A 55,135-nucleotide genomic window follows, 5' to 3' on the forward strand; every position below is an offset into this window, starting at 1 on the left:
GGCCCGCGTCGGCCTCGCGCTGTGCGACGAGCACTTCACCGGCGAACTCCGGCGCGCCGGCCTGCCGGGGCTGCGCATCGTCGCCTACGGCGCTGCCGGCTGCGAGCTGAACCGGCGGGCGGCGCACGGGGCCGCCGGGTTCACCGCGGTGGACACGGCCGCGGACGACGTGGCCCTGATCGCCTTCACCTCGGGCACCAGCGGGCAGCCCAAGGCGACGATGCACTTCCACCGCGATGTGCTCGCCATCGCCGACACCTTCTCGGCCCACGTCCTGCGGCCCCGGCCCGACGACCTCTTCGCCGGCAGCCCGCCGCTCGCCTTCACCTTCGGCCTCGGCGGCCTGCTGGTCTTCCCGCTGCGGGCCGGCGCGTCGGCGCTGCTGCTGCCGGCGGCCTCCCCCGGGGAGCTGTTCGGCGCGGTGGGCCGACACGGGGTGACCGTGCTGCTCACCGCGCCCACCGCCTACCGCACGGCGCTGCGGCGGATCGAGACCTACGATCTGCGGTCGCTGCGGCGGTGCGTGTCGGCCGGGGAGGCGCTGCCCGCGGACACCTGGCACGCCTTCGAGCGGGCCACCGGCCAACGGATCATCGAGGGCATCGGCTCCACGGAGATGCTGCACGTCTTCATCTCGGCCGCCGACGACGACATCCGGCCCGGCGCGACCGGCAGACCGGTGCCCGGGTTCCGCGCCCGGGTGGTCGACGAGGAGGGCGCCCCGCTCCCGGACGGCGTGCCGGGGCGGCTCGCCGTCCAGGGGCCGACCGGGTGCCGCTACCTCAGCGACGAGCGGCAGCGGGCGCAGGTGCAGAACGGCTGGAACATCACCGGCGACATCTACGTCCGCGACGCCGACGGCTACTTCCACTACCAGGCCCGCGCCGACGACATGATCGTCACCGCCGGCTACAACGTCGCCGCCCCCGAGGTGGAGCAGGCGATGATCCGCCACCCGGCCGTCCTGGACTGCGGGGTGGTCGGCGTGCCCGACCCGGAGCGCGGCCAGGTCGTCAAGGGCTTCGTCGTCCTCGCGCCCGGCTTCGAGGCGGGCCAGGAACTCGCCCGGGACATCAAGGATTTCGTCAAGTCCGAGATCGCGCCGTACAAGTACCCGCGGCTCGTGGAGTTCGTCGCCGCGCTCCCGTTCGGCGACACCGGAAAGCTGCAGCGCCATGTGCTGCGGGCCGCTCTCGCGGCGGACCGCGCATGACCGGTGGGCGGCGCCCCCGTCTCGTCCGGGCCCCTGGCCGACCGGCCGTCCTCTTCTTCCAGTTCTTCCAGGCAGGTGAGTTCCCATGTCGCTGACGCAGGCCGTCGGCGCCCCTTCGACCGCTCGGCGGGTGGCGGAGTGGACCACACCCGGCGGGGTGACCGTGCACCGCTCGGTCACCCCGGCCGGCAGCGCCCGGCTCCTGCGGGCCGGGCTGGAGAGCGCGCTCGACCGTCGGCGCGGCATGCTGCGGTTCCGCGGCGACGACCTCGTCGTCGGCTACGCCGATCCCCCGGTCGAGGTGAGCGCGCGCGGCGACCGGGTCACCGTCCGCGCGCTCAACTCCCGTGGCCGGGTGCTGCTCCCCGCGCTACGCGGGGCGCTGGCGGCGGTCCTGACGGAACAGCAGGCCGGGCCGGACGAGGTGTCGGGGCGGGTCCCCGGGCGCACCGGGATCTTCGCGGAGGAGGACCGCACCTCGCACGCCGGCGTCTTCGAGGCGGTACGTGCGCTGCTGCGGGCCATGGCCGCGTCCGAGGACCGGCTGCTGGGGCTGTACGGCGCCTTCGGCTACGACCTGCTGTTCCAGGTGGACCCCGTCGAGCTGCGCCAGCGGCGCGATCGGAACGACCGCGACCTGGTGCTGCACCTGCCGGACGAGATCTACGAGCTCGACCTGCGCCGCGACGAGGCGGTCCGGCACGCCTACGAGTTCACCGTCGGCCGGGAGCGCACCGAAGGGCTGCCGCGCGCCACCGGCGCCGCGGAGTTCACCCCCGGCGCCCCCGGCCGGCTGCGCGACCACGCGCCCGGCGAGTACGCCGGGGTGGTCTCCCGGGCCAGGGAGCTGTTCCGCTCGGGCGACCTGTTCGAGGTGGTCCCCAGCCAGGTCTTCCGCCGCCCCTGCGCACAGCCGCCCTCCGTGCTCTTCCGGCGGCTGCGGGAGAGCAACCCGGCTCCGCACAGCCTGCTGGCCCACCTCGGGGAGCGGGAGTATCTGGTCGGTGCCTCGCCCGAGATGTTCGTACGCGTCCGGCACGAGGCCGGCGCGGCCGGCTCCGGCGACCACCTGGTGGTGGAGTCCTCGCCGATCAGCGGGACCATCCGGCGGGGCCGCGACGCGATGGAGGACGCCGAGCACATCCGCCGGCTGCTCAACTCCGCCAAGGAGGAGTCCGAGCTCACCATGTGCACGGACGTGGACCGCAACGACAAGGCCCGCGTCTGCGTGCCCGGTTCCGTGCAGGTCACCGCCCGGCGCCGGATCGAGAAGTACGCGACGCTCATCCACACGGTGGACCGGGTGCGCGGTGTGCTGGCGCCGGGGCGCGACGCCCTCGACGGCTTCCTCGCCCATCTGTGGGCGGTGACCGTCACCGGGGCGCCCAAGTTGGCGGCGGTGGAGTTCATCGAGCGCGAGGAGCGCTCACCGCGCCGCTGGTACGCGGGGGCGGTGGGGTGCCTCGCCTTCGACGGCAGCCTGGACACGGTGCTGACCCTGCGCACCATCCAGGTGCGCGACGGCGTGGCGACGGTACGGGCCGGGGCGACGCTGCTGTACGACTCCTCGCCGGCGGCGGAGGAGGCCGAGACCGAGCTCAAGGCCAAGGCGCTGCTCCAGGTGCTCGACGGACCGGTGCCGGCCGTCGGCCCGCCGGCCGCGGGCCGGGACCGGCCGGGCGAGGGCCTGCGGATCCTGATGGTCGACCACCGCGACTCGTTCGCCCACTGCCTCGCCGACTACCTGCGCCAGACCGGTGCGAGCGTGACGACCTACCGGGCCCCCGGCCATCTGCCGATGCTGGCGCGGGAGCGGCCCGACCTCCTGGTGCTCTCGCCGGGGCCGGGCCGCCCCGCGGACTTCGGGCTGGGCGCGACGCTCACCGAGGCCGAGCGGCTGGGCCTGCCGGTCTTCGGGGTGTGCCTGGGTCTGCAGGGGCTCGTCGAGCACTTCGGCGGCACGCTGGGCGTGCTGGACCGGCCGGTGCACGGCAAGCCGTCCCGGGTCAGGGTGACCGCCGGGGACAGCCGCCTGCTGGCCGGCCTGCCCCGGGAGTTCGAGGTGGGGCGCTACCACTCGCTGAACGCCACCGCGGCGCGGCTGCCCGCCGAGCTGCGGGTGACCGCCGAGACCGCGGACGGCGTGGTCATGGCCGTCGAGCACCGTGAACGGCCGCTGGCCGCCGTCCAGTTCCACCCCGAGTCGATCCTGACCGCCGGAGAGCGGATCGGTCACCTGGTGGTCGAGGGCGCCGTGGCCTCCCTGGCCCGCCGCCGGTCGGGCGCCGGGGCGAACGGACGGCGGCCGTGAGCCGGCGGCACGGGCCGGCCCACCCCACATCCACGAAGAGGAGAACCCGTATGGTCGGTCGGCCGCTTCGGATCGGCATCGTCGGTGCCGGGCCACGAGGGCTGTCGGTGCTGGAGCGGCTGTGCGCCAACGAGCGCGCGGCGCCCGCACACCCCGCCGTCGTCGTCCACCTCGTCGATCCCTACCGGCCCGGCGCGGGTCAGGTCTGGCGCACCTCGCAGTCCCGGCATCTGCTGATGAACACCGTCGCCTCGCAGATCACCGTGTACACCGACGCCGGCGTGAGCATGGCGGGCCCGGTCGAACCCGGTCCCGGCCTGTACGACTGGGCCCGTTCGCTGTCCCTGAGGGGGCCGCTGGAGGAGCCGTTGGGCACGTACGACGACGAGACCCTCGCCGAGGCCCGGGACCTGGGGCCGGACGCCTACCCCACCCGCGCCTTCTACGGCCGCTACCTGGAAGACGCCTACCACCGGATCGTGGCCGGGGCACCGGACCATGTCACCGTGTGCGTCCACCGGACCCGGGCGGTCGCGCTCGACGACGAGGGCGGCACGCGGGCCGGTGCACAGCTGCTGACGCTGGCGGACGGCACCCGGCTGACCGGGCTCGACGCCGTCGTGCTCGCGCAGGGGCACCTCCCCGCCCGGGCCACCCGCGAGGAGGAGCAGTTCACCGCCTCGGCCCGGGAGTCGGGGCTGCGCCACATACCGCCGGCCAATCCCGCCGATGTGGACGTCACGCAGATCCGGCCCGGTGAGTCGGTGCTGCTGCGCGGCCTGGGACTCACCTTCTTCGACTACCTGGCGCTGTTCACCGTCGGCCGCGGGGGCTCCTTCGAGCCGGCCGGCCGCGGGCTGGTCTACCACCCCTCGGGGCACGAGCCGCGACTGTACGCCGGCTCGCGGCGCGGCGTCCCGTACCACGCACGCGGCGAGAACGAGAAGGGAGCGCACGGCAGGCACCGTCCGCTGCTGCTGACCCCGGACGTGATCGACGGGCTGCGCCGGCGCGCGGAGCGGGGTGAGCGGGTGCGGTTCCGCACCGATCTGTGGCCGCTGATCGCCACGGAGGTCGAGTGCGTCTACTACGGCACCTGGCTGACCGCGCACGGCCGCGACGCGGAGCGGGAGCGCTTCACCGAGCAGTACCCGGCCGCCGCCGACGCCGCGTCCCGGCGGCGCCTGCTGGACGCCTACGCCGTCCCCGGCGCCGAGCGGTGGGACTGGGAGCGGATCGCCGCGCCCCACGGCGGACGGTCGTTCGCCGGCCGGGAGGAGTTCCGCGGCTGGCTGCTGGCGCATCTGCGGCGCGATGCGCGCGAGGCCCGGGACGGCAACGTCGGCGGACCGCTCAAGGCCGCCCTGGACGTGCTGCGCGACCTGCGCAACGAGATCCGGCTCGTGGTCGACCACGGCGGCCTGGACGGCGCCTCCTACCGGGACGAGCTGCAGGGCTGGTACACCCCGCTCAACGCGTTCTTGTCCATCGGCCCGCCCGCCTCCCGCATCGAGGAGATGACCGCGCTGATGGAGGCGGGGGTGCTCGACGTCCTGGGGCCGGCGATACAGGTGCGGCACCACGCCGAACGGAGGGCGTTTCGCGCCCGCTCCTCGGTGCCCGGGCCCGAGATCGAGGTGCGGGTGCTGATCGAGGCGCGGCTGCCGGACCCGGACCTACGTCGCACCGCCGACCCCCTGCTGCGCCACCTGCTGGGGACCGGCCAGTGCGCCCCCTACCGCATCGCCGCCGACGACGGCACGGACTACGAGACCGGTGGCCTCGCGGTCACGGCCCGCCCCTACCGCCTGGTCGACGCCCGTGGACGGGCGCACCCACGGCGGCTGGCCTACGGGGTCCCCACCGAAGCCGTGCACTGGGTCACCGCCGCCGGGATACGCCCCGGCGTGGACTCGGTGACCCTCGGCGACTCCGACGCCATGGCCCGCGCCGTCCTCGCCCTGCCCCCGGCCGCCGCGCCCGCCCCGGACGTCGCACACCAGGCGTCATGACCGCCGCCGATCCCGGCGCCGCGTCGGCGCTGCGCCAGGCCGTCGCGGAGCTTGAGAGCCGTCCGCCGCTGGTGTTGCCCGACGAGTGCGACCGGCTCCGTGCACGCCTCGCGGCGGTCGCCCGCGGCGAGGCGTTCGCGCTGCTGGGCGGCGGCCGTGCGCCGGGCGACGGGGTGCTGACGGCTCTGCTGCGGATGGCCGTCGTGCTGTCCTACGCGGGCTCGGTCCCGGTGGTGAAGGTGGTCGGGACGTCCGGGGGCGACGGGCCGGACGGCACGCCGGGCCCGCCCACCCCGGACGCGGAGCGGCTGCGGCGGACGTACCACGCCTCGGCGGCGGCCCTGAACCTGCTGCGCGGCCGCACCGCCGGCCACCACGCCGATCTGCGACGCACGCACCGCGCCATCGAGGACTTCGTGGCGCGCTCCCCCGCGCGGGCCCGCCATGGCCGTCTGACCCGGGACATCGGCGCGGCGATCGGCTTCATGGAGGCCGCCGGAGCCACCGGGGACGCGCCGCGCGCCGCGGAGTTCTTCGCCGGCCACGCGGCGCACCCGCTGGAGTACGAGTCCGCGCTGACCCGGGTCGACGCGCGCAGCGGGCTGGCGTACGGCCTGTCGGGCCACCTGGTGTGGATCGGCGAGGGCGCGCGGCGGCTCGACGGCGCGCAGGTGGAGTTCGCCGCGGGCATCCGTAATCCGCTCGGGGTCGTGCTCGGTCCCGCCGCGACGGCCGACGAGGTGCTCGCGCTGATCGACCGGCTCGACCCCGAACGCGCTCCGGGACGGCTGACGTTCCTCGTCCGCATGGGCGCGGCGGCGGTGCGGGGCCGGCTGCCCGAGCTGGTGGCGAAGGTCGGCGCGAGCGGCGCCCAGGTGGGCTGGGTGTGCGACCCGACGCACGACGGCGGCGCGGGCGTCCCTGACGGACCCGGTACGCGCCGCGTCGCCGACGTCCTGGACGAGGTCGGCGCCTTCTTCGAGGTGCACCGGGCACTGGGCACCCATCCGGGCGGCGTCCGGCTGGAGTTGACCGGAGACCGGGAGTCGACCGCGGACGGTCCACTTCTGAGCCCGGACCAGGCGCTCGACGTCGCCTTCGCGATCGCCGGGCGGTACCCGAGCCGGTGACCTGCGGGAGCGTCGGCCGGGGTGCGGCAAAGTGCGCCGGAGGCCGAACGCCGGGTGCGGGCGGCGCAGTTGCGCACCGCAGTTGCTTCATCACCTCAATGGTTAAACTCAAGTAATGAACTTACCGGCTTCCCCGCTGTCCCTGGAGGTCATCGACCTCATCGGCACGATGGTGTCCCGCTTCTACGACGAATACGAAGCGGCCGCGGCCGAACACCGGCTCACCGGCGCCCAGGCCCGCCTGCTGGCACTGCTTTCCCACGGGCCGCTCCCGATGCGCAGGATCGCCGTGCAGCTCAAGTGCGAACCGTCCAACGTGACCGGCCTCGTCGACCGCCTCGAAGCCCGCGGCCTGGTACAGCGCCGCCCCGACCCCGCCGACCGCCGCGTCAAGCTGGTCGCCGCCACCGACGCGGGCCGCCGCACCGCCGACCTCCTGCGTCGCTCACTGGACTTCGCCCGCGAGCCGCTGGCCGCACTGCCGGACCAGGACCGCGCGACCCTGCGGGATCTGCTGCGCCGGATCCTGGCCTGACCGGACGCGCGCGGAGCCGGGTGGCCCAGGGCGACCCGGCTCCGCGCACGCACACGGGCGTCAGGGCTTGCGGGCGGCGATGATGCCGTAGCCGATCTGCGGCAGGTCCCCGAAGCGCTCGATGATGTCGGCGGCCTCGGAGAGCTGCTCGCTGAACGCGTCGTCGAACGTCTCCTTGGTCTGCCGGATGGCGGCCGCGGCCAGCGTGTGGCTGCGTCGTACGTTCTCGCCGATGTCCAGTACCTCGACGACCTTGAGGCCGGCCTTCTCCAGGTGGGCGACGTACTCGTCGGCGTCGCCGATCGGGGGGATCTGGAACAGCCGGCGGTTGGCCGCCACGATCTCGGTCTCCCGGGCGTCCAGTTCACCCTGCTGGTACGGGTTCGCCGTCACCAGCGTGCCGCCGGGGCGCAGCACCCGCGTCGCCTCGGCGATGGCCTGGGCGCGGTCGGACATGTGCAGGAAGGACTCGATGGCGTAGACGCGGTCGAAGTGGCCGTCGGCGAAGGGCAGGTCCATGCCGTCGGCCTGCCGGAAGGACACCTGGCCGCTGTTCTCGCCGACCTCGGGCCGGGCGGCGGCCGCTTCCGCCTGCTGGGCGCTGATGGTGACACCGGTGACATGCACATCGCGCCCGCCCGCGATGTGGACGGCGGGCTTGCCGCTGCCGCAGCCGATGTCCAAAACGCGCAGGCCCGGTGAGAGGTCGAGCCGGTCGGCGACCATGTCGGTCAGTGTGTCGGTGGCCTGGGCGACCGACGCGTCGTCGTCATCGCTTCGCCAGTAGCCCAGATGAATATTTCCCCCCATCACTTCGGAGAGAAGATCGGTCGACTGGTCGTACATGCTGCCCACGTCCGCCGCGGTGGGTATTTGCTGTTCGGCCATCCCTGATATGCCTTTCCCTCATTCCCCGGCCGGTGCGCCCGCACCGCCGGACGGACGCTACAAACAGCCAAGTCCGTTTGTCAATGGATCACTTCACCCTCCCACGGCGACTTTCCCCGCCTTATTCACTGCATTTACCTGACTTTTGGGCCGGGTGTTTTGTTTTTCCTCGGCAAATCGCTGCCCGCACCGCCGGCGGTCCTCATAGCAGAAGTTATCAGCCTCATTGGGCGAGCTATTGGACAGTGCACGCAGGCGTCGGGTGTACTGATTAACGCGTGATCACATCAGGGACTCTGCAAGGTGGCAGACCCTGCGAGCGAACCGGGCCCGCCATCGAGCAGGGCCGGTGGGAACTGGCAACTAACACGCAGCGGGCGCAGGCGCGACCGACGTGAGCAGATTCACACACAAGGGCTCGGTCCCAATATCTCGGTCCATCGAAATCCTGGTTCGCGACTGTCACTTGACATTCGCCCGCCGTCGGCCTTTGGGGGAGTTTCATGCGCACCGCTCAAGTTTTCCCGCCGGACAGCACCAGCGCGGAGAACGATCCCATCGCCGTCGTCGGCCTGGCCTGTCGATTTCCCGGTGCGGCGAACCCGGATGCCTACTGGAAGCTGCTGAGCACCGGCACCGACGCCGTATCCACATCCCGTCCCGACCGCCCGACCGGTAACCGCGCGGGTGGCTTCCTGGACCATGTCGACCAGTTCGACCCCGAATTCTTCGACATCTCGCCCCGTGAAGCGGCCGCCATGGACCCGCAGCAGCGGCTGGCCCTCGAATTGAGCTGGGAGGCATTCGAGGACGCCGGGATCGTCTCCGCGGACCTGAAAGGCCGCAGGGTCGGCGTCTTCGTGGGAGCCATGTGGGACGACTACGCCGCCGTGCTGCACCGGCGCGGCGAGGGCGCGGCCACCCAGCACAGCATGACCGGTCTGCATCGCAGCATCATCGCCAACCGGGTGTCGTACACCTTCGATCTGCGCGGGCCGAGCATGGTGCTGGACACCGGGCAGTCGTCCTCGCTGGTCGCGGTGCACACGGCCTGCGAGAGCCTGCGCCGGGGCGAGGTCGCGCTCGCGCTGGCGGGCGGGGTGAACCTCAACCTCGCGCCGGAGAGCACCCTTTACTCCGAGAAGTTCGGCGGGCTGTCCCCGGACGGCCGCTGCTTCACCTTCGACGCCCGCGCCAACGGCTACGTCCGCGGCGAGGGCGCCGGACTCGTCGTGCTCAAACCCCTCTCCCGGGCCCTCGCCGACAACGACCGCATCCACTGCGTGATCGAGGGCACCGCGATGAACAACGACGGTGCGAGCGAGGGGCTCACCGTCCCCAGTTCCCGGGCTCAGGAGGAGGTGCTGCGCGAGGCGTACCGCAAGGCCGGCGTCGCCGACCTGTCCGACGTGCAGTACGTGGAGCTGCACGGCACCGGGACGAAGAAGGGCGACCCGCTGGAGTCCGCCGCGCTCGGCGCGGTGTTCGGCGCGGACCGGGGCGACGGCGTACCGCTGCGCGTCGGATCGGTGAAGACCAACATCGGGCACCTGGAAGCCGCCGCCGGTATCGCCGGACTCATCAAGACGGCACTGAGCATCAGGCACCGGGAGCTCCCGCCGTCCCTCAACTTCCGTACCCCTAGCCCGCGGATCCCCTTCGACGAGTGGCACCTGCGGGTGCAGACGGAGCTGACCGGATGGCCGCGCGGCGAGGCCCCGCTGCTGGCGGGCGTCAGCTCCTTCGGCATGGGCGGCACCAACTGCCATGTGGTGCTCTCCGACGCCCACACCAGGGCCGCGGACGCCCGGGCCGACCACGGTCGGGCATCCGCCGGCCGTCCCGCCGGGGCCTCGCCGCTGCTGCCGTGGGTGCTCTCGGGGCGCTCCGCGGACGCGCTGCGCGGCCAGGCGGAGCGGCTGCGCGACCATGTCGCCGCCCGCCCCGAACTGGACCCGGCGGACGTCGGGTTCACCCTCGCCGCCCACCGCACCGCGTTCGAGGAACGCGCCGTCGTCCTGGGCGGCGAGCGCGGCGACCACCTCGGCGGCCTGGACGCCCTCGTGCGCAACGCGCCCGCGCCGAACCTGGTGCGCGGCACCGCCCGGGGCGCGGGCCCAACGGCGTTCCTGTTCACCGGGCAGGGCAGCCAGCGCCCCGGGATGGGAGCGCACCTCCACGCGACGGTTCCGGCGTTCGCCGACGCGCTGGACGAGGTGTGCGCCCAGCTGGACACCGAGCTGCCCCGCCCGCTCAAGGATCTGATCTTCGCCGAGCCCGGTACGCCCGAGGCGGCCCTGCTCGACGAGACGCGGTTCACCCAGGCCGCGCTGTTCGCGGTGGAGGTCGCGCTCCACCGCCTGATGCTGCAGTGCGGGCTGCGCCCGGACTTCCTGCTCGGCCACTCCATCGGCGAACTCACCGCCGCCCATGTCTCCGGGGTACTCTCCCTCGCCGACGCCTGCACCCTGGTCGCCGCCAGGGGCCGGCTGATGCAGCAGGCCACCGCGGGCGGCGCCATGTTCGCGCTGCAGGCCGACGAGCGGGAGGTCCGCGCCGCGCTGGCCGGCCACGACCGGCTGGTCTCGATCGCCGCCCTCAACGGCCCGCACACCACCGTGGTCTCCGGCGACCGGGAAGCGGCCCAGGCCGTCGCCGCCGGGTTCGCGGCCGACGGCCGCAAGACCAAGCGGCTGCGGGTCAGCCACGCCTTCCACTCGCCGCACATGGACGGCGTACTGGACGAGTTCCGGGACGTGGCGCGGCAGTTGAGCTACGGCGCCCCGGACATCCCGCTGGTCTCCAACGTCACCGGGCGGCTGGCCACGGCGGACGAACTCGGCTCGCCGGAGTACTGGACGCGGCACATCCGGTCGGCCGTCCGCTACCACGACGGCGTCCGCCTGCTGCGGTCCGAAGGCGTCACGGGCTATCTGGAGCTCGGTCCCGGCGGGCTGACCGCGATGACCCGGGAGAGCCTGGCCGCGGACGGCGGGCGGCCCGGCGCCGCGGTCGTCCCCCTGCTGCGCGACGGCCGGCCGGAGGACCACACCGTGTCCGCCGCGCTCGCCGAGGCGTTCGTGCGCGGGGCGGCGGTGGACTTCACGCCGCTCACCGGGTCCTTCGGGGCGCGGGTCGAGCTGCCGACGTACGCCTTCCAGCGGCGGTCCTACTGGGTCGGCGGGGCGGACCGGGCGGATGCGGCGAACGAGGCGAACACGGGGGCGCCCGCGGACGCCACGGCCGGTGCCGTGCCGGCTGTGGCCCCGGAGCGGCCCGAGCCGGTCGCGGCCGGCTCCATGGCGGACGTGGCGGACGTGGCGGAGCTGGTGCGGGCGAGTGTGGCGACGGTGCTCGGGCACCTCTCGTCCGACACCGTCGACACCGGCAGGACGTTCAAGGAGCTGGGCTTCGACTCGCTCACCGCGGTCGAGTTCCGCGACCGGGTGGCCGAGGCGACCGGCCTGGCGCAGCTGGCCCCCACCCTGATCTACAACTACCCGACGCCGGCCGAACTGGTGCGCCATCTGCAGGCCGAACTGTCGGGCGAGCGGCCGGCCACCGAGGACCGGCGGCCGGCGGCGGCGGCCGGTCACGACGAGCCGATCGCCATCGTGGGCATGGGCTGCCGCTTCCCCGGCGGGGTGCGTTCACCGGAGGACCTGTGGCGGCTCGTGGCCGACGGCAGGGACGCCGTCTCCGCGTTCCCCACCGACCGCGGCTGGCCCACCGACGAGCTCCGCGACCCGGAGAACCCGGACGTCCGGTACACCCGGGAGGGCGGGTTCCTCTACGACGCGGCCGCCTTCGACGCGGGCTTCTTCGGGATCAGCCCGCGCGAGGCGCTCGCCATGGACCCGCAGCAGCGGCTGGTGCTGGAGACGACCTGGGAGGCGCTGGAGCGGGCCGGCATCGACCCCACGGCGCTGCGCGGCAGCCAGGTCGGGGTGTTCGCCGGCGCCACCGCGCAGGACTACGGCCCCAGGCTGGGCGAGCCGGCCGAGGGCGCACAGGGCTATCTGCTGACCGGCAACACCGCCAGCGTCATCTCCGGCCGGGTGGCCTACACCCTCGGTCTGGAGGGCCCGGCGGTCACCGTGGACACGGCCTGCTCGTCGTCGCTGGCGGCGCTGCACATGGCGAGCCGGTCCCTCCAGCAGGGCGAGTGCACGATGGCGCTGGCCGGCGGGGTGACGGTGATGGCGACGCCGGGCATGTTCGTGGAGTTCGCCCAGCAGCGCGGTCTGGCGCCCGACGGCCGCTGCAAGCCGTTCGCGGCCGCCGCCGACGGCACCGGCTGGAGCGAGGGCGTGGGCATGGTGGTGCTGGAACGGCTGTCGGACGCCCGGCGCCACGGCCACCGGGTGCTCGCGCTGCTGCGCGGCTCGGCGGTCAACCAGGACGGCGCCAGCAACGGCCTGACGGCGCCGAACGGGCCGTCGCAGGAACGGGTGATCCGCCAGGCGCTGGCCGCCGCCCGGGTGTCCGCGCGGGACGTCGACGCGGTGGAGGCGCACGGCACGGGCACGAAGCTGGGCGATCCGATCGAGGCGCAGGCGCTGGTGGCCACGTACGGCCGGGACCGGGCCGAGGACGCGCCGCTGTGGCTGGGATCGGTGAAGTCGAACATCGGGCACACCCAGGCGGCCGCCGGGGTGGCCGCGGTGATCAAGATGGTGATGGCGCTGCGGCACGGCCGGCTGCCCGCCAGCCTGCACATCGACCGGCCGACCCCGCATGTGGACTGGTCCGCGGGCTCGGTGGCGCTGCTGGCCGACGGCGTGCCGTGGCCGGCGGGCGAACGGGTGCGCCGGGCGGGCGTCTCCTCGTTCGGCATCAGCGGCACCAACGTCCACGCCATCTTGGAGGAGGCGCCCGCCGAAGACGGGCCGGCGGCCGGGCCCGGCGACCGGGCCGCCGCACCGGCGGGCCCGGTGGTCTGGCCGCTGTCGGCGAAGACCCCGCAGGCGCTGCGCGGCCAGGCCGCCGTTCTGCGCACACACCTCGACGGCCGTGACGGCCTCGACGCCGCCGACGTGGGCTACTCCCTGGCGACCACCCGGACCGCGTTCGACCACCGCGCCGTGCTGATCGGCGACGACCGGCCGCAACTGGCCGCCGCCCTGGACACGCTGGCGCAGGACACCCCGTCGGAGACGGTGGTCCGTGGCCTCGCCGTCCCCGGCGCGGAGCGGGTGTTCGTCTTCCCGGGCCAGGGCGCGCAGTGGGCCGGGATGGCGGTGGAACTCCTGGAGTCCTCACCGGTGTTCCGCGAGCGGATGCAGGAGTGCGCCGCGGCGCTCGGCGAGGTCGTGGACTGGTCGCTGCTGGACGTACTGCGCGGTGCCCCCGGCGCGCCGACCCTGGAGCGGGTCGACGTCGTACAACCGGTGCTGTTCGCGATGATGGTGTCGCTGGCCCGGCTGTGGGAGTCCTACGGTGTGCGGCCGACCGCGGTGATCGGGCACAGCCAGGGCGAGATCGCCGCGGCCTGCGTCGCGGGCGGTCTGACGCTGGCGGACGCCGCGCGGATCGTGGCGCTGCGCAGCCAGGCGCTGACCGCGATCTCCGGCCGCGGCGGGATGGTGTCGGTGTCGCTGTCGGCCGAGCGGGTACGCCAACTGCCCTGCTGGGACGAGCGTCTCGACCTCGCCGTGGTCAACGGGCCCTCGTCGGTGGTGGTCTCCGGAGAGCCGGCCGCGCTGGAGGAGCTGCTGGCGGTGTGCGCCGCCCGCGACATCCGCGCCAAGCAGATACCGGTGAGCTACGCGGCGCACTCCGCGCAGGTCGAGGCCATTCGCGAGCGGCTGCTGGACGCGCTGAGCGAGGTCGAGCCCCGCGCGGGCGAGATCCCCTTCTACTCGACGGTGACCGGGGAACTGCTCGACACCCGCACGCTCGACGCCGAGTACTGGTACCGCAACCTGCGCGAACCGGTCCAGTTCGAGCGGGCCATGGGCACGGTCCTCAAGAAGGGCCACACGCTGCTGGTCGAGGTCAGCCCGCACCCGGTGCTCGGCGTCGGCGCCCAGGAGGCCATCGACACGCTCGGCGGGTCCGGCGCGGTCGTGGGCTCCCTGCGCCGCGGCGAGGGCGGCCCCCGGCGGTTCCTGACGTCGCTCGCGCAGGCCTATGTGCTCGGCGCTCCGGTGGACTGGACGGCCGTCTTCGCCGGCTCCGGCGCGACGCGGACGGAGCTGCCCACCTACCCCTTCCAGCACCAGCGGTACTGGCTGACGCCGCCCGAGCCCGAGGCCGTCGTGGCGCCGGGCGACGCCGCACAGGCGCGGTTCTGGGAGGTGGTGGAGCGCGGCGACGCGGAGGGGCTGGCCGCCGAGGTCGGCCTCCAGGACCCGGACGCCCTGCGCGCGCTGCTCCCGGCGCTGTCCGCGTGGCGCCGTCGGCAGAGCGAGCGGGCCCTGGTCGACTCCTGGCACTACCAGGTCACCTGGCAGCCGTTGCCGCAGGTACCGGTGGGCGCGCCGACCGGCCGGTGGCTGGTGCTGCTGCGCGAGGGCGCCGAACGGCAGCAGCCCGCGGCGGCCGCCGTGGACGCCCTGGGCCGGAGCGGCGCACAGGTGGTCACGCTGGCGGTGCGGCCCGGCATCGGGCGCAGCGACCTGGCGGAGCAGCTGCGTGCCGCGGCCGGCGAGGGGCCGGAGCCGGCCGGTGTGCTGTCGCTGCTGGCACCGTCCGCGCCCGCCGGGCCGGTGCTCCCCTCGGGCTCGGAGCGGTGGGCCGACGCCCTGACGCTGGTCCAGGCACTCGGCGACGCCGAGATCCCGGCACGGCTGTGGTGGGTGACCCAGGGCGCGGTGGCCGTGGGCGCCGGTGACACGGTGACCTCGCCCGACCAGGCGCAGGTATGGGGTCTGGGCCGGGTCGCCGCCGTGGAGTTCCCCGAGCGCTGGGGCGGACTGGTCGATCTGCCGGCGGAGGCGGACAGCGCCGTCGTCGGGCGGCTGCCGGACGTGCTGGCCGGTCCGCCGGCCGCACAGGGCGAGAACCAGGTGGCGCTGCGCGCGGCGGGGGTGTTCGCCCGCAGGCTGGTGCGCGCGCCGCGGCCGGAGAGCGCCCCCGGGCGGCGCTGGAAGCCGCGCGGCACCGCGCTGGTCACCGGCGGCACCGGCGCGCTCGGCGCGCACGCCGCGCGCTGGCTGGCCGAGCAGGGCGCCGAGCACCTCGTGCTGGTCAGCCGCAGCGGGCCGAAGGCGGCGGGCGCCGACGCGCTGGAGGAAGCGCTGACCGCCCTCGGCGCGCGGGTCACCGTCCTGGCCTGCGACGCCGGCGACCGTGACGCGCTGGCCCGGCTGCTGGCCGGGCTGGAGGCGGACGGCAGCCCGGTGCGCACCGTCGTCCACACCGCGGGCCTGATCGAGAACGCCCCGCTCGACTCGCTGACCCCGCGGCGCTTCGCGGAGGTGGTACGGGCGAAGGCCGACGCCGCGCTGCATCTGCACGAGCTCACCCGCGACCGGGACCTGGACGCCTTCGTGCTGTTCTCCTCCGTCTCCGGCATGTGGGGCAGTGCGGGCAACGGCGGTTACGCGGCGGCGAACGCCTTCCAGGACGCCCTCGCGGAGTACCGCAGGTCGCAGGGCCTGCCGGCCACTTCGGTGATCTGGGGCCCGTGGGCCGGCGGCGGGATGATGGCCCGCGACGGCATGGACGAGACGGTCGTCCGCCACGGGATCCGGCTGCTGGACCCGGAACGGGCGGTCGAGGCGCTCGGGCAGTGCCTGGGCGCCGACGCCTCGGCGCCGGTCGTCGTCGACGTGGACTGGGCGGCGTTCTTCCCGGCGTTCACCGCGAAGAGCCCGAGCCTGCTCTTCGCCGAGGTGCCCGAAGTGCGGCGGGCGGCCGAGGAGTCGGCGGCACCGGCGCCGGACGGCGGCGACGACGCCGCCGCCGCGACGTGGGCGACGCGGCTCGCGGAGCTGGCGCCGGCGCGGCGCCGGGAGACCGCCTCCCGGCTCGTGCGCGGGCAGGTGGCGGCCGTGCTGGGCTACGCCGACGCGGACGCGGTCGGCGACCGTGCCGCCTTCAAGGATCTGGGCGTCGACTCGGTGATCGCGGTGGAGCTGCGCAACCGGCTCCAGGCCGACACCGGGCTGCGACTGCCGGTCACCGTGGTGTTCGACCATCCCACGCCGGAGCGGCTGGTGGATTTCCTGCTGGCCACGGCGATCGGGGACGACGGAACGTCCGGCGCGGAAATCCCGGAGCCGGTCGGCGAGAAGGAACAGCAACGCAAGAAGGAACTGCTGGACGCGGAAGCACGGATAAACGAGATGGACGCCGACGACTTGGTGCGGCTCATGCTCGGCGAAGAGTAGCAACGCACCGAAGAGAACTCCGTTCCAAGGCAACCGATCTGTGAGGGACCATGGCCACGTCGCCGGATAAAATCGTCGATGCCCTGCGCGCGTCAATGAAGGAGACGGAGCGGCTGCGGCAGGAGAACGAGGATCTGCTCCTTGCCGCGCACGAGCCGATCGCCATCGTCGGCATGGGCTGCCAGCTGCCCGGCGACGTACGCAGCCCGGAGCAGTTCTGGCAGCTCATCGCCTCGGGCGGCGACGCGATCTCCGGGTTGCCGACGGACCGGGGCTGGGATCTGGAGGCGTTGTTCGACCCGGACGCGGACCGCTCGGGCACCGTGTACACGCGCCACGGCGGATTTCTCAGTGATGTCGCCGATTTCGACGCGGAGTTCTTCGGGATCAGCCCGCGCGAGGCGACCGCGATGGACCCGCAGCAGCGGCTGCTGCTGCAGACCTCATGGGAAACACTGGAGCGCGCCGGAATCGATCCGACGACGCTGCAGGGCAGCCGTACCGGCGTTTATCTGGGAACCGCCTTCCAGGATTACGCGACGCGCGCCAAGCCGGCCGAACTCGGCGAGTACGAGGGGTATTTCCTGACCGCGGGTGCGGCGAGCGTGCTCTCGGGCCGCATCGCGTACACGCTCGGCCTCGAAGGCCCGGCGGTCACCGTCGACACCGCCTGCTCGGCGTCGCTGGTGGCGATCCACGCCGCGTGCCAGGCGCTGCGCCGCGCCGAGTGCACCCTCGCGCTGGCCGGTGGCGTCACCGTGATGACCACCCCCCATCAGCTGCAGGGGTTCAGCCGGCAGCGCGGGCTGTCCCCGGACGGGCGGTGCCGGTCCTTCGCGGCGGCGGCGGACGGCACGGGCCTGTCCGAAGGCGTCGGCGTGCTGCTGCTGGAGCGGCTGTCCGACGCCCAGCGGCTCGGCCACCGGGTCCTCGCCGTGGTGCGCGGCAGCGCCACCAACCAGGACGGGGCGAGCAACGGGCTGGCCGCACCCAACGGCCCCTCGCAACAGCGGGTGATCCGCCAGGCGCTGGCCGACGCCCGGCTGACCGCCGCCGAGGTCGACGCGGTGGAGGCGCACGGCACCGCCACCACGCTGGGCGACCCGATCGAGGCGCAGGCGCTGCTGGCCACCTACGGCCAGGACCGCACCGACCCGGTGTGGCTGGGCTCGGTGAAGTCCAACATCGGGCACACCCAGGCGGCGGCCGGCGTCGTCGGCGTCATCAAGATGGTGCTGGCGATGCAGCACGGCGTGCTGCCGCCGACCCTGCACGTCGACGAACCGACGCCGCATGTGGACTGGTCGTCGGGGCGGCTGGAGCTGCTGACCGAGGCGGTTGACTGGCCGCGGACCGGCCGTCCCCGCCGCGCCGGTGTGTCGTCGTTCGGCATCAGCGGCACCAACGCCCATGTGGTGCTGGAGCAGGCGCCCGCGGCGGAGGGGCCCACCGCCGAGGCCCCCGACGGCACCCCGCCGCGGGTGGTGCCCTGGGTGCTGTCCGCGCGCAGCGCCGACGCCGTACGCGAGCAGGCCCGCAATCTGCTGGCCCGGCTGGGCGAGGGCGACGAGCCGGCCGCGGCGGACGTCGGGTACGCGCTGGCCACCACGCGGTCGGCCTTCGCGCACCGGGCCGCGCTGGTCGCGGCGAGCGGCGAGGAGCTCACGCGGGGCCTGGCCGCGCTGGCCGAGGACCGCCCCGATCCGGGGCTGACGCTCGGTACGGCGGTGCGCGGCAAGCTCGGGTTCCTCTTCACCGGCCAGGGCAGCCAGCGCGTGGGCATGGGACGCGAGCTGTACCAGGCGTCGCCGGTGTTCGCCGAGGCGTTCGACGCGGTGTGCGCGGAGCTGGACCGGCATCTGGAACTGCCGCTGCGCGACGTGGTGTTCGGGACCGCCGGCGACGACGGGCTGCTGGACCGCACCGGGTACACCCAGCCTGCGCTGTTCGCCCTGGAAGTGGCGCTGTTCCGGCTCTTCGCGCACTGGGGCGTCGACCCGGACTATGTGACCGGCCACTCCATCGGCGAGGTGAGCGCCGCGCAGGTGGCCGGGGTGCTCTCGCTGCCGGACGCGGCGGCGCTGGTGGCGGCGCGCGGCCGGCTGATGCAGGCCCTTCCGGAGGGCGGCGCGATGGTCGCCGTGCAGGCCACCGAGGACGAGGTGCGGCCGCTGGTGGCCGAGCGCGCGGCGCTGGTCGACCTGGCCGCGGTGAACGGGCCGTCCTCCGTGGTGGTCGCCGGTGCGGAGCAGGCGGTGGAAGAGGTCGCCGCGCACTTCGCGGCACAGGGACGCAAGACCAAGCAGCTGACGGTCTCCCACGCCTTCCACTCGCCGCTGATCGACGCCATGCTGCCGGAGTTCCGCCAGGTCGTCTCCCGACTGTCGTTCCACGCCCCCGAGATCCCGGTGGTGTCCACCCTGACCGGCCGGGAGATCACGCCGGAGGAGATCCGGACGCCGGAGTACTGGGTGCGGCACGCCCGCGGGACCGTACGGTTCGCCGACGCGGTCCGGGTCATGGAAGCCGAGGGCGTCCGCACCTTCCTGGAGCTGGGACCCGACGGAGTGCTGTCGGCGGTGGGGCGCGAGAGCCTCACCTCGGCGGACGCCGACCTGGCCCCGGCGCTGCGGGCGGACCGCGGCGAGGAGCTCGCGGCGACCACCGCACTGGCCCGGCTGCACACCCGCGGCGTGCCGGTGGACTGGCGGGCGTTCTACGCCGGGTCCGGCGCGCGGCCGGCCGAGCTGCCCGTCTACCCCTTCCAGCGCACCCGCTACTGGCTGCCCGCACCCGCGTCCTCGGCGGCCGTGGGCTCCGCCGGCCTGTCGACGGCGGACCACCCGCTGCTCGGCGCGGTGGTGTCGCTGGCCGACGACGACGAACTGCTCTTCACCGGACGGCTCTCGATCGGCGCGCACGGCTGGATCGCCGACCACGCGGTGTTCGGCCAGGCGCTGCTGCCGGGCACGGGGTTCCTCGAACTGGCCCTGCACGCGGGCGAACGGGTCGGTCTCGACCTCGTGGAGGAGCTGACCTTCCACACGCCGCTGGTGGTCCCCGAACGCGACGCGGTCACGCTGCAGGTGCGGGTGGGCGGTGCGAGCGAGTCCGGCCGGCGGTCGCTGAGCCTGCACTCCCGGCCGGACGGGGCGGCGGACGACGAGCCGTGGACCCTGCACGCCACCGGTCTGCTCGCGCGGGCCGGGGCGCCCGCCGACGAGGAGGAACTGGCCGTGTGGCCGCCGCGCGGCGCGGAGCCGGTGGACGTCGCCGGCCTCTACCCGCTGATGGCCCAAACCGGCCTGGACTACGGGCCGGTGTTCCAGGGGCTGCGGGCCGCCTGGCGACGCGGTGACGAACTGTTCCTGGAGACCGTCCTGCCGGAGGGCTCCGGCGCCGAGGAGTTCGGCGTGCATCCCGCGCTGCTGGACTCGGCGCTGCACGGGGTCGCGCTGAACGTCGTGCTGCCCGAGTGGGACCAGGCCCGGCTGCCGTTCTCCTGGCGCGGGGTGACCCGGTACGCCACCGGCGCACCTCGGTTGCGGGTGCGCCTGGCACCGGTCGGTACGGACGCGGTGTCCGTGGTGGCCGCCGACGACACGGGCCGGCCGGTTTTGTCGGCCGACGCGCTGGTGCTGCGCCCGGCCGCGCGCGACCGGATCGAGGCGGCCGGCACCGCCACCCGTGACCGGCTCTTCCAGGTGGGCTGGGAGACCCTCGCCCCCGCCGCGGCCCAGGGTGCGGCCGCGGCCTGGGCGGTGGTGGGCACCGGCACCGACGATCTGGCGCCGTACCTCGCCGACCGGCCCGTCGACGTCCACCCGGACCTGGCCTCGCTGGCCCGGGCGCTGGACGCGGGCGGGCAGGCCCCCGACACGGTGCTGGTGTCCTGCCGCGCCGACGCGGGCGCGGCGGCCGATCGCGCCGACGCGGTGCGGGCCGCCGCCCACCGGGCGCTCGACCTGGTGCACCGCTGGCTGGCCGACGAGCGCTTCGCCGGCAGCCGGCTGGTGGTGGTGACCCACCGTGCCGTCGCCGTGGGCGCCGAGGACGTCACCGACCTCGCGCACAGCGCCGTATGGGGCCTGGTGCGCACGGCCCAGTCGGAGAACCCGGGCCGCATCGCCCTGCTCGACCTCGACGGCCACCTGGACTCCCACGGCCGGCTGGCCGACGCCCTCACCTCGCCAGAACCCCAACTGGCGGTGCGGGCCGGTGAACTGAGGGCGCCCCGGATGACGCGGCTGCGCCCCGAACGGGCGCTGTCCGTCCCGGCGACGCCGACCTGGCGGCTGGGCGTCGACGGCGGCGGGACGCTGGAGAGCCTCGCCCTGCTCGACCACCCCGAGGCCGGTGCGCCACTGGCCCCCGGTCAGATACGGGTGGGGGTGCGGGCGGCCGGACTGAACTTCCGCGATGCGCTCAACGCCCTGGGCATGTACCCCGGGGAGGCCGGGCCGCTCGGCGTGGAGGGCGCCGGTGTCGTGCTCGAAGTGGGCCCCGGTGTCGCGTCGGTGGCGCCCGGCGACCGGGTCCTGGGCATGATCTTCGGCGGGATCGGTCCGGTCGCCGTGACCGACCACCGGATGGTCGCCAAGATTCCCGACGGCTGGTCGTTCGCGCAGGCGGCGGCCGTCCCCGCGGTGTTCCTCACCGCCTACTACGCGCTGGTCGACCTGGCGGACCTGCGGCCCGGCGAGTCGGTGCTGGTGCACGCCGGAACCGGCGGCGTCGGCATGGCCGCCGTACAGCTGGCCCGGCATCTGGGAGCCGAGGTGTACGCGACCGCGAGCCCGGCGAAGTGGGACACCCTGCGGTCGATGGGGCTGGACGACGATCACCTCGCCTCCTCCCGGGACCTGGAGTTCGAGGAGAAGTTCCGGCGGACCGGCCGGGGCCGGGGCGTGGACGTCGTGCTGAACTCCCTGGCCGGGGAGTTCGTGGACGCCTCGCTGCGGCTGCTGGGTGCGGGCGGCCGGTTCCTGGAGATGGGCAAGACCGACGTCCGGGACGCCCAGGCCGTCGCGGACGCGTACGACGGCGTCTCCTACCAGGCGTTCGACCTCGTCGACGCGGGACCGGAGCGCACCGAGGCGATGCTGGGCGCGCTGCTCGGCCTGTTCGCGGACGACGCGCTGCGGCTGCCGCCGGTGACCCCGTGGGACGTCCGGCACGCGGCCGACGCCTTCCGGTTCATCAGCCAGGCCCGCCACATCGGCAAGGTGGTGCTCACCGTGCCGTCCGGGCTCGATCCCGAGGGCACGGTCCTGATCACCGGCGGCACCGGCGCGCTCGGCGGAGCCCTCGCCCGCCGGCTGTTGGACCGGCACGGCGTACGGCATCTGACGCTCGTCAGCCGCCGGGGCGCCGACGCCCCCGGAGCGGACGCCCTGGTGGCCGAACTCACCGAGCGGGGCGCCGTGGTGACGCTCGCGGCCTGCGACGTCGCCGACCGTGCCGCGGTGCGGCGGCTGCTCGCCTCGGTGCCGGCCGAGCACCCGCTGACCGCCGTGGTGCACACGGCCGGGGTGCTGGACGACGGGGTACTGGCCTCGCTCACCCCCGAGCGGCTGGACAGCGTGCTGCGCCCCAAGGCGGACGCGGCACTGCTCCTGGACGAGCTCACCCGGGACGCGGACCTCGCCGCGTTCGTGCTGTTCTCCTCGACCGCCGGTGTGCTCGGCGGACCGGGGCAGGCGAACTACGCCGCGGCCAACGTCCTGCTGGACTCCCTGGCCGGCCACCGCAAGGCCGCGGGGCTGCCCGCGGTGTCGCTGGCGTGGGGCCCGTGGGAGGACTCCGGCAGCATGCTCGGCGGGCTGGGCGAGGTGGACCTGGTCCGGCTCGGCCGCACCGGTCTGGTGCCGCTCGCCGACGAGGAGGGCCTGGACCTCTTCGACGCCGCCGTCGCGACCGGCGAGGCCACCGTCATCCCGGCCAAGGTCGACACCGCGATGCTGCGCCAGACGCCGGCGGACGAGATGCCGCACATGCTCCGCGGGCTCACCAGGAAGCCCAGGCGCCGGGCCGGCGGCGCGGCGCACCGGCCCGCCGCGGCCCCGGCGCTGCAGAGCCAACTGGCCGGTGTCTCCGAGGCCGAGGGCGAGCAGCTGCTGCTCGACCTGGTGCGGCTGCACGCCGCGACGGTGCTCGGTCACGCCGACGGCGCGACGGTCGCGGCCGACCTCGCGTTCAAGGAACTGGGCTTCGACTCGCTGACCGCGGTGGAACTGCGCAACCGCCTGGGCGGTGCCGTCGGCACGCAGCTGTCCTCCACCCTGATCTTCGATCACCCGACGCCGGCCCTGCTGGCGCGCCATCTGCGGACCGAGCTGCTGGGCGCCGAGGCCGACCGGTCGACCGCCGCCGCGCAAGCCGTGGCCGTGGACGACGACCCGATCGCGATCGTCTCGATGAGCTGCCGCTACCCCGGCGGCATCGCGACGCCGGAGGACCTGTGGCAGCTGGTCACCGACGAGTCGGACACGGTCGCGCCGTTCCCGTCCGACCGCGGCTGGGACGTGGCGGCCCTCTACGACCCGGACGGGAGCCGGCCGGGCACGACGTATGTGCGGGTGGGCGGATTCCTCGACGACGCCGCGCGGTTCGACGCGGGGCTGTTCGGGATCAGCCCGCGCGAGGCGCTGGCGATGGACCCCCAGCAGCGGCTGCTGCTGGAGACCTCCTGGGAGGCGCTGGAGCGGGCCGGGATCGACCCGCTGTCGCTGAAGGGCGATCAGGTCGGGGTGTTCGTCGGGGCCGCGAACCAGGGCTACCCCTCGGACCCCCGCCAGGCTCCCGAGGACCTGGGCGGCTATCTGCTGACCGGCAGCACCGCCAGCGTCATGTCCGGCCGGATCGCCTACGCCTTCGGCGTGGAGGGTCCGGCGGTGACCATCGACACCGCGTGCTCGTCGTCCCTGGTGGCGCTGCACATGGCCGTACAGGCCCTGCAGCGCAACGAGTGCTCGCTGGCCGTGGCCGGTGCGGCCGCCGTCATGGCCTCGCCCGACATCTTCCTGGAGTTCAGCCGCCAGCGCGGGCTGTCCCCGGACGGCCGCTGCAAGGCCTTCGCGGCGGCCGCGGACGGCACCGGCTGGGGCGAGGGCGTCGGCACGCTGCTGCTGGAGCGGCTGTCGGACGCGCGCCGCAACGGCCACCCGGTGCTGGCACTGGTCCGCGGCTCGGCGATCAACTCCGACGGTGCCAGCAACGGCCTGACCGCACCGAACGGCCCCTCCCAGCAGCGGGTGATCCGACAGGCGCTGGCCAACGCCCGCCTGTCGGCCGACGACGTCGACGCGGTGGAGGCGCACGGCACCGGCACCAGGCTCGGCGACCCGATCGAGGCCCAGGCCCTGTCGGCGACGTACGGGCGCGAGCGCGCCGAGGACCGTCCGCTGTGGCTGGGCTCGGTGAAGTCCAACATCGGGCACACCCAGGCCGCCGCGGGACTTGCCGGCGTGATCAAAATGGTCGCGGCGATGCGGCACGGGGTGCTGCCCCGGACGCTGCACGTCGACCGGCCCACGCCGGAGATCGAGTGGTCCGGGAGCGGGCTGGCGCTGCTGACCGAGGCCACGCCGTGGCCCGAGACCGGGCGGCCGCGCCGGGCCGCGGTCTCCTCCTTCGGCATCAGCGGCACCAACGCCCATGTGATCATCGAGCAGTCCCCGGCCTCGACCGGCGAGCCGGCGGCGAGCGCCCCGGAGCCGGACGCCGCCGCCCCGCTCACGGCCCTGCCGTGGGCGCTGTCCGGCAAGACCGAGGAGGCGCTGCGCGCACAGGCGCGCCGGCTGCTGACCCACCTCGCCGGCACCGCTGACCCCGACCTGGCGGCCATCGGCCACTCCCTGGCCACCACCCGCGCCACGCTCGACCACCGCGCCGTGGTGGTCGCGGACGGGCAGCCGGCCCTGCTGGAGGGGCTCACCGCGCTGGCCGAGGGCCGCGAGGCGGACTCGGTCGTCCAGGGCGCGGCCCGCGACCGGGGCAGGACGGTGTTCGTCTTCTCCGGCCAGGGGTCGCAGTGGCCGCGGATGGCCGCCGAACTGCTCGACGCCGACGCGGTGTTCGCCGAGCGGATCCGGGAGTGCGAGGCCGCTCTGGCCCCCTTCGTGGACTGGTCCCTGACGGACCTGCTGCGCGGCGCCGCCGACGCGCCGTCGCTGGACCGGGTGGACGTCGTCCAGCCCGCGCTGTTCTCGGTGATGGTGTCGCTGGCCCGGCTGTGGCAGTCGCTCGGGGTGCACCCGCACGCGGTGATGGGCCACAGCCAGGGCGAGATCGCCGCCGCCTGCGTGGCCGGCGCGCTGTCGCTGGACGACGCGGCCCGGGCGGTGGCCCTGCGCAGCAAGGCGCTGGCCGCGATGTCGGGCCAGGGCGGCATGGTCTCCGTCGCGCTGGGCGAGGAGGCGGTGTCCCGCCTCGTGGCACGGTGGGACGGTCAGCTCTCCGTCGCCTCGGTCAACGGCGCGTCGTCCACGGTCGTCTCCGGAGACCTGGACGCGCTGGAGGAGTTGCTGGCGCGCTGCAAGGAGGACGGGGTCCGGACCCGCACCCTCCCGGTGGACTACGCCTCGCACTCCCCGCAGGTCGAGCAGGTCCGCGAGCGGCTGCTGCGGGAGCTGGCCCCCCTGTCGCCCCGCCGCTCGGAGATCCCCTTCTACTCGACGGTCACCGGCACGGAGCTGGACACCACGGCGCTGGACGCCGAGTACTGGTTCCGCAACCTGCGCCAGACCGTCCACCTGGAGCGGGTGACCCGCCTGCTGCTGGAGCAGGGCTACGACGTCTTCGTCGAGGCCAGTCCGCACCCCGTACTGACCATGGCGATCCAGGAGACGATGGACGCCGCGAACGTCGCCCACGGCATCACGGTGGGCTCGCTGCGCCGCGACGACGGCGGCCCGGCGCGCTTCTTGGCCTCGGCCGCGCAGCTGCACACCAGCGGCGTCACGCTGGACTGGGCCGCGGCCTTCGCCGGCCGCCGCACCGGCCGGGCCGAGCTGCCGACCTACCCCTTCGGGGGCGAGCGGTACTGGCTGGAGCGGGTCGGCGGGTCGGGCGAGGTGACCTCCGCCGGCCTGGGCACCACCCGCCATCCGCTGCTCGGCGCCCTGGTCGCCCTGCCCGGCTCGGCCGGAACGGTGCTGGCCGGACGGCTGTCGGTCAAGTCCCAGCCCTGGCTCGCCGACCACGCGGTGCTGGAGACGGTGCTCTTCCCCGGCACGGGACTGGTCGAACTGGTGCTGCGCGCCTGCGAGGAGAGCGGCTGCGACACGATCGAGGAGCTCACCCTCCTCGCACCGCTGGTCGTCGACGCGGACGGCGCGGTCCAGCTGCGGGTGATGGCCGGCGAGGTGGACGACAGCGGGCGGTGCTCGGTGGAGGTGCACTCCCGGCCGGAGGACGCGCCCGCGGACGCGCCGTGGCTCCAGCACGCCGTCGGGGTGCTCGCCACCCGCAGCCCCGCGCCGCCGGCCCGGTTGCCCCAGTGGCCGCCGTCGGACGCGGAGCCGGTGGCGCTGGACGACGGGTACGCGCTGCTGGCGGCGGCCGGACTCGACTACGGCCCGGCCTTCCAGGGACTGCGCGGGGTCTGGCGGCAGGGATCGGACGTCTTCGCCGAGGTCCACCTTCCCGACGAGGCGCAGGCCCGGCACTACGGCGTGCATCCGGCGCTCTTCGACGCGGCCCTCCACGCGATCGTGCTGGGCGGGCTGGTGGCCGACGCCACCGAGCCGCGGCTGCCGTACGCCTGGAACGACGTGTACCTGCACACCACGGGGGCGTCGACGCTGCGCGTACGGCTGTCCCCGGCGGGCACGGACGCGGTGTCGCTGACGGCGGTCGACGCGTCCGGCGAACCGGTGCTCTCGGTCGGGTCGCTGATGGTGCGGCCGGTACCACCGGGGTCCCTCGGCAACGCCCGCCAGGTGTCGCGCCGTTCGCTCTTCCGGATCACCGGTGAGCCGCTCGGGCCGCCGGCGACGCCCGCCCCGGTCACCGGCACCTGGGCGGTGCTGGGGCCGGACGACCTCCAGCTGGGGGCCGTCATGGAGGCTGCCGGGGCGCGGCTCGACGGGTACGAGAACCTGGACGCGCTGGGCTCGGCGGTCGGCTCCGGAGCGCCCCTGCCCGACGTGGTCCTGGTGCCCTGCCTGTGCGACCCGCAGGAGGACGCCGGCCCGGCCCGGGCCGCTCGCGAGGCGACCCACCGGGCGCTGGCGCAGGCGCAGGCCTGGGTCGCCGACGAACGGTTCGCCGGCTCGCGGCTGGTCTTCGTCACCCGTCACGCGATGGACGTCGACGACGAGGGCACCGGGCACGACCTGCGGCAGGCGCCGTTGTGGGGTCTGGTGCGCTCGGCGCAGTCGGAGCACCCCGGCCGGTTCGGGCTGCTGGACACCGACGAGGACGCCGCCTCCCGCCGCGCCCTGCCGGCGGCCCTGGCGTCCGAGGAGCCCCAACTCGTCCTCCGCGGCGGCGTGGTGCGCGCGGTGCGCCTGGCCCGGATCCCGGCGGCCGCCGAGGAGCCGACCGGTCAGCCGGCGCTCGCGGCGGACGGCACGGTGCTGATCACCGGCGGCACCAGCGGACTGGGCGAGTTGATCGCCCGTCACCTGGTGGCGCGGCACGGCGTCACCAGGCTGCTGCTCACCAGCCGCAGCGGCCCGGCCGCGGCCGGCGCGGCCGAACTGGAGGCGGACCTGACCCGGCAGGGAGCCCATGTCACGGTGGCGGCCTGCGACGTGGCCGACCGGGACGCCCTGGCGGCGGTGCTCGGCCGGATCCCGGCGGCGCATCCGCTGACCGCCGTGGTGCACGCCGCCGGTGTGCTGGACGACGGGGTGCTCACCGCGCAGACGCCGGAGCGGATCGACCGGGTGCTGCGGCCCAAGGTGGACGGTGCGCTGAACCTGCACGAACTCACCCGGGACGCGCGGCTGTCGGCCTTCGTGCTGTTCTCCTCGGCCGCCGGGGTGCTGGGCACCGCGGGGCAGAGCGGTTACGCGGCGGCGAACGCCTTCCTGGACGCGCTCGCGCGCAGCCGGCAGGCCGCCGGTCTGCCGGGCAGCTCACTGGCGTGGGGAATGTGGGAGCGGCGCAGCGGTCTGACCGGCGACCTGTCCGAGGCGGATCTGCGGCGCATGGCGAGGTCCGGGGTCGGGCAGCTGCCCACCGACGAGGGCCTGGCGCTGTTCGACGCGGCGCTGGAGGCGCCGCACGCCGTGCTGGTGCCGATGAGGCTGGACCCCGCGGCGATGCTGGCCGCGGGCGAACCCGGGCTGGTGCCGGCGGTGCTGCGCACGGTGGTGAGGGCCGGGCGGCGCCGCGGCGGCGCCGAGACGCCGGGCGGAGCGGGCGGGTCGTTCGCGGCCCGGGTGGCCGAACTCCCCGCCGAGGAACGGGAGCCGGCGCTCCTGCGCCTGGTACGGGAGCAGGCGGCGACGGTGCTGGGGCTCGCCTCGCCCGACGCCGTCCAGGACACCCGGGGCTTTTTGCAGATGGGCTTCGACTCGCTGACCGCGGTCGAGCTGCGCAGCCGGCTGGGCGCGGCCACCGGCCTGCGGCTGCCGGCGACGCTCGTCTTCGACCAGGCCACACCGGCGGGCGCGGCCCGCTATCTGCGTGACCGGCTCTTCCCCGAGAGCCGGGAGCTGACCGAGTCCGAGGCGGAGGAGAAGCGGTTCCGCGAGGCGCTGGCCTCGATTCCGCTGGCCCGCTTCCGGCAGGCCGGCCTGCTGGCGGACGTGCTCCGGCTCGCCGGCGGCGAGGCGGCCGCGGAGCCGTCACAGGCGGGCGAGGCGGGCGGGATCGACGACATGGACGTCGAGGATCTCGTGCGCACGGCCTTCGGCGGGGACAAGTCCTGATCTTGGATGCCAATTGCGGGAGGGGTCATGGCCACATCGTCTGAAGCGGTGGTCGAAGCACTACGGGCTTCGCTGAAGGAGAACGAGCGGCTCAGGAACGCGGCCCAGGCCGCGGTCGAGCCGATCGCGATCGTCGGGATGGGCTGTCGGTACCCGGCCGGCGTGCGCTCCCCCGAGGACCTGTGGGAGCTGGTCCTGGACGGCCAGGACGCCGTCTCGGGGTTCCCCACCGACCGGGGCTGGGATCTGACGTCGCTGTTCTCCGCCGACCCCGACCGGCCCGGTACCTCGTACACGCGGGAGGGCGGATTCCTCTACGACGCGGCGGAGTTCGACGCCGGGTTCTTCGGCGTCTCGCCGCGCGAGGCCCTCGCCATGGACCCCCAGCAGCGGCTGCTGCTGGAGACCTCCTGGGAGGCGGTCGAGCGGGCCGGCATCGACCCGCTGGCGCTGCGGGGCAGCCGGACCGGTGTCTTCGCCGGGGTGATGTACCACGACTACGGCGCCCGGCCCGGCGTGGCGACCGAGGAGGTCGAGGGCTACCTCGGGACGGGGAGCGCCGGCAGTGTCGCCTCCGGCAGGATCTCCTACACCCTGGGCCTGGAGGGCCCGGCGGTGACGGTGGACACGGCGTGCTCGTCGTCGCTGGTGGCACTGCACCTGGCGGCCTCGGCACTGCGCCGGGGCGAGTGCTCGCTGGCCCTGGCCGGCGGGGTGACGGTGATGTCGACGCCGTCGACGTTCGTGGAGTTCAGCCGGCAGCGGGGACTGGCCCCCGACGGCCGGTGCAAGTCCTTCGCCGACGCCGCGGACGGGGCCGGCTGGAGCGAGGGCGCCGGGGTGCTGCTGCTGGAGCGGCTGTCCGACGCCCGCCGCAACGGCCGCCGCATCCTGGCGGTGGTGCGCGGCACCGCGGTGAACCAGGACGGCGCGAGCAGCGGGCTGACGGCGCCGAACGGGCCGTCGCAGGAGCGGGTGATCCGGCAGGCGCTGGACGACGCGGGCCTGTCGACCGCGGACGTCGACGCGATCGAGGGGCACGGCACCGGCACGCCGCTGGGCGATCCGATGGAGGCCCAGGCGATCCTGGCGACGTTCGGCGGCGAGCGCGAACGCCCGCTGTGGCTCGGCTCGGTGAAGTCGAACATCGGGCACGCCCAGGCGGCCGCGGGCGTCGCCGGCGTCATCAAGATGGTGATGGCGCTGCGGCACGGCGTGCTGCCCAAGACCCTGCACGTCGACCGGCCCTCGACCCATGTGGACTGGTCGGCCGGCGCGGTCGAGCTGCTGACGGACACCCGGCAGTGGCCGGACCCGGGGCGGCCGCGGCGCGCCGGGGTGTCGTCCTTCGGCATCAGCGGCACCAACGCCCATGTGATCGTCGAGGCGGCCCCCGCGGCCGACCGTGACGACGACGGCGCCGCGCGCCCGGCCCAGGCGGCGGACCTCGCGCTGCCGTGGCCGGTGTCGGGCCGGGACGAGGACGCGCTGCGGGCCCAGGCCGAGCGGCTGCGCCGGCATCTCGAAGGCGACCGGGCCGCCCACCTCGCCGACGTGGCGTACTCCCTGGCCACGACCCGTTCGGCGTTCGAGCACCGCGCGGTCGTCGTGGCGGCGGACCGCGCCGAGCTGACGGACGGCCTGCGCCGGCTCGCCGGCGGCGAGCAGCCCGGCGCCGGTGCGCGCGGTGAGGTGTCCGACGGCAAGCTGGCGGTCCTGTTCACCGGCCAGGGCGCGCAGCGGGTGGGCATGGGGCGTGAATGGTACGACCGCTACCCGGTGTTCGCGGAGGCGTTCGACGCGGTGTGCGCCGAGCTGGACCGGCATCTCGACCGGCCCCTGCGCGACGTGGTCTTCGGCCGGCCGGGGACCGAGGGGCTGCTCGACGAGACCGGCTGGACCCAGCCCGCGCTGTTCGCGGTCGAGGTGGCGCTGCACCGGCTGGTGGAGTCGTGGGGGGTGCGCGCGGACTTCGTCTCCGGCCACTCCATCGGCGAGCTGGCCGCGGCGCATGTCGCCGGGGTGCTGTCGCTCGCGGACGCGGCCACCCTGGCCGCCGCCCGGGGCCGGCTGATGCAGGCGCTCCCGCCGGGCGGGGCGATGACCGCGGTGCAGGCCACGGAGGACGAGGTCGCGCCGCTGCTGGCCGAGCGGGCCGGCCGGGCCGCTCTCGCGGCGGTGAACGGCCCCTCCTCCGTGGTGGTCGCCGGTGACGAGGACGCCGTCGCCGAGGTGGCCGCGCACTTCGCCGACCAGGGCCGCCACACCAAGCGGCTGCGCGTCAGCCATGCGTTCCACTCACACCGCATGGACGCCATGGTGGCGGAGTTCACCGCCGTGGTGCGGGGGGTCTCCCTCCGCGCCCCGCGGATTCCGGTCGTCTCCGCGCTGACCGGCACCGTGGTGAGCGCCGACGAGGTGTGCGCGCCGGAGTACTGGGCGCGGCACGCGCGCGAGACGGTCAGGTTCCTCGACGCGGTGCGGACGCTTCAGGCCGAGGGCGCCACCACGTTCCTGGAACTCGGCCCGGACGCGGTGCTCGCGGCGATGGGCCAGGAGTGCGCCGCCACCGGTGACGTGGTCTTCGCCGCGGCGGCGCACCGCGACGAGCCCGAGCAGCGCGCGCTGCTGGCGGCGCTGGGCCGGCTGTTCGTGCGCGGCGTCGCGGTGGACTGGCCCCAGGTGTTCGCCGGTACCGGCGCCCGCCCGGTGGAGCTGCCGACGTACGCCTTCCAGCGCGAGCGGTTCTGGCTGGCGGCGGACGCGGCGGAGGCCGACTCGGCCCGGGTGGACGACCACCGCTACCGCGTCGACTGGGCGGCGCTGCCCGACGCCGGCACGGACCGGCTGACCGGCCGGTGGCTGCTGGTCTCCTCCGACGGTGCCGACGGCCCGGCGGGCGAGGTGCTGGCGGCGTGCGAGCGCGCCGGGGCGGTTGAGGTGCTCCGCCTCGGTGTCGACGCGGCCGGGACCGACCGGGCGGCGCTCGCCCGCCGGCTGCGGGAGGCGGCCGGTGCGGAGCCGTTGGCGGGGGTGCTGTCCGTACTGGCCGCGGACGAACGGCCGATGCCGGAACTGCCCGCGCTGACCCGGGGACTGGCGGCGACGGCGGTGCTGACGCAGGCGCTCGGCGACACCGGGATCGAGGCCCCGCTGTGGTGCCTCACCCAGGGCGCGGTGGCCACCGGCGACGCGCCGGTGCGGCATCCGGCGCAGGCGGCCGTGTGGGGGCTGGGCAGGGTGGCGGCACTCGAATCGCCACAGCACCGCGGCGGCCTGATCGACCTGCCCGAACCGCTGGACGAGCCCGCCCTGTCCCGCCTCGTCGGCGTCCTCGCCGACCCGGGCGACGAGGGCCAACTGGCCGTCCGGGCCGACGGGGTGCACGGGTGCCGGCTGGTGCGCTCGCCGCTGGCGCAGGCGCCGGTGCGGCGCGCCTGGCAGCCCACGGGCAGCGCGCTGGTGACCGGCGGAACGGGCGCGCTCGGCGCGCAGGTGGCCCGCTGGCTGGCCGGTCAGGGCGTGGAGCACCTGGTGCTGCTCAGCCGCCGCGGCCCCGACGCCCCCGGTGCGGCCGAGCTGACCGCCGAGCTGAAGGGGCTGGGCAGCGAGGTGACGATCGCCGCCTGCGACCTCGGCGACCGCGACGCGCTGCGGCGGGTGGTCGAGTCGTTGCCCCCACAGCATCCGGTCAGCACCGTCGTACACACCGCCGGCGCGGTCCAGGCCGAGAAGCCGCTGGCCGAGTGCGGTCTGGCGGAGATCGCCGAGGTGCTGTCCGGCAAGGTCGAGGGCGCCAGGAACCTGGACGCCGTCTTCGACGGCTCCCCCGGCCGGTCCCCCGACGCGTTCGTGCTCTTCTCCTCCGGCGCCGGGCTGTGGGGCAACGTCGGGCAGGCGGCGTACGCGGCGGGCAACGCGTTCCTGGACGGGCTGGCCGGTGCCCGCCGGGCCGGGGGCCAGGCCGCGACCTCGGTGGCATGGGGCGCGTGGGACGGCGGGGGGATGGCCGCCGCCGACGGCGCGGGCGAGCGCTTGCGCGAGCGCGGCGTACCGCTGATGACCCCGCAGACGGCCCTGGCGGGTCTGCGCGCGGCACTCGACCGCGACGAGACCCACACGGCCTTCGCCGACATCGACTGGGACCGGTTCGCCCCCGCGTACAGCATGTCCCGCTCCCGCGCGCTGCTGAACGACCTGCCCGACGCGCGGCGCGCCCTCCATGGCGCCGCGGGGCCCGGCCGCACCGACGCCTTGCAGGAGCGGCTCGCGGCGCTGGGCGAGGACGACCAGGACCGGCTGCTGCTGGACCTGGTGCGCACGCACGCGGCCGACGCCCTGGGGCACCGCACGCCCGATCACGTCCGGCCCACGCTGGCGTTCCGGGACCTCGGGTTCGACTCGATGGCGTCGCTGACGCTGCGCAACCGGCTCAACGAGGCCACCGGTCTCGCCCTGCCGACCACGGTGGTCTTCGACCACGCCACTCCGGCGGCGCTGGCCGGGCACCTGCGCGAGCAACTGCGGCCCGACGGCGGGCAGATCACCGCGGTGCTCGCCGAAGTGGACCGGTGGGAGGCGGCCGTCGAGGCGATGGCGCCCGACGACGACGCGCGCGGCCGGGTCGTCGCCCGGCTGCGGTCGCTGCTGTGGAAGTGGGACCGGCGCGAGGGCGGCACCACCGAGGCGGCCGGTGACGACGCGCTGACGCTGGCCACCGACGAGGAGATATTCGACATCGTCAACAAGGAGCTTGGAATCTCGTGACGACCTCAGAGGACAAACTTCGCCAGTATCTGAAGCTGGTCACCACCGAGCTCCGGCAGACCCGCGCCCGTCTCGACGACGCCGAGCAGCGGGAGCACGAGCCCGTCGCGATCGTCGCCATGGGGTGCCGCTTCCCCGGGGACGTCGCGTCCCCGGAAGAGCTGTGGCGCCTGGTCGCCGACGGCACCGACACCGTCTCGGGGCTTCCGGAGGACCGGAACTGGGACCTGGAGGCGCTCTACGACCCGGAGCCGGGCCGGCCGGGCAAGAGCTACGTCCGGACCGGCGCCTTCCTCGGCGACGCGGCGGGATTCGACGCCGAGTTCTTCGGGATCAACCCGCGCGAGGCGCTGGCGATGGACCCCCAGCAGCGGCTGTGGCTGGAGGTCGTCTGGGAGGCGCTGGAGCGGGCCGGCATCGACCCGGTGTCCCTGCGGGGCAGCCGCTCGGGGGTCTTCGTCGGGCTGACGCACCAGGGGTACGCCTTCCCGTCGCGGGTCAGCACGAGCGACGAGGCGGCCGGCTACCGGCTGACCGGCTCCACCGCGGCCGTGGCGGCCGGGCGGACGTCCTACGTCCTGGGGCTGACCGGTCCCGCGGTGACCATCGACACCGCGTGCTCGTCCTCGCTGGTGGCGCTGCACCAGGCGTGCCACGCGCTGCGCTCCGGGGAGTGCTCCCTGGCCCTGGCCGGCGGGGTGACCGTGATGGCCACCCCGAACGCCTTCGTGGAGTTCAGCCGGCAGCGCGGGCTGGCCTCCGACGGCCGGTGCAAGTCCTTCGCCGAGGCCGCCGACGGCACCGGCTGGGGCGAGGGCGCCGGCGCGCTGGTGCTGGAGCGGCTCTCCGACGCGCGGCGCAACGGCCACCCGGTGCTGGCCGTCATCCGCGGCTCCGCCGTCAACCACGGTGGCGCCGGCAACGGTCTGACCGCGCCCAACGGCCCGTCCCAGCAGCGGCTGATCGAGGAGGCGCTGGCCGACGCCCGGCTCTCGCCCACCGAGGTCGACGCGGTCGAGGCACACGGCACCGGAACGACCCTGGGCGACCCCATCGAGGCCCGGGCGCTGCTGGCGACCTACGGCCAGGGCCGCGCGGCGGACCGTCCGCTGTGGCTGGGGTCGGTGAAGTCCAACATCGCGCACACGCAGGCGGCCTCCGGTGTGGCCGGAGTGATCAAGATGGTGATGGCGATGCGGCACGGCGTCCTGCCGCGGACGCTGCATGTGGACGCGCCCACCACGCATGTGGACTGGTCGGCGGGCGCGGTGCGGCTGCTGACCGAGGAGCGGCAGTGGCCGGCGAACGACCGGCCGCGCCGGGCGGCCGTCTCGTCCTTCGGGGTCAGCGGCACCAACGCCCATGTCGTCCTGGAGCAGGCCTCCGCCGACGACCTCCCCGCCGAGGCCGCCGCGCCGGACACCGTCCCCGCCGGGGCCGACCCCTCGGCGCTGCCGTGGGTGGTGTCCGGGGTGAGCCGCCAGGCGCTGCGGGCGCAGGCGGCCCGGCTGGGCGCGTACGCCGACGCCCGGCCCGAGGTGGCCGCGGCGGACATCGGCCACGCCCTGGCGACGACCCGGTCGGTCTTCGCGCACCGCGCGGTCGTGGTCGCCGCCGACCGGAGCGAACTGGTCGAGGGCCTGGTGGCGCTGTCCCGCGGCGAGGAGTCGCCGGCTGTCGTCGCGGGCGACGACCGGGAGGGGGCCGGGGCTGCGGAGCGGGAGAAGACCGTGTTCGTCTTCCCCGGCCAGGGTTCGCAGTTCGCCGGCATGGCCGCCGGGCTGCTGCGGACCTCACCGGTCTTCCGGGAGGCCGTCGAGGAGTGCGCCGCGGCGCTGGCGCCGCATGTGGACTGGTCGCTGCTGCAGGTGCTGCGCGGCGAGGCGGACGACGACTGGCTGGAGCGGGTCGACATCGTGCAGCCGGCGCTGTTCGCGGTGATGGTGTCGCTGGCCGCGCTGTGGCGCTCGGTGGGCGTCGAACCGGATGCGGTGGTGGGCCATTCGCAGGGCGAGATCGCCGCCGCGTGCGTGGCGGGCGCGCTCTCGCTCCAGGACGCGGCCCGGGTGGTGGCCGTCCGCAGCAAGGCGCTGCGGGCACTGGCCGGCCGCGGCGGCATGGTCACCGTCGCGCTGGGCGAGACCGCGGCCGCGGCGCTGCTCGCGCCCTGGGGCGAGCGGCTGTCGGTGGCGGCGGTCAACAGCCCTTCCTCGGTCGTGGTGTCCGGCGACGGCGAGGCGCTGGACGAGCTGATGGCCCGCTGCGCCGAGGACGGCGTGCGGGCGCGCCGCATCCCGGTGGACTACGCCTCGCACTCCCCGCAGGTCGAGGCGGTCCGCGACGATCTGCACCGGGCGCTGGCCGGGATCACCCCGAACGCGCCGCGGGTGGCGTTCTGTTCGACGGTCACCGGCACCTTCCTTCAGGCGGACGACCTGCGGGCCGAGTACTGGTACCGCAACCTGCGGCAGCCGGTGCGGCTGGCGGAGGTCACCCGGGAGCTGGCGACGAGCGGATACGACACCTTCCTGGAGATCAGCCCGCATCCGGTGCTGACCGTGCCGATGCAGGAGACGATGGAGCACGCCGAGGTGACCGGCGCGCTGGTGACCGGGTCGCTGCGCCGGGACGACGGGGGGCTGGACGGCTTCCTGCGCGCGGCCGGCGGGCTGTACGCGCACGGCGTCGACGTCGACTGGGCGCCGGTGTTCGCGGGCCGCGAGGCCACGCGGGTGGACCTGCCGACGTACGCCTTCCAGCGGCAGAGCTACTGGCTGGACGACCGGGACACCGGCGCGGACGTCGCGGCGACGGGCCTCACGGCGGGCGACCACCCGCTGGTCGGGGCGGTCGTCGCCACCGCGACCGGGGACGGACTGGTGCTCAGCGGGCGGGTCTCGGCCCGGTCCCATCCGTGGCTCGCCGACCACGCGGTGCACGACACGGTGCTGCTGCCCGGCACGGCCTTCCTCGAACTCGCCCTGCACGCGGGCCAGTTGCTCGGCGCCGGCCGGGTGCAGGAGCTGACGATCCAGGCCCCGCTGGCGCTGCCCGAGGACGGCGAGGTGACGCTGCAGGTGGTCGCCGCCGACCGGGCCGACGCCGAGGGGTGGAGCGTCAGCGTGCACTCCAGGACCGGGGACGAGGAGCCCTGGACGCGGCACGCGGCCGGCGTCCTGGTCGAGGACGGACCGGCACCCGCGCCCGAGGGCGCGGCCTGGCCCCCGGCGGACGCGGTCGCACTCGACGTCGACGACCACTACACCGGGCTGGCCGACCGGGGCTACGCCTACGGGCCGGCCTTCCAGGGACTGCGCGCCGCCTGGCGGCAGGGCGCAGCGGTCTTCGCCGAGGTGCGGCTGGACGAGGAACACCTCGCCGACGCCGAGGCCTTCGGCCTGCATCCGGCGCTGCTGGACGCGGCGCTGCACGCCGTGGGACTGGCCGCCGGCGAGGACGGCGCGGGGCCGGCGAAGGGGCGGCCCCTGCTGCTGCCGTTCTCGTGGAGCAACGTCTCGCTGCACGCCGTCGGGGCGTCCGCGCTGCGGGTGGCGCTCACGCCGGCGGGCACGGACGCCGTGACGGTCACCCTCACCGACCCGTCCGGAAACCCGGTGGCCTCGGTGGACTCGCTGGCCCTGCGGCCGGTCGACCCCGCCCGGCTGGCTTCCGCGCACCGGCCCCGGCACGACGGGCTGTACCGGCTCACCTGGCCGGCCGCCCCGGCCACGCGGCAGGCACCGCCGGGCAGTTGGGCGCTGGTGGGCTCCGCTCCCGGCTTCGAGGAGAGCGTGGAGGCGCCGGCCGCGGTGCGGCGCCACCCCGATCTGGCCGCGCTGGGCGAGAGCATCGGCTCGGGCGGGCCGGTGCCCGAAGTCGTAGTGGTGTCCTGCGCCGCGGACCCGTCCGACGGCGACGGCATGGACGCCGTGCGGCCGACGACGGTGCGGGCACTGGAACTGCTGCAGGCCCACCTCGCCGACGACGACCTCGCGGACTCGCCGCTGGTGTTCCTGACCCGGGGCGCGGTGGCGGCGCACCCCGACGACGTCCCGGACTCCGCGCAGGCGGCGGTCTGGGGGCTGGTGCGGTCCGCGCAGACCGAGCATCCCGGCCGTTTCGTCCTGGTCGACCTCGACGGCGCCGCTCCGCCCGCCGAGCAGCTGGCCACGGCGCTGGCCACCGGCGAACCCCAGGTCGCGGTGCGCGCCGGCGAGGCCCTGGTACCGCGGCTGGCCAGGGCCGGCGAACCGGCGCAACCACCCGAGCGGCGGCGGCCGTTCGCCGAGGGGACCGTCCTGATCACCGGTGGCACCGGTCTGCTCGGCAGGCTGCTGGCCCGTCATCTGGTGACCGGGCACGGCGCCACCCGCCTGCTGCTGGTGGGCCGTCAGGGACCGACGGCTCCGGGAGCCGACGAACTGGTGGCGGAGCTGGCCGAGCTGGGCGCCACGGCGGAGGTGGTCGCGTGCGACGTGGCCGACCGCGACGCCCTGGCCGCGCTGCTGGCGCGGATACCGGGCAGTGCCCCGCTGACCGCCGTGATCCACGCGGCCGGTGTGCTGGACGACGCGATGGTGACCGATGTGACACCGGAACGGCTCGGCCGCATCGCCCGCCCGAAGACCGACGCGGCGGCGCACCTCGACGAGCTGACCCGCGGGACGGACCTGTCGGCCTTCGTGCTGTTCTCGTCGGCCTCGGGCGTCCTCGGGACGGCCGCGCAGGCGGCGTACGCCTCGGCGAACGCCGCCCTGGACGCGCTGGCGCAGCGCCGCCGGGCCGCCGGCCTGCCCGCCACGTCGCTGGTCTGGGGCTTCTGGGAGCAGCAGAGCGGAATGACCGGCCACCTCGGCGAGGTGGACCTGGCCCGGATCGCGCGCTCGGGAATGCGGCCGCTGGCCTCGCAGGAGGGCCTGGAGCTCTTCGACCGGGCGCTGGCGGACGGGGACGCGGTACTGGCGGCCCTGCGGATCGACGCGGCCGCGCTGCGGGCGCGGGCCGCCTCCGGTGCGGTCCCGCCGGTGCTGCGCACCCTGGCGGGCCCCGCCGTGCGCAGGGCCGCGGCCCTCGGGCGCGGCGCCGTGGGACCGTCGGAGCCGACGGCGGTCGAGGGCCTGGACGCGCTGCCCGAGGACGAGCGGGAGCGGGTGCTGCTGGAACTCGTCCGCACCACGGTGGCGACGGTGCTGGGACACCGCTCCCCGGACGAGATCGCGGACACCCGGGGCTTTTTGGAGCTGGGCTTCGACTCGCTGACCGCCGTCGAGCTGCGCAACCGGCTCGCCGCGGCGACCGGGCGCCGCCTGCCGACCACCCTGGTCTTCGACCACCCCACGCCACAGGCCGTCGCCCGGCACCTCGGCACCCTGCTGGCCCCGGAAGGGGACCGGCCTGCCGCCGACGTCCTCGCCGGCGTCGACCGGCTGGCGGCCGGGCTGCGTGCCACGCAACAGGGGGACGAGGTGCGCGAGCGGGCCCTGGAGCGGCTGTCGGAGCTGCTGACCGAGCTGACCGGGCACGACGGCACGGACCTGGGGCTCGACGCGGCGACCGACGAGGAACTGTTCGACCTGGTGGACAACCGGTTCAGCAATGCCAATTGACCAGCCGTCGTGCCGGCTGTCGGGAAGGTGGGGAACGCATGGCGGATGAGAGCAAGCTCCGCGCATACCTCAAGCGGGCGATCGCGGAGGGGCAGCAGACGCGGCAGCGCCTGGAAGAGGTGGAGGCCCGGGCCCGGGAGCCGATCGCCGTGGTCTCCATGGCCTGCCGGTTCCCCGGCGGCGCCACCAGCCCCGAGGACCTGTGGCGGCTGGTCGCCGACGGACGCGACACGCTCTCCGGGCTGCCGACCGACCGGGGCTGGGACCTCGACCGGCTGCTGGACCCGGACGCCGACGGACCGGGCAGATCGCACGCCGGGGTGGGCGGGTTCCTGTACGACTCCGCGGAGTTCGACCCGGAGTTCTTCGGGATCAGTCCGCGCGAGGCGCTGGCGATGGACCCCCAGCAGCGCCTGATGCTGGAGCTGACCTGGGAGGTCCTGGAACGGGCGCGGATCGCCCCGGACTCCCTGCGCGGCAGCCGGACCGGCGTCTTCCTCGGCGTGATGTACAGCGACTACGGCGGCCGCTTCACCCACGCGCCGGAGGCGCTGGAGGGCTACCTCGGCAACGGCAGCGCCGGCAGCGTCGCCTCCGGCCGCCTGTCGTACACGTTCGGGCTGGAGGGGCCCGCGGTGACGGTGGACACCGCGTGCTCGTCGTCGCTGGTGGCGCTGCACCTGGCGAGCAGCGCGCTGCGCTCCGGGGAGTGCTCCCTGGCCCTGGCGGGCGGCGTGACGGTGATGTCCACCCCGGGCGTGTTCGTGGAGTTCAGCCGCCAGGGCGGGCTGGCCTCCGACGGCCGGTGCAAGTCCTTCGCCGCGGCGGCCGACGGCACCGGCTGGGGCGAGGGCGCCGGCGTCCTGGTGCTGGAGCGGCTGTCGGACGCGCAGGCGAACGGCCACCCGGTGCTGGCCGTGATCCGCGGCTCCGCCGTCAACCAGGACGGTGCCAGCAGCGGGCTGACCGCGCCGAACGGCCCCTCGCAGCAGCGGGTGATCCGCCAGGCGCTGGCCCAGGCCCGGCTGTCGCCGTCCGATGTGGACGCCGTCGAGGCGCACGGGACCGGCACCCGCCTCGGCGACCCGATCGAGGCGCAGGCCCTGCTGGCGACGTACGGCCAGGACCGCCCCGCGGACCGCCCGCTGTGGCTGGGTTCGGTGAAGTCCAACATCGGCCACACCCAGGCCGCCGCCGGCGTCGCCGGGGTGATCAAGATGGTGATGGCGATGCGGCAGGGCGTGCTGCCGGCGAGTCTGCATATCGACGAGCCGACACCGCACGTGGAGTGGTCGGCCGGCGGCGTCGAGCTGCTGACCCGGCAACGCGCCTGGCCCGAGGGCACCGGGCCGCGCCGGGCGGGCGTCTCGTCCTTCGGGGTCAGCGGCACCAACGCCCACGTCGTCCTGGAGCAGGCACCCCGGGAGGAGACCGGCGGCGAGGCCGCGGAGGGCTTCGACGACGACGGCGTGGTGCTGCCCTGGCTGCTGTCGGCGAAGAGCGCCGAGGCGCTGCGGGCGCAGGCGCGCGGGCTGGTGGCGCACCTCGACGAGCGGCCCGGCGAGCGGCCGGTCGACACGGCCTGGTCACTGAGCCGGCGCCCGGCGCTCGACCACCGCGCGGTCGTGGTGGCCCGGGACCGCGACCAGGTGCGCCGGGCGCTCGGCGCCCTGGCCGACGACGGCGCCGCGCCCGGCCTGGTCCGCGGCGTGTCCGGCACGTCCCCGCTCGCGTTCCTGTTCACCGGTCAGGGCAGCCAGCGCCGGGAGATGGGCCGGGAGCTGTACGCCGCGTTCCCGGCGTTCGCCGACGCGCTGGACACGGTCTACGAGCAGTTGGACGCCCATCTGGACCGCCCGCTCAAGGAGGTGGTCTCCGGCGACGCGGGCGCCGAAGGCCTGCTGGACCACACCGCGTACGCCCAGCCGGCGCTGTTCGCCTTCGAGGTGGCGCTGTTCCGGCTGCTGGAGCACTGGGGCGTGCGGCCGGACTTCGTCGCGGGCCATTCGATCGGCGAGCTGGCCGCGGCGCACGTGGCCGGCGTGCTGTCCCTGCCGGATGCCGCGCTCCTGGTGGCGCACCGGGGCCGGCTGATGCAGCGGATGCCCTCCGGCGGGGCGATGGTGGCCGTCCAGGCCACCGAGGAGGAGGTGCTGCCGTTCCTGGAGGACTTCCACGGCAGGGTCGCCGTCGCTGCGGTCAACGGGCCGTCCTCGCTCGTCCTCAGCGGCGACGAGGCCGCGGTGGAGGAGAGCGCGCGAGGGTTCGCCGCACGCGGGCGCAAGACCCGGCGGCTGCAGGTGAGCCACGCCTTCCACTCCCCTCACATGGACGGGATGCTGGACGAATTCCGCGCGGTGGCCGCGGAGTTGGACTTCCGGGAACCGCGGATCCCGCTGGTGTCCACCCTGACCGGGGACCTGGCGACGGCGCGGGAGCTGGCCTCGCCCGACTACTGGGTGCGCCACGCACGCGAGGCGGTGCGCTTCCTCGACGCGGTCCGCACCCTCGAAGCCCGCGGCGCCGGCCGGTTTGTGGAACTGGGACCCGACGGCGTCCTTACGCCCATGGCGCAGAGCGCGCTCGCGGACGACGGCGCCGCGGTGCTGGCCGCGACCGCGCGGGCCGACCGGTCCGAGGAGGAGACGCTGGTCGCGGCGGTGTCCCGGCTGCACGCCCACGGCACACCGGTGGACTGGGCGAAGTACTTCTCGGGCACCGGGGCCCGGCCGGTCGACCTGCCGACCTATCCGTTCCAGCGCCGGCGCTTCTGGCTCGACGCGGAAGAGGAAGGACCGGGCGCGGGGCAGGCGCACCTGGCGGGTCTGCGCGGTGTCGGCCATGCGTTGCTCGGCGGCGCCATCGACCTGCCGACGGGGGATGCCACCCTCTTCACCGGCCGGCTGTCGTCGGCGGACCACCCCTGGCTCGCCGACCACACGGTGCTGGGCACCCCCCTGCTGCCCGGCACCGCGCTGGTGGACCTGGCACTGGCCGCCGGCCGGGAGACGGGCCTGCCCGAGGTCGAGGAACTCACCCTGGAAGCACCGCTGGTGCTCGCGGAACACGGCGCCGTGCACGTCCAGGTCCTCGTCGGCGCCGCGGACGACTCAGGACGTCGTCCGGTGAGCATCCACTCCCGGCCCGAGGACGCCCCACCGCAGGAGGAGCCGACCCGGCACGCCACCGGCCTCCTTTGCGCTCCGGCCGGCCAGGAGCCCGAGCGGCTCGCGGTGTGGCCCCCCGAAGGTGCCACCGAGGTCGGGGTGTCGGACCTCTACGACGAGCTCGCCGCCGCGGGCCTGGGGTACGGCCCGGTGTTCCGGGGCCTTGGGGCCGCCTGGCGGCGCGGCACGGAGCTGTTCGCCGAAGTGGCGCTGCCGCAGCAGGGCACAGGCGGGGCCGGCGACTTCGGCGTGCACCCCGCGCTGCTGGACGCCGCGCTGCACGGCGTCGGCCTGGGCGGCCTGATCGAGGGCGAGGGCGGGGCCCGGGTGCCGTTCTCCTGGAACGGCGTGGCACTGCACCGCACCGGGGCTTCGGCCCTGCGCGTCAGGCTCGCGCCGGCCGGGCCCGACAGCGTGGCGGTGGCGGCCGCGGACGAGGACGGCCGGCCGGTGGCCTCGGTGCGGTCCCTGGTGCTGCGGCCGGTCACCCGCGAGCAGATCCGGGCCGCGGGCGGCGTCCGGCGCGATGCGCTCTTCCGGGTCGACTGGCCCCGGGTCGAGGTGTCCGAGGCGGCGCCGGTGCGCACGTGCGCCGTGGTGGGCGCGGACGGCGCCGAGCCGGCCCTGGGCCTTGAGTCCGCCGGCATCCAGGTCGTCCGCGGCTCCGGTCTGGCGGAGCTGGGCGAGGCGGTCGCCGCGGGCGCGCCGGTACCGGACGCGGTCGTGCTGGCCGTCGGCGCGCCCGCCGACGGCGTGGATGCCGCGGCGGCGGGCCGCGGCATCGTCCACGAGGCGCTGGCGGCGGCCCAGTCGTGGCTGGCCGACCCGCGCTTCGCCGGAACCCGGCTGGCCTTCGTGACCCGGGGCGCGGTGGCCACCGGCCCCGGCGAGGACGGCCCGGCACTGGCCCAGGCGCCCGTGTGGGGCCTGATCCGCTCCGCACAGACCGAGAACCCGGACCGCTTCGTACTGATCGACACGGACGGGGAGGAAGCCTCGCGACGCGCACTGGCCGCGGCGCTCGGCACCGGCGAACCCCAGCTGGCGATACGCGCCGGCGATCTGCTCGCCCCCCGGCTCGCCCGGGTGGCGGTGCCCGGCGCGCCGCAGGACCTCGCGCTGGACCCCGACGGCACCGTCCTGGTGACCGGCGGAACCGGAGGCCTCGGTGCCCAGGTCGCCCGATGGCTGGCCGAACGGCACGGCGTACGGCACCTGGTTCTGGCGAGCCGCCGCGGCCGGGCGGCCGACGGCGCCGCGGAGCTGGCCGCCGAACTGGCCGGGCTCGGTGCCCAGGTCACCGTCGCCGCCTGCGACGTGGCCGACCGGGACGCGCTGGCGGAGCTCCTGGCGACCGTCCCCGCCGCGCATCCGCTGTCCGCGGTGGTGCACACCGCCGGCGTGATCGACGACGGCGTGCTCACCTCGCTGACACCGGAGCGGGTGGACGCGGTGCTGCGGGCCAAGATGGACGCGGCGGCGCATCTGCACGAACTGACCCGCGACGCCGGCCTGTCGGCGTTCGTGCTGTTCTCCTCGGCGGCCGGCGTCCTGGGCGCCGCGGGCCAGGGCAACTACGCCGCGGCGAACGCCTTCCTCGACGCGCTGGCGCAGCACCGGGCCGCCCAGGGGCTGCCCGCGGTCTCGCTGGCCTGGGGACCGTGGGAACAGCACCAGGGCGGCATGACCGGCACGCTGGACCGCGACGACCTCGCCCGGCTCGCGCGCACCGGCGTGCTCGCGCTGACCTCCGCGGAGGGCCTGGCCCTGCTCGACGCGGCCTGGGCGGGCGACGACCCGCTGCTCGTCCCGATGCGCCTGGACACCGCGGTGCTGCGCGGCACTGCGGGCCGGGCGGGCGTGCCGGCCGCGCTGCGCGGACTGCTCCCCGCGGCACGTCCCGAGCCGGCCCCGGCGGCCCGGCCGCTGACCGAACTCGGCGAGGAGGAACTGGCCACGGCGCTGCGCGAGTTGGTGCGGGCGCGCGCGGCCGGCGTGCTGGGGCACACCGCGGCGGAGGAGTTCGACGACTCCCGGCCGTTCCTGGAGTCGGGGTTCGACTCGCTGACCGCGGTGGAACTGCGCAACGCGCTCGGCGAGGCGACCGGCCTGCACCTGCCCGCCACGGTGGTCTTCGACAGCGGCACGCCGGCGGCGCTCGCCGTGCGGCTGGGCGAACTGCTCGGCGCCGCCCGGCCCGGTCAGGGCGGCGGCACCCAGCAGGAGGACACCATCGACGCCCTGTACCGGCAGGCCTGCCAGGAGAACAGGATCGGCGAGGCGAACGAGTTCCTGGCAGCCGCCTCCAGGCTGCGGCCGACGTTCACGGCCGGCCAGGAGGGCGCCGCCGCCGCGGAGCCGCTCCGGTTGTCCGAGGGCCCCGAGCGCCCCGCCCTGATCTGCTTCCCCAGTGTCGGGGCGTCGTCGAGCCCGCTGCAGTACGCGCGCTTCGCCTCGGCTCTCGACGGGCTCCGGGAGGTGTCGGTGCTGCCGGTGCCGGGCTTCGTGGCCGGTGAGCTGCTGCCCGCCGACTTCGCGACCATGGTGGAGACCCAGGCCGATGCGGTGCTGCGCTGTGCGGGCGACGCCCCGTACGCCCTGGCCGGATACTCCTCCGGCGGCTGGCTCGCCAACGCCGTGGCGGGAGCTCTGGAGCGGCGCGGCCGCGGGCCGTCGGCCGTGGTGCTGCTGGACACCTACTTCGTCGACGACAACCTGCCGCTGGTCCAGCCGGCGCTGACCCGGGGCATGTTCGACCGGGAGGACACCTTCGGCCGGATCGACCATGTCCGCTGGACCGCGATGGGTGCGTATCTGCGGATGTTCGCCGACTTCACGCCGGCTGCCACGCAGGCGCCCACCGTCATGATCCAGGCCACCGACCCGATGCCCGCCGACGGCGACACGGCGGCGGCGCCCGAAGCCACGGAGCGCGCCCTGGCGTTCCCCATGGCGGTCGAGCGCGTACCCGGCGACCACTTCACGATCGTGGAGGACGACGCCGAAGCGGTCGCGCGGTCGGTGCACGCCTGGCTCGCCGCCCCCTCCCCCCGTCCCGGCCCGTGACCGACCACGGCCCGGGAGACCCACGCTCCGTCAACTCCGAACGAAAGAGGACCGAAATGACCGAGACATCGACGGCGACGACCGGCGAGGAACTGCACGAGTACCCGATGCGGCGGGGCTGCCCCTACCACCCGCCGACGGAGTACACCGAGCTCGCGGAGGAGGGCCCGCTCTCCCAGGTGCGGCTGTACGACGGCCGGACCGCGTGGCTGGTGACCCAGCACAAGGAGACGCGCGAGATGTTCGCCGACGCCAAGCTCTTCTCCTCCGACCACGACAACCCGGCCTTCCCGATCCTGGCCGAACGGGAGAAGAACTTCCCCGAGTTCACCCAGGAGCTGTTCGGCCTGGACGGGGAGCCGCACAAGTCCCGTCGGCGCATGCTGCTGCCGCGCTTCACCGCCAAGCAGGTGGAGCGGCTCCGGCCGATGATCCAGCAGGTCGCCGACGAGCTCATCGACGAACTGCTGCGGCACGAGGGGCCGGTCGACCTGGTCTCGGTGCTGGGCCGGCCGCTGCCGTCGCGGGTGATCTGCAAGATGCTCGGCATCTCCTACGAGGAGCACGAGCTCTTCGAGGTGCACGCCCAGGGCATCATGCAGGCTCCCGACCTGGAGAAGGCCGTCGAAGCCGGGCGCGAGCTGCTCGACTATCTGGTCAAGGTCGTACAGGCCAAGCAGACCAACCTGGGCGACGACCTGCTCAGCACGCTCATCACGGAGCGGCTGAACACCGGTGAGCTGACGTCGATCGAGGTGTCGAAGCTCATGGTCGCCCTGCTGATCGGCGGTCAGGAGACGACCACGAGCATGATCGGTCTGGGCACCCTGACGCTGCTGGAGCACCCGGACCAGCTGGCGATGCTGCGCGAGGACCCCGAGCTGCTGCCCGGCGCGGTGGAGGAGCTGATGCGCTTCTTGTCCATCGCCGACCTGACCACGCTGCGCGTCGCCACCACCGACGTGGAGGTGGCCGGGCAGGTGATCAAGGAGGGCGACGGCGTCATCCTCTCGACCGCCGCGGCCAACCGCGACCCCAGCGCCTTCGAGGACCCCGACACCTTCGACATCCGCCGCTCCACCCAGGGTCATCTGGCATTCGGCCACGGACCCCACCGGTGCCTGGGCGAGAACCTGGCCAGGGCCGAGCTGGAGATCCTCTTCGGCACCCTGTTCAAGCGGATTCCCACGCTCCGGCTGGCCGTCCCGATGGACCAGGTCTCCATGAAGGTCGGCATGACGCTGGAGGGCCTGCACGACCTCCCCGTCACCTGGTAGGGGCCGCCCGCAAGGCGCCCCCGCCCCCTCCCTCCGCCCACATTTCGTTCCCGGACAGGAAGCACGCATGGACGACCGTTACGCGATCATCGAGACCTGCGATCGCATGGGCTGGCACACCGACCGCCACGAATGGGACAAAGCCACCGCCTTGTTCACCCACAAGGTTCTCCTGGACTACACCAGCCTGCTCGGCGGAACGCCGGTCACGCTGACGGCCACGGAACTCATCGATTCCTGGGTCGCGGTGCTCGGCGGCTACGACGCCTCCCAACACCTGATGACCAATCATCTGGTGACCCTGGACGGCGACACCGCGGAATGCACCGCCTCTTTCCAGGCGACCCACCGGCTGGAAAACCCGCTCGGCTCCCCTTTGTGGCGCATCGGCGGAACCTACCGCTTCCATCTCGTGCGTTCCGGCGACAGCTGGAAGATCGACGAGCTGGCGATGTCGATTCTCTGGGCGGAAGGAAACAAGAACATCGCGGATATCGCCGCGGAACGGCAACAGGCAAAGGCAGCGAACTGACGGCGCCGAGCCCGCGCCCGTAGCCCACCGGCCCATTCATCACCACCACCGCTGACGAAGACAGGAGCACATCATGGCCCAGGGGAACAGCACATCGGCAGGCCTGCGGGGAAAGCGCGCACTCGTCACGGGCGGCACCCGCGGAATCGGCCTGGCAATCGTTCAGCGCCTGGTCGAGGAGGGCGCGACCGTGGTGACCTCGGCGCGCAAAGAGGCGCCGGGACTTCCGGATTCGGTACGCCTGGTCACCGCCGACGTGAGCACCCCAGAAGGCGTCGAGAGCCTGGCCGACGCCGCCTTCGAACTGCTCGGCGGGGTCGACATACTCGTCAACAACGCGGGTGGCGCCAGCAGCGGCGGCATGCCGCACTTCGGCGGCTCCGCCTCGATCCCCGACGAGGACTGGGTCGAGGCACTGATGACGAACTACCTCGCCGCGGTGCGGCTGGACCGGGCCGTCCTGCCGTCGATGATCGAGCGGCGCAGCGGGGTGATCATCGAGGTGGCCTCGACCGTCGCCCGCCGTCCGGCCGGTCCTCTGCTGCACTACGGGGCGGCGAAGGCGGCACTCATCAACTACGCGAAGGGGCTGGCGACCGAGGTCGCCCCGCACAACGTACGCGTCAACAGCGTGCTCCCCGGGCTGGTCAAAACGCCCGCCATGGACATGGTCGCGGAGAACATCATGGGGGCCACCGGCCAGGACGGCGATGCGGTCGCCCACATGATGGTCGAGGCCGAAGGCGCCCCGATGACGGGCATCACCGAGCCGACCGACGTCGCCGACCTCGTGGCCTTCCTGGCCTCGGACCGCGCCCAGCGCATCACCGGCGCCGGCTACGTGATCGACGCCGGCGCCCTCCCACAGGCCTGAACCCCACCCGCACCACACCACAAGCCACCCACCCCAACCTCAGCCCCGCCCACCAACCGCAACTCCCCCCTCTCGTCCCCCTCCCCCTCCCCTCTCACCCCCTACCAGACATCCCCTCCCCCTGACGGACCGTTCGGGCCGGCGTCTCATTCCTGACGCCGGCCCGAACCGCTGAGCACCCCCCGATCGAACAACAGGCCGGATTCCACCCCTCCCGGCACACCCCCACCCCCAACACCACCAACGATCCCGCCCCGCGCCCGACCGCCCAACCCCCCTCCCCACACTCACTCACCCCCTTTGCCCCCATTACGCCCCCACCCGCAGCACTCCACACCCCGCCCCACTCACGCCCACCACACCCCACCCACACCCCGCCACGGACTTTCCCGAAACATGACCAACAATCTCCCCCACGCCAACACTGGCCGAAATTACTCATCCCACCGGGCGGAAGGTGAGGATTCCTACGCATGCAACCGGGGTGCAATTTTTTACAGCTGCGGCAAAACGGTGTACAAAGTGTTGCGCCCCCCGCTCCATTGAGCATCTACCGACCGGCAGGCTGGTTTTTGCTTCAACCTCTTGTCCCGCCTCGAAGGCGTTGGCTTGGCATTCGTCGCTGGAGAACGAGTCCGCGGAGGCGGTTACCGACCCCACTTCGCACCCACTGATCTGGGGCCCGTTCCCCATTACGGAGGACAGGAGCATGCCCGAGTCCGCACCCATACCCCACGACTCCTCCGGCGACCGGGAAGCGGCGCTCACTCCCCTCGAACTCATGGGCCTGGCCGGTCTGCTACGGGCCTGGCGCGCGGCCGCCGGCGAGAAGCGAGGACTCGGCAGGCCGCTCACCCAGAAAGAGGTGGCCCAGGCCATCGGCCGCAGCGTGCGCTGGTACATCGACCTCGAAGGCGGCGCCACGCCCCGCCTGGAGCGGACCATTCTCGACGCGCTCGCCCGGGAACTGATGCTCGGCCCCGACCAGGAGACGACCCTCCACCTCTACGCCCTGGGCGGCGCCGTCACCACCACCATCCCCGCCCTGAGCTCCGAAGCGGCGACCCTGCTGCAGCTCCTGCTCGACCAGCAGATGCCCAGCCCCGCGTACATCAGCGACCTGAGCTGGGACATCATCGGCTACAACACCGCCATGGCCGAGTGGTACCCCTGGGTGCGGGAGCGGGGCGCGAACCTGATGCGCTGGGCCCTGCGCAGCAAGGAGGCCCGCCGCCAGTTCATCAACTGGGAGCACCACGCCGCCATCTACCTCGAACAGCTCCGCTTCGCCCTCGCCGAGCACCCCCACAACCCCGAACTGCAAAAGCTGCTCGCGTACATCCTCCAGGACCCGGACTGCGAACGGCTGTGGCACGCGAGCTCCGAGGTGCGCAAGAGCGGCGAGGGCCGCCACTTCTTCCAGGCCCTGCCCCGCCACGACTACGAGATCATCCACGTGGTGAGCAACGTCCTCTACCCGGCGGGCCTCCCCAACTCCCGCCTGGTCGTCGTCACCTGGCTCAAGGACGAATGCGAGCCGAAGCCCACCGACGACGCGACCCTGAGCGCCCCCTACGACACGGCACCGGCAAGCGGCGCCTCCCAGCCGCACCCCACCGCCGGCGCGTACTTCTCCGTCCCCTCCCTGCGCGAAGCCGCCAAGCTGGCCGGCCCCCACGCCATTCCGCTCCCCCTCCTCAGCCGCCTCGCGGGCCCACACCACCAACTCACGCTCTCCCGCGAACGGGGCACCGTCGTCTGGGCCACGGAACAGAGCGACGGAACCTGGGCCTTCGAGGAAGTCGACCCCTACACCGTCATCAAAAAACTCCCCCGCCGTCAAGCCCCCCTCGAAGCCCCCGAGGAATACAAACACCTGGTCCGCGCCCTGATGCCCAGCGACCCAAAAGAAGCCGCAAAGCGCATCGACACCCTCCTCCCGGACTACCTGGCCCGAATAGAGCACCTCACCGAAATCCGAAGAGAACTCACCGAACAACACCCCGACCAGGTCCCCCCACCGACCCCCTCGGCGACGCCTTCGACCACCCGAAAATCCTCAAGCTGCTGAGGGACATACCGAACTAACAGCTGCGACGACGCAGAACGGGCCGCCCTCCTCTGAGGGCCGGAGCGGAGCATCCTGCGATACCTGCCTGTCGAGGGTGCCCTGAGACAAGCTCACACCAAGCCGCGCGACCTTGGCGGCGGCAGCCGGATTCCCTCATCGCCCCGCGCCATGACGAAATCTGCCTGCCAGACGACGACATCCACACCCCGGGCCCACGTTCCACCCCTGTTCTAGGATGGCTGGCACCATCTCAGCGGCCCGACGGGCTTCCGCTCCGCCTCCGCGGAACAGAAGGACATGCCCCCACCCGCACGAGTCACTTCGTGCTGCCTGGGGGCATTTTCTTGCTGTTCCGTGAGTCCGCGGCATCGTTGGCCGACCGCACCCACCTCGAAGGACGGCTGGCGGAACTCCTGACCGAGAACTTCCTGCACAGACACCACCATCGGCCCCAGGCGGCGGAGGTCCGTTCCTGGGAGCGCAGTATCCCCGCGCTGACCAACGCGCTGGTGGAAGCCGGGCTCGGCGACGTCGAGATGCTGCTGGAGTACGGGCTGCCGCTGACGAGCAAGCGCGCGGACGTGATACTCGCCGGCGTACACCCCGCCACCGGCGCGCCGTCGTACGTCGTGGTCGAACTCAAGCAGTGGAGCGAGGCCTACCCGGAGGACGACGACCCGCTGCGCTGCCGCATCCCCGCCTACCCGGCGCCGGTCCTGAACCCGATCGAGCAGGTACGCGGCTACTGCGACTACCTGGTGTCGTTCAACGGGGCGTTGGAGCGCATCCCCGAGTCGATCGCCGGGGTGGCCTACCTGCACAACGCAACCGAGTTCGGGGTGGCGGGGTTGCGGGCTGTCACCGAGGATCATCGGGGCCGGATGTTCACGGGCGACCAGCGCGGCGCCTTCCTCAGCTACCTCCGTTCGAGGCTGGCGGCCAAGCCCGGCGCCGAAGCCGCCGACGTCCTGCTCCAGGGCAAGGTCCGGCCGTCCAAGCAGCTCATGGCCGTTGCTGCCGAGGAGGTGCGCAGCCGGGAGCAGTTCGTGCTGCTGGACGAGCAGCGGCTCGCCTACGAGACGGTGATGTCCGCGGTCCGGCAGGCGCGGCGATCCCATCACAAGCAGGTCATTGTGGTGGCCGGCGGTCCGGGCTCCGGAAAGAGCGTGATCGCCTTGTCCCTGCTGGGGGATCTCTACCGGCGCGGGGTTCCGGCCCTGCACGCCACCGGGTCGCAGTCGTTCACCAAGACGATGCGCAAGGTCGCGGGTGCCCGCAAGCCCGAAGTCCAAAAGCTCTTCCGGTATTTCAACAGCTTCATGGAGGCCGAGCCCAACGATCTCGACGTGTTGGTCTGCGACGAGGCGCATCGCCTCCGCAAGACCTCCGCCAATCGCTACACCAAGGCAGCGCTGCGCACCGGCCGGCCGCAGGTGGCGGAGCTGATCGACGCCGCTCGGGTACCGGTGTTCCTGCTGGACCAGCACCAGGTGGTGCGTCCTGGCGAGATGGGAACGGTGGACCAGATCCGGCAGGCCGCGGCCGAGCAGGGGCTGGAGTGCACGGTGGTGGAACTGGACAGCCAGTTCCGGTGCGGTGGCAGTGACGCGTACCTGCGGTGGGTGACCAGCCTGCTGGGGCTGGAAGGCGACGGACCCGTTGTGTGGGAGCCGGATGCCAAGGTGCACCTGCTGACCGCCGAGACCCCGCAGGAGTTGGAGGACTTCCTGGCCGCACGTCGGGCCGAGGACTTCGGCGCTCGCATGTCCGCCGGCTACTGCTGGACGTGGACGACGAAGCTCACTCCGAGCATGACCGCACTGCCCACCGACGTGACCATCGGTGACTGGGCGAGGCCGTGGAACCTCTACGGCGAGCGCGCCCTCCTCGGTGCGCCGCCGGCGCCGCTCTGGGCCACCGACCCCGCGGGGTTCGGCCAGGTCGGGTGTGTGTACACGGCGCAGGGCTTCGAGTACGACTGGTCGGGCGTGATCATGGGTCCGGACCTCGTCTGGCGGACCGACCGCTGGGTCGTGGATCGCACCGCGTCCAAGGACCCTTCCTTCACCAAGGCCACCCCGGACGAGGACGTCGACCGGCTGATCCGCAACACCTACAAGGTGCTACTGACCCGGGGCATGATCGGGACCATCGTCTACTCGACGGACCCGGAGACCCGCGAGAAGCTCCGCTCTCTGATCCCAACGACCAGCGACGGTTCGGCCCAAGGATGAGGTCCGATGGACGGAACGGCACCGTGACCGGGGACCGACGGCGGCCGGAATTCGATCAGGCCCAACACCTGGGTGTACTACTGTTGTTCACGCTGCGCATCTTCCCGGAGGGTACGTCAGCGGTGTTCAGTGCCGGTCCTCGGCTGTGACTGACGAGTGGTTTCCATCGCGTGCTGCACGTGGTGTGAGTGCGGATGCCCGGTAGGGCGATCCCTGCCACTTCCAGCTCATGCCAAGGAGTGGTCACGCATGAACCCCGTCGAGTTCAAGCCTGCACGTCGTAACCGGCTTCGCGAGATCCTGGTCGACGTCGCCATCGGCGTCACCGCCAATGTCGTGGTGGCGGCGCTGACCGCGGCAGCGCGCCTGCTCTTCTGACGCAGGCAGGTGGCGGGCCCGGAGAGCCCGCCACTCCCCTTGTTCAGCAGTGCCGGTCAGAAGAGCCGCAGCTCCGGCCCCTGTGCGTCCGGCCTCTTCCGGTTCCGGCGGGGACGCTTACCTCTCCGGGGCCGTGGCAGGTGCGGTATCCGTGCCTCTTGCGGCAGGTTCTCCCAGGTGGGGCGCAGCCCGTGGATCTGGACCTCTCCGACCTGCTTCTTCAGGTAGTCCCGCGTCTCCTCATCCACGGAGTAGAGCACCGTCGCCCGGCTCGCCCGGGTCATCAACACGTGATAGGCATGGCGGACGAGCCGTGCGAACTCCTCGTCATCGACGCTGCCGGGCTTCACCTTCGGGTCGAACGATCCGGGGACGGCTACGCGCTTGACGCCCGCCTCCGGGCCTTGGCGGTCCTTGCCCCGACGGAACACCCAACGGCCGTCGCGGCGCACCATGTCCTCACCCATGATCACGCCGCACCAGTCCCACTCGAGACCCTGCGCCGTGTATACACAGCCGATCTGGCCGAGGCCGTTCTCGTGCACGGACCAGATCTTCGACGGTGGTGCCTCGTTCTCGCAGAAAGTCTCGCTGTCCGCGTTCCACGGCCTGTGCCAGTCGCCGATGCGGACGTCTGCCTCCAGCCGCTTGTCCTTGCCCAGTGGCTTCGTCCACGGCCAGCAGTAGCCCGCAACCATGCGCGCGGATGCACCGGCGAGGGCCTCAGTGCGGATGATCCGTTCGAGCTCCTCCGGATTGTCCGCCACCTCGACGTGCATGAGTCCGTCCGGTGTCCACTGCTCCGGCGCCTCATCCGTCACGCCGAGCACAGCGCGGACCCAGCGGATGTAGGCGTCGCTGCCGCCGCACCGGAACTGCTCCCGGAGGTCGTATCGCACGAGCCGGGCATCGTGCCGCCTGGCTGCGTCCTCTATCAGGCTGACGGTGCCCACGTCGTTCGGCCGTACGGACTGGCCCTCGTCGAGGAAGAACACCGTCAGGCGGGACGCGTCGAGGAGCTCATCCACCTGCGGCTGTGTGCCCTGTTGTTCGGGCTTCCAGAAGCGACTGGTGGAGCGGTCACGAATGCGGTGCGCCTCGTCGCATATCAGCACGTCCAGCGGTGGGTCTGGCGGGGTGACGAAGCTGCTGAAGTAGGTGAAGGTCTCCCGGAACTCACGGTCCCCGTAACCGACATGTTCCTGAATGGCGCCATTAAACGCCCGACTACCGCTGGCGTACTTGACCGTCCGGCCCTGGGCCTCCAGCTCCGCCTTGATCTGGAGGCCGATGGCGCTCTTACCAGTGCCGGCGCCACCGGTCACCAGGAAGATCACCCGCCGCTCGTCCGGGACAAGGGCGGGACGCCGGGGGTCCGGGAGGACCTTGGAAGCCGTCTCCAGAATCTGGTCGGCGACCGCCTTCTGCCGGCCGCGCAGGGTAAAGACGGTGTCGTCTCCGCGGGACCACATCATGGCGTCGAGCAGCGGCGTATTGCGCAAGCCCATGCTTTGCAGGAGCATCTCGGCGGCTGAAGCGCCACCTTCATCGGTGAAATGCTGCCGGAGGTCGGACAGCAGTCTTTCGCGCCGGTCGTTCGTGTACACATGGGCGTACGGCCCCGTCGGACTGTCCACGTCGATCAGCGCCTGCACAGATGCCTCGGTGGCGTTGTGCAGATAGGCGAACCCACCGCATTCGAAGTCGAGTCCGCGAAGCGGGCCCCTGCTGCTTGTGAACGCCTCGTAGTAGTCGCGTAGTTGCAGAGCCGGGTGCTTCTTGCTGCCCATCCCCGCTACATGCACCAGCTCCGCGGTGGCCCGTTCCACCCTGGTCACCATCGACCAGCGCTTCAACTCGACGAGCTGAACGGACAATCGGCGCCCCTGCGGATGATGACCCACGAGAACGACATCGATGAGTCTGGGGTCACCCGGTCGGTCGGCCTCGTCGAGAGTGGCGGCGCACTCGACGATCATCTCCACGTTGCCGCGATCGGCAGCAACCAGGTCGTTCGCAAGGCTGACCAGGCTTTCCGCCCATGCGGAACGTTCCGTCAGCGATGCGTCAGCCCCTCGGAAGTGGCGCCATCTGGCCGCGAGGTGCGGCACCATACGACGCCTTGAATTCAGGTGAAGAAGATCCTGAGCTGCCAACTTCAGCAGAAGCATGGACACGAGGTGGTTCCCCCTGGGCACGAGTGACTCGTGCGGGTGGGGGCATGTCCTCATGGGGAAGCCCGTCGGGCCGCAACCGATAACGAAGATCATAGGGATGGAGCCGCCCACCGAGAAACCGCAGCGTCGCTGTCGGCACGGACCTCAGGCATTGGGGCCGGATCACGCTGTGAGTCGCCCCCGGAGGCGCCCCAGTCGTTCGGCGAGGGCCTACTACGAGCGGCCCGTCGCCCTGGAAATCGTGCGTCACTTGCACGAGCGGCGGTCACTGGCACCTCCCGGGGCGCCAGGTCCGTCAACTGGACCGGAAGGCCCACGCGGGGCTGGCCCGAGAGCAAGCGTTACGGCATGCCGTTAACACTCATAACGCCGCCTGCGGCGATCTCCTTGCGCCAGCCCACGCGCCAGTCCCCCTGTCTGTGGCCTCATGTCCGGAGCGGAAAATCTACCCACGCCCACGAAGTGACATACAACAGGGTTACGTAATGGGCAATCAGAAGCGCCGAACCCTATGTGTGGCTCATAGGCCCGGAACGCAAAATAGCCTCGTTCCCCGAGTCGAAACTCGGGGAACGAGGCTATTCCAAAATTTGTTCGGCGGCGTCCTACTCTCCCACAGGGTCCCCCCTGCAGTACCATCGGCGCTGAAAGGCTTAGCTTCCGGGTTCGAAATGTAACC

Annotated in this window: 18 protein-coding genes and 1 rRNA gene (1 of these 19 cut by a window edge); 16 read left to right on the plus strand and 3 right to left on the minus strand. The window is 73.8% G+C overall.

Going from position 1 to position 55,135, the window contains the following annotated elements; all coding sequences use genetic code 11:
* The 5 genes from ACZ5XZ_RS27650 to ACZ5XZ_RS27670 form a co-directional block, all read left to right on the plus strand.
* On the plus strand, window positions 1-1,213 hold the 3' portion of the coding sequence (locus tag ACZ5XZ_RS27650; RefSeq protein WP_468982724.1) for an AMP-binding protein. It extends 416 nt beyond the left edge of the window; 1,213 of the gene's 1,629 nt are visible here — the last part of the coding sequence; its start codon lies off the left edge, out of view; it ends in the stop codon at window positions 1,211-1,213.
* Window positions 1,214-1,298: 85 nt separating this feature from the next.
* Window positions 1,299-3,524 (plus strand): anthranilate synthase component I, encoded by a 2,226-nt coding sequence (locus tag ACZ5XZ_RS27655; protein ID WP_468982726.1) that lies wholly within the window; start codon window positions 1,299-1,301, stop codon window positions 3,522-3,524.
* 50 nt (window positions 3,525-3,574) lie between these two features.
* Window positions 3,575-5,536, plus strand: a complete 1,962-nt coding sequence (locus tag ACZ5XZ_RS27660; protein ID WP_468982728.1) for an FAD/NAD(P)-binding protein — start codon at window positions 3,575-3,577, stop codon at window positions 5,534-5,536.
* A complete protein-coding gene (locus ACZ5XZ_RS27665) occupies window positions 5,533-6,666 on the plus strand; it encodes a 3-deoxy-7-phosphoheptulonate synthase (protein ID WP_468982729.1) in 1,134 nt (377 codons plus the stop codon). Before ACZ5XZ_RS27660 ends, ACZ5XZ_RS27665 begins: the two co-directional genes overlap by 4 nt.
* Window positions 6,667-6,781: 115 nt before the next feature.
* Window positions 6,782-7,201, plus strand: a complete 420-nt coding sequence (locus ACZ5XZ_RS27670) for a MarR family winged helix-turn-helix transcriptional regulator (protein WP_468982731.1) — start codon at window positions 6,782-6,784, stop codon at window positions 7,199-7,201.
* 60 nt (window positions 7,202-7,261) lie between these two features.
* Here the strand turns inward: ACZ5XZ_RS27670 and ACZ5XZ_RS27675 are convergent, their stop codons facing one another.
* Window positions 7,262-8,089, minus strand: a complete 828-nt coding sequence (locus ACZ5XZ_RS27675) for an SAM-dependent methyltransferase (protein ID WP_468982733.1) — start codon at window positions 8,087-8,089, stop codon at window positions 7,262-7,264.
* A 503-nt stretch (window positions 8,090-8,592) separates the two neighbouring features.
* Between ACZ5XZ_RS27675 and ACZ5XZ_RS27680 the strand changes: the two genes are divergently transcribed.
* The 11 genes from ACZ5XZ_RS27680 to ACZ5XZ_RS27730 all read left to right on the plus strand — a co-directional run bounded on the left by ACZ5XZ_RS27680 (window position 8,593) and on the right by ACZ5XZ_RS27730 (window position 52,279).
* Window positions 8,593-16,425, plus strand: coding sequence for a type I polyketide synthase (locus ACZ5XZ_RS27680; RefSeq protein WP_468982735.1), 7,833 nt, complete (start codon window positions 8,593-8,595; stop codon window positions 16,423-16,425).
* Between the two features lie 83 nt (window positions 16,426-16,508).
* Window positions 16,509-28,307, plus strand: a complete 11,799-nt coding sequence (locus tag ACZ5XZ_RS27685; protein ID WP_468982754.1) for an SDR family NAD(P)-dependent oxidoreductase — start codon at window positions 16,509-16,511, stop codon at window positions 28,305-28,307.
* 48 nt (window positions 28,308-28,355) lie between these two features.
* Entirely contained in the window at window positions 28,356-33,074 is a 4,719-nt protein-coding gene (locus tag ACZ5XZ_RS27690) for a type I polyketide synthase (protein WP_468982757.1), read from the plus strand.
* Complete coding sequence (locus ACZ5XZ_RS27695) at window positions 33,071-38,680, plus strand: type I polyketide synthase (RefSeq protein WP_468982736.1); 5,610 nt, start codon at window positions 33,071-33,073, stop codon at window positions 38,678-38,680. Before ACZ5XZ_RS27690 ends, ACZ5XZ_RS27695 begins: the two co-directional genes overlap by 4 nt.
* A 38-nt stretch (window positions 38,681-38,718) precedes the next feature.
* The gene (locus ACZ5XZ_RS27700; RefSeq protein ID WP_468982738.1) at window positions 38,719-44,913 is read left to right on the plus strand and encodes a type I polyketide synthase; all 6,195 of its coding nucleotides are present in this window, start codon (window positions 38,719-38,721) and stop codon (window positions 44,911-44,913) included.
* Window positions 44,914-44,969: 56 nt separating this feature from the next.
* On the plus strand, window positions 44,970-46,190 hold the full coding sequence (locus ACZ5XZ_RS27705) for a cytochrome P450 (RefSeq protein ID WP_468982741.1): 1,221 nt from the start codon (window positions 44,970-44,972) through the stop codon (window positions 46,188-46,190).
* Between the two features lie 67 nt (window positions 46,191-46,257).
* Window positions 46,258-46,722 (plus strand): nuclear transport factor 2 family protein, encoded by a 465-nt coding sequence (locus ACZ5XZ_RS27710; RefSeq protein ID WP_468982742.1) that lies wholly within the window; start codon window positions 46,258-46,260, stop codon window positions 46,720-46,722.
* 73 nt (window positions 46,723-46,795) lie between these two features.
* On the plus strand, window positions 46,796-47,596 hold the full coding sequence (locus ACZ5XZ_RS27715) for an oxidoreductase (RefSeq protein ID WP_468982745.1): 801 nt from the start codon (window positions 46,796-46,798) through the stop codon (window positions 47,594-47,596).
* A gap of 709 nt (window positions 47,597-48,305) precedes the next feature.
* Window positions 48,306-49,667: a helix-turn-helix transcriptional regulator gene (locus ACZ5XZ_RS27720; protein ID WP_468982747.1), complete on the plus strand. Its 1,362-nt coding sequence runs from the start codon at window positions 48,306-48,308 to the stop codon at window positions 49,665-49,667.
* A 344-nt stretch (window positions 49,668-50,011) separates the two neighbouring features.
* On the plus strand, window positions 50,012-51,901 hold the full coding sequence (locus ACZ5XZ_RS27725) for a DNA/RNA helicase domain-containing protein (protein ID WP_468982749.1): 1,890 nt from the start codon (window positions 50,012-50,014) through the stop codon (window positions 51,899-51,901).
* A 249-nt stretch (window positions 51,902-52,150) separates the two neighbouring features.
* Window positions 52,151-52,279: a DUF6408 family protein gene (locus ACZ5XZ_RS27730; protein ID WP_384439552.1), complete on the plus strand. Its 129-nt coding sequence runs from the start codon at window positions 52,151-52,153 to the stop codon at window positions 52,277-52,279.
* 56 nt (window positions 52,280-52,335) lie between these two features.
* Here ACZ5XZ_RS27730 and ACZ5XZ_RS27735 read toward each other — a convergent pair whose 3' ends face one another.
* Window positions 52,336-54,450 (minus strand): DUF2075 domain-containing protein, encoded by a 2,115-nt coding sequence (locus ACZ5XZ_RS27735; protein ID WP_468982759.1) that lies wholly within the window; start codon window positions 54,448-54,450, stop codon window positions 52,336-52,338.
* Between the two features lie 598 nt (window positions 54,451-55,048).
* Window positions 55,049-55,135 (minus strand): 5S ribosomal RNA (gene rrf / locus ACZ5XZ_RS27740); the annotation flags it as partial.

The organism is Streptomyces sp. NPDC033270, assembly GCF_055576575.1.

Excerpts from the sequence above, each read along its gene's own strand:
- ACZ5XZ_RS27665 (WP_468982729.1), top strand. The coding sequence starts at position 5,533 with ATGACCGCCGCCGATCCCGGCGCCGCGTCGGCGCTGCGCCAGGCCGTC.
- ACZ5XZ_RS27655 (WP_468982726.1), top strand. The coding sequence starts at position 1,299 with ATGTCGCTGACGCAGGCCGTCGGCGCCCCTTCGACCGCTCGGCGGGTG.
- ACZ5XZ_RS27705 (WP_468982741.1), top strand. The coding sequence starts at position 44,970 with ATGACCGAGACATCGACGGCGACGACCGGCGAGGAACTGCACGAGTAC.
- ACZ5XZ_RS27735 (WP_468982759.1), bottom strand. The coding sequence starts at position 54,450 with ATGCTTCTGCTGAAGTTGGCAGCTCAGGATCTTCTTCACCTGAATTCA.
- ACZ5XZ_RS27675 (WP_468982733.1), bottom strand. The coding sequence starts at position 8,089 with ATGGCCGAACAGCAAATACCCACCGCGGCGGACGTGGGCAGCATGTAC.
- ACZ5XZ_RS27715 (WP_468982745.1), top strand. The coding sequence starts at position 46,796 with ATGGCCCAGGGGAACAGCACATCGGCAGGCCTGCGGGGAAAGCGCGCA.
- ACZ5XZ_RS27700 (WP_468982738.1), top strand. The coding sequence starts at position 38,719 with ATGGCGGATGAGAGCAAGCTCCGCGCATACCTCAAGCGGGCGATCGCG.
- ACZ5XZ_RS27670 (WP_468982731.1), top strand. The coding sequence starts at position 6,782 with ATGAACTTACCGGCTTCCCCGCTGTCCCTGGAGGTCATCGACCTCATC.
- ACZ5XZ_RS27710 (WP_468982742.1), top strand. The coding sequence starts at position 46,258 with ATGGACGACCGTTACGCGATCATCGAGACCTGCGATCGCATGGGCTGG.
- ACZ5XZ_RS27660 (WP_468982728.1), top strand. The coding sequence starts at position 3,575 with ATGGTCGGTCGGCCGCTTCGGATCGGCATCGTCGGTGCCGGGCCACGA.
- ACZ5XZ_RS27720 (WP_468982747.1), top strand. The coding sequence starts at position 48,306 with ATGCCCGAGTCCGCACCCATACCCCACGACTCCTCCGGCGACCGGGAA.
- ACZ5XZ_RS27680 (WP_468982735.1), top strand. The coding sequence starts at position 8,593 with ATGCGCACCGCTCAAGTTTTCCCGCCGGACAGCACCAGCGCGGAGAAC.
- ACZ5XZ_RS27730 (WP_384439552.1), top strand. The coding sequence starts at position 52,151 with ATGAACCCCGTCGAGTTCAAGCCTGCACGTCGTAACCGGCTTCGCGAG.